The sequence below is a fragment of the Nocardia neocaledoniensis genome (assembly GCF_029868625.1).
GTDB classification, from domain to species: Bacteria; Actinomycetota; Actinomycetes; order Mycobacteriales; family Mycobacteriaceae; genus Nocardia; species Nocardia neocaledoniensis_A.
Genome location: NZ_JARWOJ010000330.1, coordinates 53,691 through 99,287 on the forward strand (window position 1 = coordinate 53,691; position 45,597 = coordinate 99,287).

The following is a 45,597-nucleotide window of genomic DNA, read 5'->3' on the forward strand; positions in this document are numbered from 1 at the left end:
GGGTGCGCAGCTCGTGCGAGGCGTTGGCGGCGAAGCGCTGTTCCTCGGCGACATGGGCTTGCAGCCGGGCCAGCATGTCGTCGAAGGCGTCGGCGAGTTCGCGGAATTCGTCGCCGCGCCCGGGAAGCCGGATCCGGTGCGTGAGCGACCCCGTCGCGGCCAGCCTGGTCGCGGCGGTGATCTGGGCCAGCGGGCGCAGCATCCAGCCGGCGAGGAACCAGCCGCCGACCAGCCCGACCATCAGCAGACCGGCCAGCACGGCGGCCACGAACGGGACGAAGGTCTGGATCAGGCGGGTGCGGTCGATCTCGAGCGAGCCGGTCGTGTAGATGACGCCGATGCGGGGCAGCAGCACGACATAGAAGACGAAGACGGCCGCGATCAGCATGGCCCCGACCACCATGATCACGGCGGCATAGCTGAGCGCGAGCTTGAGCCGGACACTCGGACCGGGGGCCCTACGCATGCTCGCCGTCCGGCGCGGTGATGCGGTAGCCCACGCCGGGCACCGTCGCGATGATCCACGGCTGTCCGAGCCGCTTGCGCAGCGCGGAGACGGTGATGCGGACCGCGTTGGTGAACGGGTCGGCGTTCTCGTCCCAGGCCCGCTCGAGCAGTTCCTCGGCGCTGACCACGCCCCCTTCGGCAGCCACGAGCACCTCGAGCACCGCGAACTGCTTGCGCGTCAGCGCGATGTAGCGACCGTCGCGGTAGACCTCGCGGCGGAACGCGTCGACTTTCAGGCCGGCGATCTCCCGCACCGGCGGCCGGTGGTGGCCGCGCCGCCGGTCCAGGGCGCGCAGCCGCAGGACGAGCTCGCGCAGGTCGAAGGGTTTGGTGAGATAGTCGTCGGCGCCGAGCGCGAAGCCGGACTCCTTGTCGTCGAGCCGGGCGGCGGCGGTGAGCATCAGGATCGCCGTGCCGCCGCCCGCAGCGACGATGCGCTCGGCCACCTCGTCACCGGACGGGCCGGGGATGTCGCGGTCGAGGACCGCGATGTCGTAGCTGTTGACGCCGAGCAGTTCCAGCGCCGTGTCACCGTCGCCGGCGATATCGGCGGCGATCGCCTCCAGGCGCAGGCCATCACGGATGGCCTCGGCCATCAGGGGTTCGTCCTCGACGATCAGTACGCGCATAGCATCTCGATTCTTCCCGTCCGGACATATCGCCGGCGTATCGAAAACCGCATACGCCCCGGCAACGGCACAGTGCCTTGACTGAGCGTATGAATACCAGCCGACCAGCACGAACCGTGCGTACCCGTCGCCGATCGTCCAGTCTGACCGCCGCCGTGCTCGTCAGCGCCGCGGCGGTCGGCGTCCTCGTCCTCCAGTCGCAGGCACCGCTGTCCTTCTCGACCGCCCGCTCGCTCGGTGAGCTCGTCGACCGCACGCCGCCCGGCACGACGGTCTACGACGATGTACCCGCCGTCACCAATCTCGACCCCGACCTCCGCGCCGCACTGCGCCGCGCGGCCCGCGACGCCGCTTCCGAGGGGGTGGAATTCGTCGTCAACAGCGGCTGGCGGTCGGCGAGTCATCAGGAGCGGCTGCTGCGCGAGGCGGTCGAGCAGTACGGCTCCTACGCGGAAGCGGCGCGCTGGGTGGCCACGCCCACCACATCGGCGCATGTATCGGGCGAGGCGGTCGACATCGGGCCGACGGCGGCCGCGGAATGGCTGTCGGCATACGGCGCGGCCTACGGCCTGTGCCAGATCTACGCCAACGAACCCTGGCACTTCGAGCTGCGCCCCGATGCCGCCGAGCAGGGATGCCCGCCGCTCTACGCCGATCCCACGCAGGACCCGAGGATGCGGCAGTGATCGGCACGGTCCGGGCGCCGGCCCCGGTCGTCGCCGCGCCGGACTGGTCGTCGCCGGCCCGGATCGCGTTCCGGTTCTGCGTCGTCTACTGCTCCCTCTACTGCCTGCTCGTCACCTACATCCCGTTCGCGCTGCTCGGACTGCTCGGCCGCTGGGTCCGCCGGTATCCGGGGCCGTGGAACACCCCGTTCACCGACCCCGTCACCGGGTGGGTGGGCCGCACGGTCTTCGGGGTCGACGCGGTGCTGCGCACCGACTCCGGCGCGGGCGATCAACAGGCCATGTGGGTGCTGGCGTTCTGCCTGCTCGTCGTCGCCGGTGTCGCCACGGCTGCCTGGACGGCGGTGGACCGTCGCACCGCCTACCCTCGGCTGTGGGCCTGGTTCACGCTGGTGCTGCGGCTGTGCCTGGGCGCGATGATGCTGAGTTTCGGCTTCGCGAAGCTGTTCCCCACCCAGATGCCGCCGCCGAGCCTGGCCCAGCTGCTCCAGCCCTACGGAGACCTGAGCCCCGCCTCGGTGCTGTGGTTGCAGGTCGGCAGTTCGCCCGTCTACGAAATGGCGCTCGGCGCGGTGGAAGTCGTGGCCGGACTGCTGCTGTTCGTGCCACGGACCGCGGTCCTCGGGGCGGTGCTGAGCTGCGCGAGCATGGCCCAGGTCCTGCTGCTGAACATGACCTTCGACATCCCGGAGAAGCTGCTGGCCGGGCACCTGCTGCTGTTCAGCCTGATCCTGCTCGCCCCGTACCTGCGACGGCTGGTCGAGGTGTTCGTGCTCGAGCGCGCGTGCGCACCGCTGACCGCCCCCGCTCTGTTCACCGCCGAACGGAAGAACCGGATCGCGGCATGGCTCCAGCTCGCCCTCGGGCTGTGGGTCGCCCTCGGTTGCGGCTACGACCGCGGGGTGGTGTGGCAGGAGCAATACAGTGCCCACAGCCCGAAATCGGAGCTGTACGGAATCTGGGACGTCGTGGAGTTCACCAGTGGTGGCCAGCCTCGCCCGCCACTGACCACCGACGAGAACCGCTGGCAGCGAGTGGTCTTCGATCGCCCCGGCACCGCGACCTATCAGCGAATGAACGGGGAACTGGTCCAGGTGGGCGCCGAATTCCGGTCGACCCGTCAGCTCGAACTCACCACGGCCGACGCGCGACCGTTGGCCACCCTGTCTCCTGAACAACCCGCCGCCGACCGGCTCCTGCTGCGTGGAACACTGAACGGCGACCAGGTGGTGATCACCCTGCAGCGCCGGGATCTCGACAGCTTCACCCTGCGTAACCGGGGGTTCCACTGGGTACAGGATTATCCGTACTTCCGCTGAAAGAAGGAGTTTTCTCCGTCGTTATCCCCGGCGGTACCGGAACGAATCTTGTACTGTCACAACCGATCAGATGAACCGCTGCTGGTGGATGCTGTTCCGGGGCGGTGATGCTGTCCCCACCCGTGAAGGAGCGAGCACCATGGCAGACGTGCAAACACCGATGATCCGCACCGACATCCCGCACTCGGCGCGCATCTGGAACTACTGGATGGGCGGGAAGGACCACTACGAGATCGACAAGGTCGCCGGGGACGCCGGCCTGGCCGTCGATCCCGAGATCTCCACCATGGCCGTGCAGTCGCGGCAGTTCCTCATCCGCGCGGTCGGCTACCTCTCGCGCGAGCACGGCATCCGGCAGTTCCTCGACATCGGTACCGGCCTGCCCACCATGCAGAACACCCACGAGGTCGCCCAGAGCGTCAACCCCGACGCGCGGGTGGTGTACGTGGACAACGATCCGCTGGTGCTCACCCACGCCCGCGCCCTGCTCACCAGCACCACCCCCGAGGGCGTCACCACCTACATCGACTCCGATTTCCACGATCCCGAACAGATCGTGGCCGACGCCCGCAACGTGCTGAACTTCAACGAGCCGATCGCGGTGATGTTCATGGGTGTTCTCGGGCACGCCCGCACCTACGACGACCTGCTGCGCATCGTCCGGACCGTGGTCGGCGCGGTGCCCTCGGGCAGCTACCTGATCATGTGGGACGGCACCGACGACAGCCAGGCCTACGTCACGCTGTGCGAGAACTACACCGGCACCGGCGGCACCCCCTACATTCCGCGGCCGCAGGCCCAGATCCGCGCGGTCTTCGACGGGCTGGAGCTGGTGGAGCCCGGCTTCACCTCGATCACCCAGTGGCGCGCGGAGGCGACCGAAGTCGGTTCGGTGCAACCGATCTCGGCCTACGGCGCCGTGGGCCGCAAGCCCTGATCGCACGGTCCGAAAGGCGTGTCACCGCACGGGTATCCGACGTTCGGTGACATCGCCTCGAGCCTCGGGCTCGCTGACCACCGCGACCGGTACCAGCACCACGCCGCATCCGGCCACGACCAGCCACCCGGGCAACGCGGCCGTCACGAAACCGGCGGCGGTGGCGTCGGCGACGAGGCCCGCCGCCAGCGCGACACCGAACGCGGTGCCGAGTTGGCGTGCGGTGGAGGCGGTTCCCGCGGCGACACCCGCGCGTTCCGGTGGCAGGCCGCTCACCGCGGTCTGGGTGATCGGCGCGTTGGCGAAACCCACCCCGATGCCGATCAGCGCCAACGCGGTCAGCAGCAAGGCCAGGTTCATCCCGGCGGTGAGGCAGGCGAGCAGCGCACCGCCGAGCGTCAGGCACCCACCCGCCAGCAACAGCGGGACGCGCGGCCCCGCCCTGCCGACGAGATAGCCGGAGACGGGCGCGCAGACGGTGGCGCCCACGGCCATCGGCAGGGTCGCGGCCCCCGCGGCGACAGCGGACCAACCCGTCACCCGTTGCAGAAACAGCGTGGTCATCAGCAAGGTCATGCTGAAGGCGACGAAGACGGCGACCGCGCCCACAACGGCCCCGGCGACATGGGGGACCAGGAACAGCCGAGGCTCGATCAACGGCTCGTCGCGCCGTGTCTCCACCCGAACGAGCGCCGCCGTCAGCCCGGCCACCGCCACGTAGCCGAGGATCGTGCTCGGCGCGGTCCAGCCCACCCGCGGCCCCTCGATCAGCACCGTCACCGCGATCCACAGCAGCGCCACCAACAGCAGCTGGCCCGGCACGTCGAGCCTGCGCGTCCGCGCGCCCCGCGATTCCGGGACGAAGGCGCGCACGAGCAGAATCGCCACCAGCACCAGCGGCACATTGATCCAGAACACCGCACGCCAGTCGAACAGCGCGATCAGCGCGCCGCCGCTCACCGGTCCCGCCGCCATGCTGAGCCCGAACATCGCGCCCCAGACACCGATGGCCTGGGCGCGTTCCCTCGGGTCCGGCATGGCGCTGACCACGATGGCCAACGCGACGGGCGTCATCATCGACGCGCCGACCCCCTGCCCGATCCGCGCGGCGACGAGAAACGGCAGGGACGGTGCCGCGGCGCAGGCCAGTGACGAGACCGCGAAAACCACGAGCCCCGTACGGAATACCCGCCGTCGGCCGAACCGGTCGGCCACCGCCCCGGCGGTGATCAGCAGGCCCGCGAAGGTCACCGTGTACGCGTCGACCACCCAGGCCAGACGGTCGACGCTCGTGCCGAGACCGTGGCCGATCTCGCTCAGGCCCGCCGTCACGATCGTCGTATCCAATCCCACCAGGAACAGCGCCGAGGCGCAGATCGCCAGCACTGTCCATCGCCTGCGCGGGGACAGCGCGGGCGCCTCGGAGGTGATCGTCTCGGTCACACCACACCAGCCTTTCCGTTCGTCCGGCCGTGCGCCGGATGCGGTCGATGGTGCTCGGCATCGGTTCGGTGACCCCAGCGACTTTGCGGAATCTGCAAACATGGACCGATGGACATCGAGACGGCCGTGACCCTGGCCGCGATCGGCCCCCGGCTCCGCGCGCTACGCCGGGAGCGCGGGCTCTCGCTGACCGTCGTCGCCGCGGGCGCCGGACTGTCGGTGAGCACACTGTCGCGGTTGGAGACCGGTCATCGTCAACCGACGCTCGACCTGCTCCTGCCGCTGGCCCGCGTCTACCGGGTGTCGCTGGACCGGCTGGTCGACGCGCCTGCCACCGGCGACCCGCGCATGCACCTGCGACCACACCGCCGCGCCAACGGTGGCGTCGTCGTCCCGCTGACCGGCTACCCGGGGCGCGTCCAGGTCTTCAAACATGTACTCGGACCGCGCGAACCGCGGCTGGTCTCGCACAGCGGACACGCCTGGCTCTATGTTCTCGCGGGCACGCTGCGGCTGCTCCTCGGCGACGACGAGCACCTGCTCGCGCCCGGCGAGACCGCGGAGTTCGACCCCACCGTCCCGCACTGGTTCGGCCCCGTCGACGACACCCCCGTGGAGATCCTGCACCTGTTCGGCCCACACGGCGACAAGGCCGTGCCGCGAGTGACCCCGGCCGGGGAGTGACGCACGGTGCACCATGAACCCGTGGACGACGTGGCCGCACTTCTCGACCGGATCTGGCGCACCGACGCGATCGGCATGCTCGGTGCGCTGAGCCGCCGGCTCGGCGACTTCGATCTCGCCGAGGAGGCGCTCTCCGACGCGCTGGCCGTGGCGCTCGAGCGCTGGCCCGTCGACGGAGTGCCGGACAGTCCCGCGGGCTGGCTGGTCACCACCGGGTGGCGCAAGGCGCTGGACCGGGAGCGGCGCGCGACGGTCGGCCGGGCGAAGCTGGCCAGGGTCGCCGCGGAACCAGTGCCGGAACCGGGCGCGGACGACCGGCTGGCCATGATCTTCGCGTGCTGTCACCCGGAGCTGCCCGAACAGTCCAGGGTCGCGCTCACGCTCTACGCCGCGGGCGGACTCACCACCGCCGAGATCGCCGCCGCCTTCCTGGTTCCGCTACCGACCATGGCGCAGCGGCTGACCAGGGCCAAGCGGCAATGGCGTGATCGTGGCATCGGATTCGAACCGCCGCCGCCGACGGAATACGCCGAGCGGCTGCCGGCCGTGCTCGCGGTGATCTATCTGGTCTTCAACGAGGGATATCTCTCCAGTGGGCGGTCGGCGCAGCGTCGGGAGCTGACGGGCGAAAGCGTCGAACTGGCGCGACAACTCGCGGCATTGCTGCCCGCCGAACCGGAGGTGGCGGGCCTCACCGCGTTGCTCGAGTTGCACCACGCCCGCGCCGCGACGCGCTTCGATTCGCTCGGCCGCATCGTGCTGCTCGAGCGGCAGGACCGACGGCAGTGGAACACCGGTGAGATCGAGCGCGCGGTGCTGCGGCTGCGCGCGGCCGTGCGGCAGGGGCGGCCGGGGCCGTACCAGACGCAGGCCGGGATCGCCGCCCTCCACGCGCTGGCCCCCAGCTACGCGCAGACCCCGTGGACCGAGGTCCGCGCGCTCTACGACCGGCTGTCCGCGCTGGATCCGTCGCCGGTGGTGCTGCTGAACCGCGCGGTCGCGACCCGTTTCGTCCTGGGCCCCGCCCCCGCGCTGGACGAGGTCGAGGTCCTCGGCGAACGGCTGCGTGACTACCACCTCTGGCATGCGACGCGGGCCGACCTGCTGGCCGCCCTGGACCGTCGGTCCGAGGCGGTGGCGGCCGCCGAGCGCGCACTGGAGCTGGCGACGAATCCCGCCGAGCGCGAACTGATGTCGCGCCGCGTGGGGGAGCTCAGGCGCCGAGGCCGACCTCGGCGCCCCGGCGCCTAGTCGCGCGTCAGCAGCGGACGGACCTCGACCGCGCTCACCCCCGGCGCGAGCGGCCAGGTCGACGCGATCCGCACCGCCTCGTCCAGATCGTCGCAGTCGAGCACGATGACCGACCCGATGACCTCCTTGACCTCCAGGTAGGGCCCGTCGGTGATCACCGGTTCGCCGTTCGCCCCGGCGCGCACCGTCTTCGCGGTGTCCCTCGGCTGCAGCTCGATGCCGCCCTCGGCCACCTTGCCGGTCGGCTGCCACCGCTCGAACCAGCCGTAGACCTCGGTCATCACGCGCTCTTCGGCGGCGGGGGACAAGGCGGCCCACTCGCGGTCGTCGCCACAGATCAACATCGCGTACTTCATGATCACTCCTCGAAGGGGAAGGGTTCTGTCCTACACATGACGAACGGGCGTGGTCGTTTCTCGACAGCTCCCGTCATCCTCGCCGACCCGAACCGGCGCTGTCGGTGGACACGGCTAGGCTCGACGGAAACGCGCGGCCCGCGCGACCAATGCTCAGGGGGAACCCGCCGTGACCGCTCCACACCCGCATGCCGCCGACCAGCCGGAGCCGGCCTTCCGGCGCGCCGAGCCCCCCGCCGTCCCCACCCCGGTCTTCAGTGCCGACCGCCCCAGCGAGATCACACCGACGTTCGCGGACACCGGCACCGCCACCGCGCTACCGACCTTCCTGGCACCGGTCGAGCGCCCCGGTCGCGACGAGTACGCCTAGCAGCCGACGACATTCGCCACATCGCTCGATCGGTCACCGTGCCGGGGCTCGGCAGTGACCGCCTCCCAGGGAACCACGTGCGCATGCTCGATGAGATCGACTGGGGTTCGCTCACCCACGCCTACGGTTGCGCGGCCGACACTCCCGCCCACCTGGCGGCCCTCACCTCGGCGGACCCGGTATCCCGGCAGGCCGCGCTCGACCACCTCGAGGTGGCGGTGCTGCACCAGGGATTTCCGTCGTCGGCCACCGCACCGGCGACGCACGTCATCGCGCGACTGCTCGAACGCGCTGACGTCGCCCCTGATGTCCGTCTCGCGCTCGTCGAGTTTCTCGGCTGGGTCGCCGACGCGACCGTGATCGCCATGCGGGAGGACCATGTCGACGACCTCGTCGTCGCGCTGCAGCGGGCAGTCGTGGAGTCCTACCCCGTGGCGACCGGCTTCCTCGACCACGCCGACGGGCACCTGCGCGAGCAGGCCGTCCACGCGGCGGTGGCGCAGGTCAAGACACCGGCACTGGCCGAGCACCGGCCTGCCCTCGCCGCGCGCCTGCATGCCCGGGCGAAGGCCGACACGGCCGAACGCGCATGGTGGGTGCGGCGTCTCAGCGATCTCGACGCCGCCGAGCAGTACCTCGCCGACCCCGACCTCGCGGTCCGGGCCTGCGCGGCCCTGGCGGCAGGCCTCGCGGACGACGCGAGGGCCACCGAAGTCATCGTCGACGCGCTGAGCCACGCGGCCGAGCACGGTCTCGCCGAGCGTGCGCCCTATCGCCTCGACGAACTGATCGGCGCCGCCGTCGGCCGGGTGGACTTCGACCGCATCGCCGCATCGGCATCGGCGATCATCCGCGACGCGGACTGGACCGGCTTCGGTAGCACGTGGGGACCCTTGCTGCTGGCCGCCTTCGACCCGCCCTACGACAACCGTCACGGCCTGTCGCCAACGCGCCGTGACATCCTCGCCGCAGCGGTCGCCAACCCGCGTATCTGGAACCCACGAAACGGCAGCTGCTCCTTGGTGTTCCGGCGCAGCGGCCTTCCGCTCGACCGGGAATCCTGCGCTCGGATCGTGGCAGCGCCCGGGTATCCCGGACGCTAGAGGGCGGGAACGAGGCTGGTCACCGCGGCGTGGGAGCAGGTGATGTCACGGGGTCGATGTGGTTCCCGCAGCCGCAGGATTCGCCGGGGTGGAGGGTGATGGGGAGGGGAGCGGGGACGACAGAGTCCGGGGTCGTGCTCAGCAGGCGGTCGAGGGCGTGGCGGGTGATCATGTCGATCGGCTGCTGGATCGAGGTCAGGGTGATCTGGCCGAAGTGCTGGGCGGGGCTGGTGTCGAAGCCGACGACCCGGACCCGGCGCGGGATGTCGAGCCCGGCGTCGGTGATCGCGCGAAGAGTAGCGGCCGCTTGGGCATTGGTGCCCACGACCATGCCGTCGGGTGGGCCGGACCGAGCGCGAAGGTATTCGCGCACCGCGCGGTAGGCGCCTTCGCCGGTCAGGTCCGTGCGGATGACGGCGGCATCGGCGCCGGCGACGGCGGCGAACCCGCGGTAGCGCTGGTCGACCGTTTCCCGGTCGCCGTAGCGGACGTCCTCGGCGGTGAAGCCACCGACGAAGACGATGTCGCGGCACGCGTGGGTGTCGAGGAGGTGCCGTGCGGCGAGCGCGCCCGCGGCGACATGATCGGCCCCGACGACCGGCGAATCGACGGGACTTCTGGTGTTGTGCACCCACACCACCGGCATCCGTGCCCGCGCGCAGACCGCGCCCGTCGCCACGGGATCGACGGCGCCGACCACGATCAGCCCGTCGATACCGACATCGGTGAAGGCGGTGGCGAATTCGAGTTCGCGCTCGGGGTCGTAGCCGCTGTTGCCGATCATGGTGAGGTGGTCGCGCGCCCGCGCTTCGATCTCGGTGCGCCCGACCAGTGCCGCGTAGAGCGGAATCGTCAGATCGGGGACGAGCAGCCCGATCTGACGCCAGCGCCGCGGCCGCCGCAGCGCGCGGGCCAGCCGATCCGGGCGATAGCGCAATTCGTCGGCGGCCGCCAACACCTTGGCGCGCAGCGCGTCCGACACCGGACGTGGACCGTCGTTGAGCACATAGCTGACAACGGCGGTGGAGACCCCGGCGCGACCGGCGACGTCGGCGAGGGTGGGGCGTTTAGCGGTCACAATCGGATCCAGTCTGCTGGGCCGCCGGTCCGTGCCGAAGGCTTTCGTTCATCGTGATTCCTACCCTGTGCTGTGCCGTGCTCATCTCTACGCTAATCGATTAGATCCTTAACTCTCACGACCCATACCCGCAACAACCGACAGGTGAAGTAGACGCCATGGCCTACGCACGACTCACGGGAGTCACCCACCACGCGCCCGAGAACGCCCACGACAGCCTCGTGCTGTTCACCGGAGCGGATTCGATCACCCGCCTCATCGCCCTCGACGGGACCGTGGTGCGTGAGTGGCCGCACGCGGGCGTGCCGCCGCGGCTCCTCGATCCGGCGCTCACGGGCGGCAGCCGCGGTCATGTCGGTGTGCAGCTGACCGAAAGCGGCGACGGTCGTGGCGGCATCTATGCCAACGGCACTGTCGGACAGCTCGATTGGGCGGGAGAGGTGGTGTGGGAGTGGGGACGCCAGGCGCCCGGCGGGGCGGCTCGCCAGAACCACGACTGGCAGCTGCTGCCCAACGGCAACCGGCTGCTGCTGGTCACCGTGCCGCGGGTGGTGGCCCAGCTCGGCGTCGACGCGACGGTCGGGGACCAGGGCCTGTACGAGGTCGACCCGGGCGGCGCGATCGTCTGGCAGTGGCTGGCCGGTGACCACCTCGACGAGTTCGGCTTCTCCGAGGAGGGCAGGCAGGCGTTGCGTGCCACGGCCGCGCGCGACCCCGAGGACCCCTGGGGCTACCTGGAGATGAACAGCGCGACGCCGCTGGGCCCGAACCGGTGGCACGACGACGATCCCGAGGGCGTGTTCCACCCCGACAACATCCTGGTCAGCTTCCGCAAGGCGAACGTGATCGCGCTGATCGACAAGCGCTCCGGCGCCGTCGTGTGGCGGCTCGGCCCCTACTTCGAGGAGGCGCCGGGCGCGCAGCACCAGCGCGTCAACGTGCACAAGGTGCCCCGCCCGGTGGACCAGATCTCCGGACAGCACAACCCGCACCTGATCCCGGCCGGACTGCCCGGCGCGGGCAACATCCTGGTCTTCGACAATCAGGGCGGCGCCGGCTATCCGCCCGCGCCGCTGGGTATCTACGCCGGTTCGCGCGTGCTCGAGATCGACCCGACGACCCGCCAGATCGTCTGGCAGTACACCGCGGAGGACTCCGGCCGGCCGTCGTGGACGTTCTTCAGCTCCTTCGTCAGCAACGCCCAGCGGCTGCCCAACGGCAACACCCTGATCACCGAGGGTATGCAGGGCCGGATCTTCCAGGTCACGCCCCAGGGCGAGGTGGTCTGGGAGTACCACAGCCCGTACGAGGGCTACGGCGTGGCGGGGGAGCCGGAGGTGCGCGAGCCGCGGGTGCCCGGTGTGGACCGGCTCACCCGGACACCCCTGGTCTACCGGGCGCAAGCGGTCCCCTTCGACTGGGTGCCCGGCGGACCGGTGAACGGGAAGGACTGACCACCATGACAAGTATCGTGCGTACCACCGACCCGCCCGCCACATCACGCCGCGGCCGCCCCCGCTCACCTGCTCGGCGACGAGCCCCGGCGTGGTTCGCCCGCGCGGGCTCGCTGGGCTGGATCGTCGTCGGGCCGGCGCTGGCCGCGCTCGCGTGGACCCTGCTCGTCGCCTCCGGCCGGTTCCCGGATGCCCTGCTGCCCGGGATACCCGAAATCCTCGGCGCCGCCGGTGATCTCCAGCGCGAAGGCCTCCTCGCCGAGGACATCCTCGCCAGCCTCCGCCGCGCAGCCGGTGGCTTCGTGCTCGGTGCCACCGCGGGTATCGGCGCCGCGATCATCACCGCGACCACGACCCTCGGACGCCGCCTGCTGCGACCGGTGCTGCGGCTGCTCGCGCCCATCCCCACCATCGGGCTCGTCCCGCTGGCCATCCTGTGGTTCGGGCTCGGCGAGGGCAGCAAGGCGCTGGTCATCGCGCTCGGGGTGTTCGTGCCCGTGTGGATCAACAGTCACGTCGGGTTGGCGAGTACGCCCCGCGACTACCTGCAGGCGGCTCGCTGCCTCGGGGCCGGACGAGCGCAGACACTGCGCGAGATCGTCCTGCCGGAAGCTGCTCCCGACATCGTGGCCGGACTCCGGGTCGGCGCCGCCATGGCGTTCGTGCTCATCGTCGTGGCCGAGATGTCGGGCACCACCGCGGGAATCGGCTACCGCATCTATCAGGCCCAGCTCTTCTCGCAGGCCGATCGGCTGATCGCCTGCCTGATCGTGCTCGGCGTCCTCGGCGCGCTCGTCGACGCGATCATCGCCGCCACCACCACACCGATCACGCGCTGGGCCGCGGAGGAGCACTGACATGACGATTCGCGCCGAAGACCTGGTCGTGCACTATCCGGGCAACCCGGCACCGACCCTGCACGGCATCGATCTCACCATCGAGGACGGTTCGTTCACGGTCCTGGTCGGTGCGTCGGGATCCGGGAAGTCGACGCTGCTGCACTGCCTGGCCGGCCTGATCACCCCGACGTCGGGACTGGTGCGCGACAACGGGATTCCGGTGACGGCGCCCGAGCCGCGGCGCGGTGTCGCCTTCCAGCGAGACGTGCTCTTCCCCTGGATGAGCGTGGCCGACAACATCGGCTTCGCGTTGCGTGCTCGCGGCATCGCCGCGGCCGAGCGACCGCGGCGCGTCGCCGAACTGCTCGACGACGTCGAGCTCGCCCGCTCGGTGCGCGACCGGCGACCCAGCGAACTGTCCGGTGGCATGCGGCAACGCGTCAGTATCGCCCGGCTGCTGGCCGGCGAACCCGCGGTGCTGCTGATGGACGAGCCCTTCGCCGCGTTGGACGCCCTGACCCGGCTCAAGATGCAAGACCTGCTCACCGGTCTGTGGGGACGTGACGGGCGCACCGTCGTGTTCGTCACCCACGACATCGACGAGGCGATCCGCCTCGCCGACACCGTCGTGGTGCTCGACGACGGCGGCATCGCCGAACACCTCACCAATCCGCTCGACCGGCCCCGGCCCGCGGACACGCTCGCCGACCGAGCCGGCTACAGCGACATCCGCAAACAGCTGCACCACCGGCTCGGGATCACCCACGCCATCGCCTGATCCGCCCAACCACCCGAGGACCACCCAGTGAAGACATCTCTCCTGCGGAGCATCGTCGCGGCGCTCACCGCGACCACCCTGGCCGTCACCGGCGCCGCCTGTGGTGCCGCCGATGCCGACGACCCCACCACGCTGACCGTCGGCTTCGTCGTCGACCCGTCCTGGGCACAGATCCCCGTCGCCGACAAGGTGGGCTACTTCGACAAGCACGACGTCGAGGTGAAGGTCGTGAACTTCCCGTCCGGAATCGAGGCACTGCAGGCCGTGGCGGCCGGTCAGCTCGACGTCGCCACCGCGGCCGATGTGCCGAGCGCGGCCGTGCTCACCAAATCACCCACGCTGCGGGTGGTCGGCGACGGCGCACGCTGGGAGGGGTCGCGGATCGTCGCGCGCCGCAGCGCGGGCATCGACAGCGTCGCCGATCTCGCCGGCAAGTCGATCGGCACGCCGATCGGGACGAGTGCGGCCTATTTCGTCGCGAACACCCTGGCGCACCAGGGCATCGCCGCCGAGCTCGTGCAGGTGGCGCCGTCCGCGACGGTGACCGCGGCGACCCAGCGCGATGTCGACGCCGTCTCGATCTTCCAGCCGTACCAGGCCCAGGTCGTGCAGGCGCTGGGTGCCGACGCGATCGAGCTGACCGGCGGAACCTACCGCCAGCACAGCCTGTATCTGGCCTCGCAGCACGCCGTCACCACGAAGTCCGCCGCGCTCTCGTCCTTCTTCGCCGCGCTGGACGACGCAGGCCGGGACCTGAAGAACCTGGCCGACCCCGCTCTGGCCGCCGTGGCCGCGGCCACGCAGCTCCAGCCCGAACTGCTGCGAACGGTGTTGCCCCAGTTCGACTTCACCCTGCAACTCGCCCCCGACCTCGCGACCAAGCTCGACGAGCTGGGGAGGTGGGCCAAGACCCAGGGCAAGATCCCCGCCGACACCGAACTGCCGCCCTACGCCACGTTCCTCGACGACAGGTTCCTGCCGTCGAAACGGTAGCGGCACACAGCGACACCGCCGGTCACGGATGCTCGCGGGCCCGTGACCGGCGGTGTCGCTCGTCGCCCTACCCGTCGATCCACTCCAGCCAGCCACCCGCCAGGACGACCTCGGCAAGTCGCTGATAGCCGTGAGCGCCGGGGTGCGCGCCGTCGCCGGCGGTGACCTCCGCGCACCACACCGGATCGGTCGCGAGGGCGTGGGTCGTGGCGATGAACGGAACGTTCTCGCGGAGGCACAGAGCCGCCATCTCGTCGCCGATCTTCGTCACCCGCGCGAGATGTGCCGCGCCGGCATCGATCACCGGTGGCGGGCCGACGACGAGCGCGCGGATCGACCGTCGCCGGCACTGTGCGAGCAGGGTGGCGAGATTCTCCAGGCACTGGGCGTGCTCGACACGGACCCGGCCGTGTTCCTCGACGGCGTCGTTGCTGCCGAAGGACACCACCACGCGATGATCGGCGCCCGCCACCATGCGCTCGTCGAGCTCGCGCTCGGAGCGCCGGAGCACATCCGCGGAGGTGTTGCGTCGGATCCCCAGGTTGAAGGCCGTCACGTCGGGGCCGGTCGCCGCGAGCACGCGTCCCACCCAGCCCCGGTACTCCGGGTCGCCGATGCCCTGGACGAAGGAGTCCCCGAGGAAGCACAGGCGTAGGTCTCCACTCATCCCCGTGATCCTAGGTGACCTGGAACGCACTCCGGGCCACGACTATCGGAAATTAACGATAATGGTTATCATTAGCGCCTGCTCGAGGCTTGGAGGCTTTGTGGGACATCTGCTGATGGTGGAGAGCTGGGTCGGCTCGATGAGCACCCTGCTCCCGGCGGGAATCAAGGACAGTGGACACGAATTCAGCTTTCTGACCAGGAGGCTCGGGCACTACCTGCGCCCCGACAGCCCGTCGCCCCACCCGCTGCTCGGCGCGGCGAACGTGTTCACGGCCGACACCAACGACGAGGCCGCACTGCTGCCTTTCGTGCGAAAACTGCACGGGCTGTTCGGGTTCGACGGTGTGCTCACCTCGTGTGACTACTATCTGCCGACCGTGGCCGCGATCGCCGCCGACCTGGGCCTGCCCGGCCCGGGCCGCGCCGCCGTCGCCGCCGCGTGCAGCAAGCATCGGACCAGGGAGATCTGCGCGGCCGCCGGAGTCGCGGGTCCCGCGTTCGCGGTCGCGACGGAGTGGACCGAGATCGCCGGCGCGGCAACCGCACTCGGCTATCCCTTGGTGGTGAAGCCGGTCGATCTGTGTGGCGGGATGTTCGTATCCCGCGTCGACGACGAGGCGCAGCTGCGGGTCGCGGTGGACCGGATCGCGGCGTTCCCGGTGAACGCGCGTGGTCAGCGCCGCGCGCCGCAGATCCTGCTCGAGGAGTGCGTGGACGGACCGGAGTTCAGTGTGGAGACCGTGACCGCGGGCGGGCGGACGACCGCGCTCGGCATCACCGACAAGCGGATCACCGGCGCCCCCGCGTTCATCGAGGCGGGACACATGTTCCCGGCGGCACTCGGCTCGGCTGACGCGGCCGCAGTCGTCGCGCTCGCGGTCGCGGCCGTCGAGGCGCTGGGCCTCGACGCCACCGTCGCCCACACCGAGATCAGGCTCGGCGCCGACGGGCCGCGCCTCATCGAGGTGAACCCACGACCGGCGGGCAATCGGATCACCGAGCTGGTGCGCCGCGTCACCGGTATCGACCTGGCGGCGGTACACGCCCAGGTCGCGGCGGGCGCGACCCCCGATCTGACGCCACGGCAGACCGGAATCGGCAGCGCCGCCATCGCTTTCGCCGTCCCGGCGGAGTCGGGAGTGCTGGCCGGGGTCGACGGCGCGGACGGCTGGCCGGGCGACAGCAGGATCGTCGAGCAGAAGCTCGCGGCACCGGGCGCCGAGGTGCGCCGGGCCACCGACAACAACACCTACCTCGGGCATGTGATGGTTGTCGACGAAAGGCCCGGCACCGCGGGTGATCTCGCGCAGAATTTGATCGACGACCTGCGCGTCGAGCTCGTGACCGCCGGTGGTCACGCGTGATCGACTCCACGGTGCGACCCACGTCGGTCGATGATCTCCGCGCGTGTGCCGGCGCGGGCCGGCTCGGTGCCGACCCGGCGAGCCTGCGCGCGTCGACCGCGTTCCGCACGACCTACGGCACCCGCCATCAGGGCCGGAACAGGTCCTACCGCAACGAGATCCTCAGCATCCGGGTGGGCGCCGCCGTCGGTTCCTGCGCGCTCGAGCCCGGCACCGCGACCGGCGATCTGATCGACGACTGCGTCGCCGCGTCGATCGCGGAACTGCTCGGCCATCCCGCGCCCGCGGTCCGGATCGCGGCGCTGGACGCCTACCTCATGCATGTCGCACCGCATCCACGCGCGGGTGGGCGACCGGGGGAGCCGGTCGTGATCGACGGTCCCACCTCGCTGGCCAAGTCGCGGCGCCGGGCCGCCACCGTCGTCGACCTGCTGCCCGCCGGGGTCGGCAGGGTCCTCGTGGTCGGCGTGGTCGGATCGTTGCTCGCCGAGCTCCGTGCGCGCGAGATCGGGTACCTGCCCTGCGATCTCGCGGGCGGGGTCACCGAGTGGGGTGAGCCCGTCTTCGAGTCGGTGGCCGCCGCGCCGTCCGATTTCGACGCGATCCTGGCCACCGGCATGACACTGGGCAACGGCGGCTTCGACGAGCTGCGCGCCGTCGCGACGCACCGCGATCTGCCGATGGTGCTGTTCGCCCAGACCGGCAGCGCCGTTCTGCCGTGGTTTCTCGGCGCCGGTGTGCACGCGGTGTCGGCCGAGCCCTACCCCTTCTTCTCGCTCGACGGCGGGCCGAGCACCGTGTTCACCTATCGGGGGCGGGCATGATCGCGGCGCAGCCGGCGCTGCTGCGATTGATCGGCAACACCCCCGTCACCCGCGTCGCTGCGGGAAACAGCTGGTACACGGCCAAACTGGAGTCGGCGAGCGTCGCGGGCATGAAAGCGAGGGCGGCGGTATCGATGCTGCGCGCGGCCGCGGCACGCGGCGACCTCGCGCCGGGCGCGACGGTGATCGAATCCACCAGCGGCACCCTGGGTCTGGGCCTGGCGCTGGCGGGCAAGGCGCTCGGGCATCCGGTCCGGCTGGTGGTCGACGACGAGCTCGAACCCGATCTGCGCGCGCTGTTCTCGGCGTACGGCATCGGGCTCGAGGTGGTCACCGAGCCGCATCCGGTCGGCGGCTGGCAGCAGGCACGGCTGGACCGGCTCGCCGAGCTGATCGCGGCCGAGCCGGGCGCGTTCTGGCCGGACCAGTACGACAATCCCGACAACGCCGCCGGGTACCGCGCGATGGGCGAGGAGATCCTCGACCAGGTCGACGGGGTGGACGTGCTGGTCGCCGCGATCGGCTCGGGCGGCCACTGCGCCGGGCTGAGCCGGGTCCTGCGTGGCCGCTGGCCGCGGCTACGGGTGATCGGGGTGGACGCGGTGGGCTCACGCATCTTCGGCCAGCCCGACCGCCGCAGGCTCATGCGTGGCCTCGGCAGCAGCATCCTGCCCCGCAATGTCGCCTACGCCGATTTCGACGAGGTGCACTGGGTCGGCGCGGCCGAGGCCGTCGCGTCGTGCCGGCGGCTGGCCGCGAGCACCGGCCTCGCGGGCGGCTGGAGCACGGGAGCGGCGGCGCTGGTGGCCGGATGGGTGGCGGAACGCGAACCGGGCGCGCGGGTGCTCACCGTGTTCCCCGACGGTCCGCACCGCTATCTGCGCACGATCTACGACGACGACTGGTGTCGCGCGCACGACCTGTGGACCGGAGCCGCGACATCGCCGGCCGTGCTGACGACTCCCGAGGAAGAGGCACACGGCTGGGCCCGCTGCGCGATCGTGCGCGATCCGGCGGTGCGGCCCGGCTCGGGCTCGAACGCTCTGCGTGACTCCGCCGAGGAGGTGTCGGCGTGAATCTCACCTGGTCCACGGCCCGGCTGGAACTCGCCGTCCCGCTGCGGATCTCGCGTGCCGCGATGACCGGCCGCGACGCGGTGTGGGTGCGCCTGGCCGACGATGGTGACGTCGGGTACGGCGAGGTGGTCACCAGTCCACGGGTCCGCCTCGACACCACGCGGATCGAATCCACGCTGACCGCCATCAGCGCGGCGATCGCCGGGTACGCCGATCCTGCCGCGTTGCGGTCTCGACTGCCCTGGCTGCGTTCCGAATTCGCGGAGACGCTCGCCGTGGTCGCGGCGGTCGACAGCGCGGTCCACGACCTGCTCGCCCGCCGTGCGGGTGTCACGGTCGGCGCGTTGCTCGCTCTACCGCAGTGGGATTCGGCCCCGACCGCGCACACGATCGGCATCATGCCGACGGCCGAGGCGGCAGACACCGCGGCGCGACTGCGTGCCGAGGGTTTCGCCGTCGTGAAGATCAAGGCCGGGGCCGAGGACCCAGCGGCCGACATCGCCCGCGTCCGAGCGATCAGGAACGTCGCGCCCGCCGCCGAACTGCTGCTCGACCCGAACGGCGCGTGGCCCGCCGACGTCGCGATCGACGTGCTCACCGCCCTCGCCGACGTCGGCATCGCCGCGGTCGAACAACCGGTCGCGGCCGGTGATCGAGGGGCGCTGGGCCGGGTGGCGCGCGCCGTGCCGATGCCGATCGTGGCCGACGAGGACGCGGGCACGATCGAGGATCTGCGGCTGCTGCCGCCCGAGATCGCCGGTATCAATATCAAACTCGCCGAATGTGGCGGCCTCGACGCCGCGCGCGCGATGATCACCTGGGCACGGCAGCACGGCAAACACGTGATGCTGGGGTGTCAGGCCAGCAGCTCGCTCGGCATCGCCCCCGCCGTTCAGCTGATCGGCGCGGCCCGCTGGATCGACCTGGACGGGCATCTGCTGCTGGCCGCGGACCCGTGGACCGGGCTCGGCGGCCGCGACGGGACGCTCCGCCGACCGGCCGGCCCTGGGCTCGGCGTCGAATCATCGTCCCCCTCTTCGTCTGCCGAGGTGCGCGGGTGAACACGGTGCGGACGTTTCGCACGCTGCCACTGTCGGTGCGGCTGCTGCTGACCAACCAGCTCGTCGGCAATATCGGGTTCTACCTGCTGGTGCCGTTTCTGGCGGACTATCTGCTCGACGACCTCGCCCTGTCGGCCGCGGTCGTCGGGGTGGTACTGGGCGTGCGCAACCTCAGCCAGCAGGGCCTGTTCCTGATCGGCGGGTCGGCGTCGGATCGGTTGGGCGCGCGCGGCGTGATCGTCGTCGGCATCGCGATCAGAGCGGTGGGATTCGGGCTGTTCGCGATCGGCGGATCGCTGCCGGTGGTGCTGCTCGCCTCGGTGCTCACCGGCTTCGCCGGTGCGCTGTTCAATCCGGCGGTGCGGGCCTACATCGCCCGCGACAGCGGCGAACGGTCCGCCGAGGCCTTCGCGCTGTTCAACGTGTTCGGCAACGCGGGTTCCGCGATCGGACCCGTGGCAGGCACCGTGCTGGTCGCCGCGGGCTTCCGGCTCACGGCGGTGGTCGCCGCGGCGATCTTCGCCGCGCTGGCCGTCGCGCAATGGCTGCTGCTGCCGCCGAAGGAGGTCGCGCCCTCGGAGGGGGGAGTGCGCGCCGACTTCGCGACCGTCTTCACCGACCGGCGGTTCTGGGCGTTCGCGATGGCCCTGATGCCGATGTTCGCGCTGCAGAGCCAGATCTACTTCCTGTTCACCCTCCAGGCGCAGGACAGCGCCGCGCCCGGGCACGGCCCGGCGGCGGTGGCGGCGCTGTTCGTCGTGGAGACGATCGCGGTGGTGGCATTGCAGGTCCGGGTCACCGGGCTGCTGGTGCGCCGCGCCGAACGTGGTCCGGCCATGGCGGGCGGGATGGCGCTGATGGGCGCGGCGTTCCTCGTCCCGCCGGCCGCCGCCCACCTGCTACCGGGCACCGGCACGGGAATGGCGGACACCGCGCTGCGCATCGCGCCGGTCCTGCTCGCCGCGGTCGTGCTCGCGATCGGGGTGACGGCGGTGCAGCCCTTCGTCAACGAGGCCATCGGCCGGTTCGCCGGTGCGCGGCTCACCGGCACCTACTTCGGCGCGTTCTATCTGGCCTCCGGTTTGTTCACCGTCACCGCGACCTCGGTGACCGGCGCCGTGCTCGACCGGACGGGCGGATCGCTGAGCTGGCCACCCGCCCTGCTGTGCGCGGCCGCGGGCATCGGTTCGGCGGCAGCGGTCCTGGTTCTGCACCGGCGCGGAACCCTGCCCGGGCCCGAAAAATCTTCTCCTCCACCAGTTCCGGCGACCACCGCGCGCCCGGCGAAAGGCACCGATGACGATGGCGAGTAACGGCCCCGTCGTGTTCAGCGAGAACCTGCTCACCGACAACCCCGCCCTCTACGAACGCACCTTCCCCGACTCCGGCGAGCGCAACGCCCGCTTCGTCCACGACCTGGTGACCCGCTTCGGGACCGGCCCGGCGACCCGCCTGCTCGATGTCGGCTGCGGCACCGGCCGCGACGCGGCGCGCCTGGCCGAACTCGGCTATCGGGTCGGCGCGGTCGACATCTCGCCGCGGATGGTCGACTACGCGCGGCAGCGCAATCCCGGTCTCATGGTCGCGGTGGGTGACGCGCGCACCGTGCGTACCGAGGAGCCGGTCGATGTCCTCACCTGCCTCGGCAGCACCCTGCTGCACCTGCACGACAGCGCAGATCTCGTCGCCGCGCTGCGCAGCTTCCACGCCTGTCTGCGTCCCGGCGGACTCGCGGTCTTCGAGATGCGCAACGGCGCCTTCCTGTTGACCGACCGGGGACGGCGCGAACTGCTCGACGAGGAACTGGTGCGCGAGGTCGAATGGGAAGGCGTCGCCTACACCTCACGCACCTCGCTGCGCGTCGACCTGCCCGGACAGTTGCTGCGCCGACGGCGCGAATGGTCGTGGCCCGGCTGTCAGGAGCCGGTCGTCCAGCACACGGCCTGGCGCCTGCTGTTCCCCCGCGAGTTGCGATTCCTGCTGAGCCTGGCCGGTTTCGACGTGCTGGCGCTGTTCGACGAGCCGGGACCACTGACCGATCCGGCCTGGCCGGGCGACGGCGGGCTCTCCGAACAGCTCACCGGTGACCGGCTCCACCTCGTCGCCCGCCGGGCGGAGGTGGCGGGGTGACGGGCCCGGCCAGAATCGGTGTGGGCAGCGCCTTCGGCAGTTGCGGCGAGCTCCTGCAGGGCGTGACCGCAGGCGACGATCGGCATTTCCTGGTCACCCTGCCCATTCGAGGCGGCTCGGTCGCGCTGTTCGAACCGGGAGTCCCCGGCATCCGTGTCGACCCGCCCCACAAGACGAAGGCACTGCGCCTGGCGACCGGCATGATCGAACGGTCCGCCGTGCTGCGCGGCGGGCGGCTGACGGTGTTCACCGACCTGCCCGAAGGCAAAGGCCTGGCCAGTTCCACCGCCGATCTCGTCGCCACCGCCCGCGCGATCGCCGACGCCGAGTGCCGGATCGCTACGGCGGCCGAGATCGAGGCCGGACTGCGCGTCATCGAACCCTCCGACGGCGTCATGTATCCGGGCTCGGTCGCCTACTGCCACCGCGAGGTGCGGCTGCTCGCGCGGCTCGGCCAGCTGCCCGCGCTCACCGTCGTCGTCGGTGACGAGGGCGGCGCGGTCGACACCGTCGAATTCAATCGCCGCCCGCGGCCGTTCAGCGCGGCCGTGAAGCGCGAGTACAGCGACCTGCTGACCCGGCTCGGCACCGCGATCGCCCGCCGCGACACCGCGGGCATCGGTGCCGTGGCGACCCGCAGCGCCCTGCTGAGCGCCGCCCTGCGCGACCGCCCGCACCTGGACGACACGATCGCGGCGGCCCGCGAGGTCGGCGCGCTCGGTGTCGTGGTCGCGCACAGCGGCACCACGACGGGCCTCCTGCTCGACGACAGCGACGCGGACTATCGACGCAAAGTCCTTGCCGCGCGGCGGATCTGCGCGGAGTTCGCGGTGTCGGTGAGCGTGCACCACACCTGGCGGCCGTCGCCGCCCGACGGGGCGCCGCCGACCGCCCGTGGCGGCGACCGTGATCACGCGTCGCCACCGATCGGCGACCGTGGCCGCGAAGACGTCCGGGCCGTCGTCGGCGGGCCTGCCGAGGTCCTGCCCGGGTGCGGCGGCCTCGTGCGATCGGTGCGCGCGGCGCACCCCGAATCGGCGCAAGGGCGGGTGCGATGATCACCGTGGACCAGATCCGCTTCGGCTACGACGGCCGGATCACGGTGGACGACATCACCTTTCAGGTCGAGACCGGCTCCATCGTCGGCTTGATCGGGCCCAACGGGTCAGGGAAATCCACCCTGCTGCGCCTGATGTACCGGGCGTTGCGGGCGGAGTCGGGGTCCATCGCCGTCGACGCGACAGCGGTCGAGGCGTTGCGTGGGCGCGAGCTGGCGGCCCGGCTCGCGGTGGTCGCCCAGGAGGCACCCCCCGACACGCCGGTGACCGTCGCCGAGACCGTCCTGCTCGGCCGTTCGCCGTGGGTCGGCGCGTACCAGGGCTATTCGCGCGCCGACCGGATCGCCGCCGCGGCCGCGCTCACCCACGTCGGAGCCAGGGCGCTGGCCGACCGCCGCTACGCGACGCTGTCCGGCGGGGAACGTCAGCGCGTCCTCATCGCCCGCGCACTCGCGCAGCACGCCGACCACCTGCTGCTCGACGAGCCGACCAACCACCTCGACATCCGGTACCAGCACGAATTGCTCGGTCTGGTCAGGGAACTCACCGGCACCACCACCATCGTGGTGCTGCACGACCTGAATCTGGCCGCGCGCTACTGCGATCGGCTGGTGCTGCTCGACCGCGGCCGTGTCGCGGCCGCGGGCTCCGTCGACGACGTGCTGACGCCGGAGCTGCTCGAACCGGTCTACGGGATCGCCGTGCGGCGCACGAGTGCCTTCGGGGCACCGCAACTGCTGTTCGGGCCCACCGAACCACCCGCCGGGCAGCGCCCACCGGAGGACCCCTCGACCGGGGACGGCGAATCGGTCCGCGCGACGGCACCGTCCGCCACGGCGAGAAAGGCCACGTCCCGATGACGACGACACTGCTCGACGAACCGGTCGCCGACGACCTGGACCACGCGCGGCACCGTGGGCGAACCCTGCTGTGGGTCGGCGGTCTCGGTGCCGCGCTCGGCATCGCCGTTCTGCTGGCGGCCGGGCTCGGACCGGTCTCCGTCCCGCCGGGGACGGTCGCCCGGATCATCGGCCACCACACGCTGGGACAGCCGGTCACCGCCGACTGGAGTGCCGCCCAGGATTCCATCGTGTGGCTGGTGCGGGTACCCCGCGTGCTGCTGGGCGCGCTGGTCGGTGCGGCGCTGGCCCTGAGCGGGGCGGTGCTGCAGACGATCGTGCGCAATGTGCTCGCCGATCCGCACATCCTCGGCGTCACCTCGGGGGCCTCGACGGGTGCCGCGGTGTACCTGCTGTTCGGTGTCACCGCCGCGACCACCGCGACGGCCCTGGCGGCGAGCGCGTTCGTCGGCGCCCTGTGCGCCACGGCGCTGCTGTTCGTCATCTCGCGGATCAACGGGCAGCTCACCTCCCTGCGGCTGCTGCTCGGCGGGGTGACGATCGGCTACATCTTCTCGGCGGCGACCAGTTTCCTGATCTTCGCCTCCGACCGGCCCGAGGGCGCGCGGACGGTGCTGTTCTGGCTGCTCGGTTCACTCGGCTCGGCCGCGTGGTCCTCGGTCGGCACCACCGTGCTCGTCGTGACGGCCGCGCTGGCCGCGCTGCTGCTGATGGCGCCCCGGCTGGACGCCCTCGCGGCCGGTGACGACACCGCCCGCACCCTGGGCGTCGCCCCGAACGGGGTGCGGTTGGCGGCGCTGGTCGTCGTCGCGCTCGCCGTGGGCGCGGTGGTCGCCGTCGCCGGCGCGATCGGCTTCGTCGGGCTGATCGTGCCGCACGTCGCGCGGTTGTGCGTCGGCGGGACGCACCGGCAGGTGCTGGTGGTGAGCGCCCTGATCGGCGCGCTGTTCCTGGTGGTCGCCGACGTGGTCGCGCGCACCGTGTTCGCGCCACGGGAGCTGCCCATCGGCATCGTCACCGCCGCGGTCGGCGCGCCCCTGCTCCTCGTTCTGATCCGCCGGTTCCGGCCGGCCACCCCCGCGTGATATTCGCACTCCCCGAAAGGAATACCGTGTCCAACGGTCTGCTCTCCCGTCTCGCGGCGCCCGCACTCGTCGTGCTCGCCGCCGCCACCCTCACCGGCTGCGGCGGCCCCGCCGCGTCGACAACGCCCGCGGCGGACGGCTTCCCGCTGACGATCTCGAGCTGCGGCCGCGACGTCACCTTCGCCGCGCCGCCGCAACGGGTCGTCACGGTCGGGTCCATCGGCGCGCCGATGATCGCCGCGGCGGGCGCGGCCGACCGGCTCGTCGCCCGCACCTTCGAGACCGCGCCGTTCCCCGGTGAGTACGCCGCGGACCTGGGCGGTGTCGAGATCACCGCGCCCACCGGCGAACTCGCCCGCGAGGAGATCATCAACCGGGCCCCCGACCTGGTCGTGAGCTTCGAAGGCGCCGCCGTGACCCCCGACGACCTCGCCCAGGTCGGCATCCCCCTGCTGATCACCCGCGGCTATTGCCGCGACGCCGCAGGCTCCTTCGACGACGTGTTCGCCGACATCGCGCTCTACGGCCGGCTCTTCGGCACCTCGGCCGCGGCCGACGCCGAGGTGACGGCGCTGAAGAACCGGGTCGCCGCCGTGACCGACCGCCACCGTGCCCAGGCCGCGAAGACCCCGGCGGCGGCGCTGATCATCTCCCGCGACGGCGCCAAGCTCAACGCCTACGGCGGCAACAGCACCGTCGACGCGCAGATGCGAATCCTCGGGCTGGACAACGTCTACGGCGACATCGCCAAACGCAGCTTCGAGGCCAACACCGAAACGCTGATCGCCCGCGATCCCGAGGTGATCATCCTGCTCACCCAGGGCGACCAGACACCCGATTCGGCGCGCACCACCCTGCGCCAGCGCCCCGAGCTCGCGGGACTGCGGGCGATCGCGTCGAACCGGATCATCGTGGCGCCCTTCGGCTACACGGGTCCCGGCCCGGTGGCCGTCGAGGGTTTGGAAGTGCTGGATCGCGAGCTGGGCGCCCTGCGATGAGCGCCCCCGCCGTCACCGGCTATGTCGTACGGCAGGCGCGACCGGAGGATCTGCCCGGTGCGCGCAGCGTCATGCTCGATACCTTCTACCAGGTGTTCGGCATCGGTTACCTGCCCGAGTACCACCAGGACGTGATCGATCCGGACACCGCGTATCTGCGCCATCCCCGCAATCGGCTCTGGGTGGCCGAGCACGAGGGTGTCATCGTCGCGACCACGGCGATCCGGGCGCAGGGGCCTGCCCACCCGCCACATCCCGCCGCCCTGGCCGCGCGCTACCCCGACGCCACCACCGCCCAGCTGTTCCGGGTCTACGTCCGCCCCGAACACCACCGCCGCGGCCTGGCGACCCGATTGGTGACGGCGGCGGTCGCGCACGTCCGCGCGACACCCGAGTTCGACCGTCTCTACCTGCACACCGACGCGCGAACCCCGGGCGCCCTGGACTTCTGGCTCACCTTCGGCCACATCGTGCACGACGCCCGCGGCCCCCACGACGGATTCCAGACCGTCCACCTGGAGATCCCACTCCAACCGAACGTCCTGGCGGTCGACTCCATGGACTGACTCGGCCCCGGTCAGCCGGGAGCGCCCCAGGAATCGATGATGTCGGTGAGGGCATTCCACTCCGCGGTGGCCGCGGCGTGGGAGCGGGGCTCGAGATCGTCGAAGGCGTCGGCCGCCCGGGCAACGGTGAGCTTCGCCATCAGGAGCCCGAGCATCCGGTGGCGATCCATCTCGCGCAGCAGCGGGACGAACTGCCCGACCAGGCGGAGCAGGAGTGGATGGGCCGCACCGAGTTCGGCTGTCGCCAGCACTCTCCCGTACTCGAAGTCCTCGTACGCACGGTGCGCCGCACCCTCGGCGCGGGTGCCCAGCGTGCCGACGGACAGCCGCGCGATCCTCGTCTGCAACACCCCTGCCCTGGTCGCCGCCGCGACTCTGCGCTCGGCGCTCTGGTCGGGAGAATGCGCCGCGAGCCGAAGCAGACCGATCTCCGCGCGGAGACCCTCGACCTCGGTCGAGGTCCTGAGGGCGTTGGTGTTTTCGACCATCTCCTCGAAGGTGAAGGTCCGGGCGGAATCCATACCCCATCATGCCCGCGGCGCCGGGCCACAGCTCAGACGGGACTCGGCTGGGTGTCGTTCGCGTAGAGCTCCTCGATCTCGGCGGCGTACTTCTCGGCGATGACCTTGCGCTTGAGTTTGAGGGTGAGGGTCACCTCGTCGCCGCCCGCTTCCCAGAACGTCGGCAGCACCAGGAACCGTTTGATCTGCTCGACGCGCGACAGCGCGGTATTGCCCTGTGCCACACCGGCTTCGATGGCGGCGAGGACGGTCGGGTCGACGGCGAGAGCGGCGGGAGAGGCGTCGGGGAGTCCGTGCGTGCGGGCGTACGGCTCGACGGATTCGGCGTCGAGGACGATCAGCGCCGTGTTGTACGGCCTGCCGTCGCCGATCACCGCCATCGCGCCGATGAGCGGCGTCGCCGCCTTGATCGCGTTCTCGATGTTGGTGGGCGACATGTTCTTGCCCGACGCGTTGATGATCATCTCCTTCTTGCGATCGACGACGGTGAGATAGCCGTCGTCGTCGATCTCGACGATGTCGCCGGTGCGCAACCAGCCGTCGGCATCGATCGCCTCGGCGGTCTGCTCGGGCAGACCGCGGTAGCCCTTCATCACCAGCGGCCCACGCACGTGCAGTTCGCCGTCCGCACCGCGTCGGGCCCGCATCCCGGGCAGGAGCTTGCCCACCGCGCCGAGCTTGGCATCGCGCGGATGGCTGACGCTACAGATGCAGGCCAGTTCCGACATGCCCCAGATCTCGGCGATCGGGATACCGAGACCCGCGAAGAACCCCAACGTCTGCGGGGGAATCGGGGCGGCGCCCGAGAGCGCCCAGCGCACCCGGTCCAGGCCGAGTGCGGCGCGCAGCTTGCTCAGGACCAGGTCGTCGGCACGGTCCCATTCGGCGGCGAGTTCGGCGGGTACCGGTTCACCGGCGAGCTGGTGGCGGCTGCGCGCCGCGGCCACCGACAGCGCCCATTCCATGGCCTGGCGCCGCGTGGCGTCCGGCTCGCCGGCGACCTTGAATTCGATGGCGGCCTTGAGCTTCTCCCACACCCGCGGCACCGCGCCCCACACCGTGGGCCGCAGGTCGACCAGCGCCGCGGCGATCTGCTTGGCGTCGCCGACGCTGGTCACCTGCGTGCCGAGCACCTCCTGCACGTACAGGGCGGTGAGCCGGTCGGCGATGTGCGCGGTGGGCATGAACGAGGTGATCGTGTCGCCGAATTCGATGCCGAGTACGTCGGCGATCCCGGCGACCTGGAACAGCAGCGCGGCGTGGGTGGTCTCCACGCCCTTGGGCGCTCCGGTGGTTCCCGAGGTGTAGATGAGGGTGGCGACATCGTCGCCACGCACGGCCCGCCAGGTGGTCTCGAAATCGAAATCGGCCGCGGCGGCGGCACGGAGCTGCTCGACCGACAGCGTGCCCACCGGCGCCTCGTCCACGCAGATGATGTGGTCGAGGGCGATTCCGGCCGCGGTCAGCGTCGCGACGTACTGCGGCTCGCAGATCACCACCCGCGCACCGGCGTTGCCGAGGACGTAGGCGAGTTGCTCGGGCGGCAGCGTGTTGTACACCGAGAACGCGGTCGCCCCGACGTGCTGGGCGCCGACCTCGAGCGGATAGAACTCGACCCGATTACTCATCATCAGCGCGACGGTGTCGCCGCGGCGCACCCCTAGCCCGGCCAGGCCGGCGGCGACCGCGCGCACCTGGGCGGCGTACTCGCGCCACGTGAGCGTCACGGTGTCGCCGGGTGTGCGCAGCGCGACGGCGTCGGGAGCGATCGCGGCGGTGCGCTGGAACGCGGCGGGCAGGGTGTCGACGGGAATGCTCATGAGGCGAGGGCTTTCTGGTTCGCGAGGGGAAGATGGGCGGCGACGAATCGTGCCGCCGCCCGGTAGGACGCCCTGGTCTCGGGGACGACCGAGGGCAGGGTCTGGAACGCGTGCATCTGGTCCGGCCACAGCCGCAGCTCGCACGGCGCGCCGGTCGCGGCCCAGCGGCGAGCGAGGTCTTCGGCGTCAGCGCGGAAGTACTCGGTGTCGCTGGTGTGGATGAGGGTGGGCGGCAGGCGCGTTCCGAGCGCGGGCCGCAACGGGAACGGCGTGTCGGTGAAGTGCGCGACGGCCTGTCTGGCCACTCGCTCGGAGAGCAGGCCGTCCCGATCCGCGCCCGCGTGCCCGGCGGCGAGCGTGAGCGTCAGATCGGTCATGGGGGAGAACAGCACGAGCGCGCCGGGTTGCGGCGATCCGGCATCCGCGAGCCGAAGGGCCGTGTGGGCGGCGAGGAATCCGCCCGCCGAGTCTCCGGCGACGACGATCCGCTCGGCCGGATGACCCAGCGCGACCAGTCGGTCGAAGGCCGCGGCGACGTCGTCCGGCGCGGCGGGGAAGGGATGTTCCGGTGCGAGCCGATAGTCGAGCGTGCAGACCGGAAGCCGTGTCGCCGTGGACAATCGGGACGCGACGCCGCGATAGCCGAGCGCCGACCCGGCGACGAAGCCGCCACCGTGCACGTACAGCACGACCGCGTCGGTGCGGTCCGCCCTCGGCCCGCGCACCCATTCGCCGCCGACGCCGTCGAGCTCGGCAGGCTCGGTGACAGTGCCGCGCAGCGGCGGCGCGGCGGCCCGCAACACCTGGTCGACGAGCAACCGCGCGGCGGGCAGGGTGGCGGCGTTGACCGGCGCCAGCGCCGCCAGCCGACCCGCGGTGAGCGCCGAGAGTTGTCGCACGGTACGCGCCCGCAGTGACCCGCGGACCCCGCTCACCCGCGGCGCTCGATCGCGCGCAGGAGTTCGTGCACCGCCGTATCGGTGGCGAGTTTGCGATCCAGGACCACGTTCACCGCGCCACGCAGCAGCGCGTACGGCTCCCATCCGCTGGGGGCGATGGTGCGCGGCGCCCGCCGGGCGATGCCGTCGGCGATGGTGCGCGCCGCGTGGGCGGCGCTGATCCGCACATTCAGCGGCCACGGCAGCAGGCCGTCGAGCTCGCGGCCGAGGTCGTCGGTATCGAGCATGTCGTGGGTCATCGCGGTCTCGACGATGCCGAAATAGGCCACGCCCGCGCTGGCGCCGCTCGCGGCGAGCTCGACGCGCAGCGCCCGGCCGAACTGCTCGACCGCGGCCTTGCTCATCATGTACGGCGACCCGCCCATCCCGGGTGCGAACGCCGCGCACGAGGAGACCACCACGACGTGTCCGCGCGCCCGCACGATGTGATCGAGCGCGGGATGCACGGTGTTGAAGGCGCCGGTGAGGTTGATGCCGAGCACGCGGTCGAAATCCGCCGGGTCCATCGTGCGCACGGTGGCGGGCACCGGGGTCACCCCGGCATTGGCCACGACCACGTCGAGGCGCCCGAACAGGCGGGTCACCTCCTCGACCACGCCGCGCATGCGGGCGCGATCGGCCACATCGGCGGCGAACGCGTGCGCGGCGGGCCCCAGACTCGCCGCCGTGGCCTCGGCCGCCCGCTCGTCGATGTCGACGACGGCGACCAGGGCCCCACGATCGTGCACGACGGCCGCCAGTTCGCGGCCGATTCCCTGACCCGCCCCGGTGACGAGGACAACCTTGCCCGCCAGGTCGTAGGTCGGGCCGAACCACCGGGTGGGGTCGAGCGCGGACAGGGCCCTCATGCCGACACCTCGTAGGACTCGATGTCGAAACGCCTCGTCCGGCGGCGGTATTCGAAACTCCAGCTCGGGTACAAACCGGCGTTGCCGCCCTCGGGCGTGGTGTAGTAGCTCTCGCAACCGCCGGTGAGCCAGACGGTGTCGGCGCTACGGCGGCGCATCTCGTCGACGAAGGCGTCCTGCACGTTCTCCCGCACCTCCACCCGGCGCTGTCCGGCCGCGCGCAGGGTCTTCAGCGCGTCGACGATGTAGGCGATCTGGGATTCGATCATGTAGACGGCCGATTGGTTCCCGGCCGCGCCGAACGGCCCGAGGGTGCAGAAGAAGTTGGGGAATCCGGCGATGGCGGCCCCGAGATAGGTCTGGGGGCGCCGGGTGTACAGGTCCGCGATCGAGCGGCCGTCGCGGCCGACGATGCGGTCGAACGCGGTGGGGATCGTGGTGAATCCGGTGCCGAAGATGATGGTGTCGACGGGGATCTCGGCACCGGCGCGAGTGGTGATCGAATGCGGTCCGACCTCGGCGATGCCGTCGGTCACCACCTCGACGTTGTCCTTGTCCAGGGCGGGCAGGTAGGCGTCGGAGAAGATCGCGCGCTTGCAGCCGATCATGTAGTCCGGCGTCAGGGTGGCGCGCAGCCGGGGATCGCGGACCTGGCGGCGCAGCTGGATCCTGCCCAGCAGTTCGTAGGGGTGGCGGAACCGGTTGTCGACGAATCCGACGAGTCCGAACCCCTCGATCAGCGAATACCAGGTGCCACGAACGGCTTTCTGCGCCAGCGGCAGATGGCGCAGCAGCCGCCGTTCCAGCCCGAGCGTCGGACGGTCCAGGCGGGGCACGATCCACGGCGCCGAGCGCTGGAACACGGTCAGCGCCTCGACCTTCGGCTGGATCTCGGGGATGAACTGGACCGCCGAGGCGCCGGTGCCGATCACCGCGACGCGTTCACCGGTCAGATCGTGCTCGTGATCCCAGTGCAGGGAATGGAACGTCCTGCCGCGGAAGCTGTCCAGGCCGGGCAGCGTGGGGTATTTGGCCTCCGCGAAGATGCCGGCGGCGGAGATGAAGTAGTCCGCGGTGAGCGGGCCGCGCGAGGTCTCGATCCGCCACAGGGCGGCGTCCTCGTCCCAGCGGGCGTCGAGGAGTTCGGTGCGCAGGCGGAGATGGCGCGGCACGTCGTGGCGTTCGGCGACGCTGCGCAGGTACTCGAGGATCTCGGGTTGCTTGCCGTAGGTGCGCGACCAGGCCGGATTCGGGGCGAAGGAGTAGCTGTAGAGCTGGGAGGGGACATCGCAGGCGCAGCCGGGGTAGGTGTTGGCCTGCCAGGTGCCGCCGAGGTCGTCGGCCCGGTCCAGAACGACGATGTCGTCGAACCCGGCTTCGCGCAGCTTGATCGTGAGACCGATCCCGCCGAACCCCGCGCCGAGGACGGCGATGTGGGTGTGTTCGGTGGTGGATCGGTCGGAACGGGGAGAGGTCATGGGGGACCGGGCCTTTCGCGGTCAGAGGTCCAGGGTGAGTGCGCCGCCGGTGGAGCGGGACACGCAGGTCAGCAGATGATCGGCGCGCTCGTCCGGCGGCAGCAGGACGTCGCGGTGCTCGACGTCGCCGGCCAGGACCCGGGTCTTGCAGGTACCGCAGAAGCCCTGCCTGCACGAGAAGACGACCTCGGGTCGCGCGCGGCGGATCGCGTCCAGCGCGGTCTCGGTGCTGCCGACGCGGATGGTGCGCCCGCTGCGGGCGAGGGTGATGTCGAACGCGCGGCCGTCCACCACGGGCCGGGCCGAGAACAGTTCGGTATGCAGGGAGGCCGTCGGATTCAGCGTGAACAGGGTGCGCTGGGCCAGGTCGAGCACCGGCGGGGGACCGCACACGTAGACCGCCGCACCGGGGGCGGCGGTGGCGAGCAGCGCGGGGAGGTCGGGCGTGCCGGTCTCGTCGTCGGCGCGGATGTCGGTGTCGTGCGGTACCTCGGCCAGGAACGGCATGGTCTCGCGCGACCTGCCCAGATACACCAGCCGCCCGCGCGCGCCTGCCGCCCACGCCATCGGCAGCAGCGGGGTGATCCCGATCCCCGCGGCGACGAACAGGTAGGACGGTGCGGACTCGACGAAGGGAAAGGCGTTGCGCGGACCACGGATACGGAGCGGGTCGCCCGCGCGCAGCGTGTGCATCTCCCGGGAACCGCCGTCGCCGTCCGCGATCCGGCGGACCGCGAGGCGATAGCGGTGGCGGTCGCGCGGATCGCCACACAGGGAGTACTGGCGCTGACGACCCGACGCGAGGAACACATCGAGGTGCGAACCCGGTCGCCACGCGGGCAGGGGCTCACCATCGGGGCGGCGCAGCGTCACACCGACCACGTCCGCGGCCTCCGCGCGCACCGACTCCACCACGACATCGAGATCGAAACCGCTGTGCCGCACCGGATGCGGTGGCGACAGCGCCGGCTGGGTGAACACCTTCTTGTAGACGTCGACGGCCACCCCGAGCGCGCGCAGGCCCGGCGTCGCGACCCCGGTCACGCGCGCGCCGCCGGTGAGTGCGCCAGGTAGCGCAGCGCGTTGTCCATCGAACCCAGCTGGGAGGGATGGAAGCCCGGTCGCAGGTAGCGCGGCATCTCGGTGAGGAAGGTGGTGAAGCTCGGGATCACGCCGCGCACCGTCGCGCTCACGAACTGCCGCGCCCAGGACCGCCCCTTGTCCGGGCTCGGATCCTGGCGGTACAGGTACGCCGTCGAGATCACGAACAGGGGCAACAGCGTGCCGCTGGCCAGCAGTCCGGTGCGGGCCCGGCGCAGGTACCCGCCGTCGACGTGCATGTAGGCGTCGAACACCACGCTGCGATGCTCGACCTCCTCGGCGCCGTGCCAGCGGACCAGGTCCAGCATCGTCGGGTCCATCCCGAGGTCGGCGAGCACCTTCGATTCGAGCAACCACTCGCCGATCACGGCCGTGAAGTGCTCCATTCCGGCGAAGAGCCCGAGTCGTTCCTTGAGCCACTGCTCCTTGGCGCGACCGGACAGCCCCTGGTCGCCCAGCAGCCGGTCGACCAGCCAGGCCACCCCGGCCACGTACGACTCGACATCGAGGCCGATCGACTGCAGGTGCTCGCGCGCGCCCTCATGGCTGCTGGCGTGCATGGATTCCTGCCCGATGAAACCGGTGACCTCCTCCCGCAGCCGCTCGTCGTCGATGTGGGGGAGCGCCTCGGCCAGGCAGGCGGCCATCGCGCGTTCGCCTTCGGGCAGGACCAGGTGCATCACATTGGTGACGTGCGTGGCCAGCACCTCCCCGGGGATGTAGTGCATGGGCACCGACGAGAAGTCGAAATGCACATCCCGGGCGTGGATCGCGTGCGCCTCTTCCTGATAGGAGCGCGCCGTTGCACTGTTATCAGCCATGCAGTGACCGTACAGTGCAACAAAAAGTATCGCAATGTTGCATCGGGTCGGCCTGCTACCGTCGACACGTGCTTTCCACCGCCGCGACCTCGGGAGATTCACCCACCGCCGATTCCGTCGAAGAACGGATTCTCGACGCGGCGCTCGTGCAGTTCGAGCGCGTCGGCGTGCGGAAGACCACGATCGAGGACATCGCCAGAGCCGCCGACGTGGACCGCGCGACCGTCTACCGGCGCATCGGCTCCCGCGACGACGTCGTGCGCGCGGCGTTCGAGCGTGAGGTGCGCAGGCTGCTCGACGACCTGCGCGACATCCCCGCGCGCCACGAGGTGTTCGACGACATCGTCGTCGACGTGTTCACCACGGTGATCACCCGGTGGCGCACCCATCCGCTGGTGGAGCGACTGCTCACGCTCGAGGCTGACCGCATCCTGCCCCAGCTCACCGTCGAGGGTGGTTCCTTCTTCCTGCTGTCGGTCGCGGCGTCCACCGAGATCCTCGGGAAGGTGCTGGAGGACAACCGGTTTCCGGCCATTCCCGATCTCCCGGCCCGGGTCGAGGTGGTCTGCCGGGTGGTGCACTCGCTGATCCTGCAACCTGTCGGTGGCATCGACACGAGCTCGCCCGCGGCGCTGGCCGATTTCGCCCGCGCGTACGTCGTCCCGATTCTCACCCGCTAGCCGTTCCTGCGTCAGGGTGTCGGACCGCACTGTCCGGAAGTATTGACAAGCCGCCAATAGGGCTGCAATGGTGATAATTGCTTGGGTGTCCAACTATCGGATCCCCTCCGACTTTGCGTGGCGAGGTCGCCGAGGTGCTGAACCGGTCCGACCATCGAGGAAACATGACCGAGGCTTCCCTCCACGAGGCGATCCGGCCGTCGGCCCGGGGTGTGCGCGGCGACGGCCGGCGCGCGCATCGTCGGCGGGCCGTCGTGGCCGCCGCTCGTGACATCTTCGTGGTCAACGGGTTCCACGGTGCGCGGATGGCGGAGATCAGCGCCAACGCGGGGATCAGCAAGCCCGTGCTCTACGACCACTTCGCCACCAAGCTGGACCTGTATCTGGCTGTGCTGCAACAGTATCTGGACCGCATGGTCGAGGACGTGCGCGCGGCGGTCGTCGCGGGCAGCACCCCGAGAGCCAAGGTGCGTGGCGCGGTGTCGGTCTACTTCGACTTCGTCGACGACGATCCGGGCGGGCACGTCCTGGTCTTCGAATCCTCGGTGCCCAGCGAACCGAGCATCGAATGGCGCGTGCGCTGCGCCCTGAGTGCCTGCGCCGAACTGGTCGCCGCCGAACTCCGCGACGCGGGCGTCACCCCCGCGTCCGCGCGGATGTACGCGTGGAGCATGGTCGGCGCCAGCCGCCTGGCGGCTCGCCACTGGCTCGACGCGGGCAGGCCGATTCCCAAACAGGACGCCGTCGACGTCGCCGCGGCCCTGTGCTGGAGCGGGCTGTCCGGCGTCGAGCGCAATACTCCCTCCTGATCTTCGACCGAACGGACCTGCCCATGCCTTTCGCCCTGCGTGAATCCGACGACGCCTTCCTCGCCACCGCCGCGAACCGCTGTGTCCACGTCGTGGACCTCGCGGCGCCACCGAGCGCGGTGTGGGCCGCGCTCACCGCCGACGACGCGCTCGTGTCGTGGTCGGCGGCCGTCACCGGGATGCGCTGGACCTCCCGGCCGCCGTACGGGGTCGGCTCCACGCGCGTGGTCACCCTCGGCGGGGTCGCGGCGCTGACCGAACGGTTCTATCGCTGGGACGACGAGCGCCGGATGACCTTCACCGTCGACGCCGCCACGGTTCCGGGCCTGCGCCGCTTCGCCGAAGATCTCCAGCTCACCCCGACGGGCACCGGAACGACGCTGACGTGGACGTTCGCCGTCGAGGGTGGTCGCGCCCTGCGTCCGCTGCTGCGGCTGTCCGGCCCGGTCACCGACCGCCTCACCGGATCGATCGCCCGTGGCATCGCGCGGGTGGTCGAGACCGCACCCTAGGCAACCCGCGCGGACGACCGGGCGGCAGTGGTGACTACAGCAGGCGCTGCCTGCCGTGGGTGGCGAATTCCGCGGCCAGTGCCTGCTTGTCGGCCTCGGTCATCCGGTGATAGACGGGGCGGCCGCGTCCCGCCCAGCGGTGGACCGGCTCGTCGGTGCGCCACGCCTGTTCCCGCAGAGCGTGTTTGCGGACCTTGTTCGATCCGGTGACGGGCAGATCGGCCGAGACACGGAGCAAACGGGGCAGGCCCTTGCTGCCGAGATCGGCTTGCGCACAGAGGAACTCGGTGAATTCCGGGAGATCGAAGGTGGTGGGGTCGGCGACCTCGATCGCGGCCATCACCTGGTCGCCCGAGCGCGGATCGGGGACGGCGAAGACGGCGGCGGCGATGACCGCGGGGTGGCGGCGCAGCACGTGTTCGATCATCAGCGCCGAGGTGTTCTCCCCGTCGACGCGGATCCAATCACCTTTGCGCCCGGCGAAATACAGGAAGCCGTCGGTGTCGAGATAGCCCAGATCGCCGGTCCAGTACCAGCCGTGGCGGACCCGGTCGGCGTCGGCGGCCTCGTTCTTGTAGTAGCCCTCGAAGGCGAGAGCGCCGTTCCTGTCGATCATCTCGCCGATGGCCGCGTCGGGATTACGGACCCGGCCGTGCTCGTCGAGCTCGGCTCGCGCGCATTCCCGGAGGGTGTCCGGATCGACCACCGCCACGCCGGGATGCGCGGGACGACCGAGCGCGGTGGGCGGCGCGGCTGGGTCGGGGGCGGCCAGGTTCGGGCCTTCGCTCGAGCCGTAGCCCTCGAACAGTTCGGCGCCGAAGCGGCGGCGGAACTCGTCCTGATCGGCCACCGACGCCTCGGTGCCGAAGCCGCGCCGGAGCTGGTTGTCCGCATCCGCCGCGGTTTCCGGGACGGCGAGGAGATAGCCCAGCGCCTTGCCGACATAGGTGAAGAACGTCGCGCCGAAGTACCGCACATCCGGCAGGAAGCGAGAGGCGGAGAACTTCGGGGTCAGGCAGACCGTGGCGCCCACCGCGAGCGCGGGCGCCCACAGCGCCATGATCGCGTTGCCGTGGAACAGCGGCATACAGCAGTAGTCCACGTCCTCGCGGACATGCCCGAATTTGGCCACCGCCTTGTGCGCGACGACCGCGAGACGGCGCTGGGTGCACCGCACCGCCTTCGACGTGCCGGTGGTGCCCGAGGTGAACAGCAGCAGCAACAGATCCCCTGGTCCGCCCACCGCGGCGGGCGGTGTGCGGTGGGCCTCGATCCCGGCCGCGTAGCCGGGATCGTCGACCAGCAGGAACCGATCCTCGGTGAGTCCGAGATCGAGACCGCGCAGGCGTGCCATCCCGGCGGCGTCGGTGATGATCAGCTGACAGTCGACGTACCGGATATCGGCGGCGAGTTGCGCATCGCCCCTGGTCGGGTTGAGACCGGCCACGGTAGCGCCCGCGAGTGCCGCCGCGCCGAGCCAGAACACGAAGTCGGGGACGTTGTCCAGCAGCACGCCGAGGTGGAAGGGACCCTCGCGGCGCAGGGCGCGGGCGAGCTCCGCCCGCGCCGCCGACTCGGCGACCACCTCGTCCCAGGTCCACTCGGCCTGTCTGGTGCGCAGGCCCAGTCGCTGGTCACCGACCCGATCGAGCAGCATCGTCGCGATGTCCGCCCGGGGCGCGACGTCGATCCGTTCCGTCATCTCCGCTGTGTACCTCCCGCGCTGACCTTGCCACGCCCGCGACCGGGGCCACGGGCGAGACCCCTTCTCCCGCCGCCGGACTCAGGCCGTGGCCGCCGCCACGCCGGCTCTGCGCCCGAAGAACGTGCCGTCACCGAGCGAGGTGCCGCTGATGTAGCCCCACGAGTGCAGCCCGGACGTGGCCCGGCCCGCCGCGAACAGACCGGGGATCGGGGCGCCGTCGAGGTCGAGCACGTGACCGTCGACGGTGGTGTGCAGGCCGCCGATGGTGAACACCTCGGCGCCGCCACGGCCCGCCGCGCCGTACTCGGGCGGGGCGATGCCACGCTGGACATCGATCGCCGCGAACGGTGACCGCAGCGGCCGCAGCCAGCGGGGCGCCTTGTGGAAGTACGGGTCGTCGCCCTCGGCGGCGTGCCGGTTGTATTCGGTGATCGTCGTCTGCAGAGCGCCCGGCGGCATGCCGATCTGCTGTTCGAGGTCGTCGAGCGTCTCGGCCACGAAATGTGGCTGCACACCCCAGCGTTCGTTCTCCGGCACTTCCTCGTAGGCCTGCTCGTCCAGGATCACCCACACCTTCAGGCCGTGCTTGAACAGGGCGGCCTGGCCGACGAGCCCGGGGTAGACGTCCTCGTTGATGAAGCGGCGGCCCTTCTCGTCGACGATCATGCCGCGCACCATCATGCCGGGGATCAGCGAGATGCCGACCTGCGCGGCGGACATGTGCCGGACCGCGGCGCCCGCGGCCTGCGCCATCACGACGCCGCGGCCGTCGTCGCCACCGTCGCTGTTGACCCCGAGCCCGACCAGCTGCGGGGCGTGCTGGGCCACCATCTCGGCGTTGTCGGCGAAACCACCCGTGGTCAGTACGACCCCGCGACGCGCGCGGTAGGTGTGCAGCCGGCCGTACTGCTTGGCGACGACACCGACGACGCGACCCGCCTCGGTGATCAGCCTGACCGCGTTCGAATCGGTGTGCACCGCGACCGAGGTGTCCGCGACCGCTTCGGCCAGCTTCTGCATGAGCACCTTGCCGCCGAAGCCGTCGGAGGTGACGCGGTGCCCGCGCGGCGCGGGCGTCGCCAGCTCGGCGAAGGGCCAGGCGTTCTCGCCCATCCACATCAGACCGTCGTCGGTCGGCGGCACCCAGGTGGGCGAGTCCCACAGCGACGGCTTGAACGGCACGCCGTGCTCGACGAGCCACTGATAGTGGCGGGTGCTCTCTCGGCTGTAGAGCTCGACCTTCGCCCGATCGGCGTCGGGGCCGAGGGCGGCGAGCAGGAACGCCGCCATGTCCTCGGCGGTGTCCTCGAAACCGCAGGCGCGCTGGATGTCGGTGCCGCCGCCCAGGTACATCTCGCCGCCGGACAGCGCCGAGGATCCGCCGCCGCCGCTGAACTTCTCCAGGATGATGACGTCGGCGCCGGTGGCGGCCGCCTCGAGCGCGGCGGACGCGCCCGCGCAGCCGTAGCCGACGACGAGAACGTCGGTCTCGTGGTCGAATCCGTCGAGCTCGCCCGCGTCGACGGGTGTCACCGAATTGTCTGTCCTCATGCCCACTCCCATCCGCTGTGCTGCGGCGCACGCTATGACCTCGCGCACGCGCCCGACGGGGGAGTGTCCACCCAGCGGGAGGCCGTCAGTCCGACGGCGCGGCCACCGCGGGCTCGTCGGCCTCGTCCACCGCGGGCGGCGGTCCGGTGGCCGCGTCGATCTGCTCGCCGATGTAGCGGATGACCACCGCGATCATCGCGACCACGGGGACGGCGAGGAACGCGCCGGTGATGCCGTACAGCGAGCCGCCCGCGGTCACCGCGAGCAGCACGATCACCGCGTGCAGTTCCATGCTGCGGCTCTGCAGGACCGGTTGCAGCACATTGCCTTCCAGCTGCTGCACGGCGATGACGATGCCGAGCACGATCAGCGCGGTGGTGAAGCCGTTGCCGACCAGCGCGACGAGGACCGCGAGCGCGCCGGCGACGAACGCGCCGACCATCGGAACGAAGCCGCCGATGAAGGTGATCACCGACAACACCAGCGCCAGCGGCACATCGAGAATGAACAACCCGGCGCCGATGAGCACGGCGTCGACCATGCTGACGATCGCCTGCGTGCGGATGAATCCACCCAGCGTCGCCCACACCCGCTCGAGCACGGCCTCGACATGGCGGCCGCTGCGGCTGCCGAAGACCACGTGCATCCACGGCAGGAAACGGCGGCCGTCCTTCAGGAAGAAGAACACCAGCACCAGCACCAGGAACACGGTGATCAGGAGCGAGGTCGCCGTGGACACACCGGTGAACACGCCGCTGGCGATCTGCGCGCCACTGGACTGGAGCCTGCCGACGATGGCGTCGACCGCGGAATCGAGTTGCTCGTCGCGGAGGCGCAGAGGCGGACCCTGGATCCAGTCGCGCACCTGGTTGACGCCCTCGGTGGACTTGTCGGCGAGTTCGGGCGCCTGATCGGCCACCGAGGGCACGATCAGCGCGATGATCCCGGCCAGCACCCCGACGAAACCGAGGAGAGTCACCGTGGCTGCCAGCGCGGGGGGAAAACGGTGCGCGGTGAGCCAGCGGGCCGGTGGCCACAGGATGGTCGTCACCACGATCGCCAGGGCGACGGGCAGGATCACCACCCACAGGCGGGCGGCGATGGTGCCGAGCACCCACGCACCCGCCGCGATCGCGACGATGCACAGTGACCATTTGGCCAGCCACAGCAAGCCGCTGCCGATCACGTCCCCGCGGTCACGGCGCGGCGTGCCGGTCGATCGCGTTCCACTCGGTTCTTTCCCCTGCCCGCTCACGTCGCCAGTCTGACACGTCACCGGCGATTCATGGCGGCGGCCGGTGGGCGGCTCAGGCGCGTCGCGGCGCCGACGCGGGCAGATGGACGTCCATCCAGCGCAGCAGGCGATCGACGGATTCGGCGCAGTCCCCGCCCGCGCCGGACTCCGCCCACTCGAGGAGCGCGGCGAAGGTGGCCGATTGGTAGGCGGTCGCGAGGGCACGGCAGATCGCGGCGGGGGAGTCGGGCAGGCGGCGGGCGAGATAGCCCGCGAGCGTGTCGATCCAGGGCTGGTAGACGCGGGGCGCGGTGGCGGCGAGTTCGGGCTCGGAGGAGATCAGCCGCAGCCAGTCGGGCGCGAGTTCGTGGATGCGCGGATCGCGCGACACGGATTCGACGATCGCCGAGCGGACCACCAGTGCGGGCGGCTCGTCGTCGGCGGCGGTGGTGAGCACCTCGCGCAGGCGCTCGGTGGCGGGCCCGACCCCGAGCCAGGCGATCTCGGCGCGGGAGGAGAAGTGCCGCAACAGCGTTCGGGTGCTGATCCCGGTGGCTTCGGCGAGGTCGTTCCAGTTGGTGGTGGCGAAGCCGCGGTCGGTCCACAGGCGCAGCGCCCCCGCGGACACGGCCCTGGTGTCCAGCACGGAGGGACGGCCGGGGCGGCGGGGACCGGGCTGGGTCACCGCGGACACGGCCCTGGTGTCCAGCACGGAGGGACGGCCGGGGCGGCGGGGAGCGGGCTGGGTCACCGCGAAAGCGAACCAGTTTTGGCGAAGTGTGTCAATATTGGGTCGACCCCACCGAAACAGGAGAAAAAGTATGGATTTCGTCAACTCGTCCGCGATCGTCACCGGCGGGGCGTCGGGTCTCGGCTTGGCCACCGTGCGGGAACTGCACGCGCAGGGCGCGAAGGTCGTCATCGTCGATCTCCCGTCGTCCGACGGTGCGACCATCGCGAAGGAGCTGGGCGAGGGCGCGGCCTTCGCGGCGGCGGACGTGACCGACGAGTCGGCGGTGTCGGCGGCACTCGATGTCGCCGAGTCGCTGGCCCCGCTGCGGATCGCCGTGAACTGTGCGGGCATCGGCAACGCGATCAAGACGGTCGGCAAGAAGGGCGCGTTCCCGCTCGCCGACTTCACCAAGGTCATCAACGTCAACCTGGTCGGCACGTTCAACGTGATCCGCCTGGCCGCCGAGCGCATGTCGGTGGTCGAGCCGGTCGGCGAGGAGCGCGGTGTCATCATCAACACCGCCTCGGTCGCCGCCTACGACGGCCAGATCGGCCAGGCCGCCTACTCCGCCTCCAAGGGCGGCATCGTGGGCCTGACCCTGCCGGTCGCCCGCGACCTGGCCGGGTTCAAGATCCGCGTCGTCACGATCGCGCCGGGCCTGTTCCGCACCCCGCTGTTCGAGACCCTGCCCGAGGAAGCGCTGCAGTCCCTCGGCGCGCAGGTGCCGCACCCCTCGCGCCTCGGTCAGCCCACCGAGTTCGCCGCCCTGGCCCGCCACATCGTGGAGAACCCGATGCTCAACGGCGAGACCATCCGCCTCGACGGCGCCATCCGGATGGCCCCGCGCTGATCCGGTCCGGTGTCCGGCCCGGTATCTCGCCCGGCCGGGCACCGGCAGTGGACCGCCGGGCCCGCGCCATGACCGGGTCGGGCGCGAACACGCGGCCCGATGCTGTCGGCGGATCAGTGGACGGACAGGTCGCTGAGGCCGGCGCGGAGCGCGGCCGCGGCGAGGGTGGCGACGTCGCCGCAGGCGAAGGCACGGACACCGGCGTCGCGCCAGTAGGCGTGGCGTTGCGCCGAGCGGACGAGCGCGCAGAACGGCACGCCGTGCGCGATACAGCTCTCGTGCAGCCGGAGCAGCGCCGAGCGCACCGTGTCGTGGCGCAATCGCCATGGCACACCCAGGGATTGGGAGAGATCGGCGACGCCGGGCAACACCATGTCGACGCCGCCTCCGCGCAGGATGTCGTCGATGGCGTCCACGGCGTCGGCGTCCTCGACCAGGGCGATGAGCATCGTTTCGGCCTCGGCGCGACGGCAGTGCTCGATCGGGTCGGTCAGGCCGTAGGCGGCGGCGCGGCCGGAACCGAGTGAGCGCATCCCGGTGGGCGCGTAGTGGACCGCTCGCACAGCGGCCTCGATGTCGGCGCGGGTGCGCACGTGCGGAACGACGATGCCGAGGACGCCGGCGTCGAGACCGCGCAGCATGGTGGCGGTGTCGTGCGGTGCCACCCGCAGGAAGGGCGTCAGACCGGCGGCCTGGGCCGAACGGATCATGTTCTCGAGATTCTGCGGGTCGAGCAGGGTGTGTTCGGCGTCGATGACGACGAAGTCGTAGCCGGCCCAGCCGATCATCTCGACGAGCGCGGGCGCGGGCACGGAACAGAACAGCCCGTACACGCGCTCGCCGTCGGCGAGTTTGCGGCGCACCCGATTGACCGTGATCATCGGCTCACCCGCGCGCCGTCGGCGAAGTGGAAAGTCGGCGGCGGGTGCATGAGGAAGTCGTGATGGGAGATGTTCCACGCGTACGCCCCGGCGAGCCCGAACACGATCCGGTCGCCCGCGCGGAGCCGATCACCGGAGACATCGTGCGCGAGCTGGTCTTTCGGGGTGCACAGCTGGCCGCAAACACTGACGGGCATGGTCGCGGTACTCGGTCTCGTCCAGGGATGGTCCCAGGTGTCGACGGGAACCACCGCGCAGGGCTGGCTGTGTCCCTTCGTCGCGGGGGTGCGCAGGTGGTGGGTGCCGCCGCGCACGACGGCGAATTCGCCGCCGTGGCTGGACTTCACATCGAGGACGTCCGTGGCGTACCAGCCGCAGTAGGCGGTCAACGACCGGCCCGGCTCGATTCGCAGACGTAGATCCGGTGTGGCACGCAGGATCTCGTCGAGCGCGGCGCCGTAGGCCGTCCAGTCGAACAGGCGATGCGGCGCGGTGTAGTCGACGTTCATCCCGCCACCGATGTTCACCTCGGTGAGCGCGATGTCGTGACGGTCGGCGGTGTGCGTGGCCCACCGCACCACGGCCGCCGCGACCGCGGCCAGCTCGGACGCCTCCAGCCCACTGGTCAGGTGGGCGTGCACGCCACGCAACCGAAGACCTGGATACCGGCCGCGGGCGAGGTCGCCGAGCACAGTGTCGGCATCGTCGGGATCGACGCCGAACGGGGTGGGGCGACCGCCCATCGCCAGGGCGCTGCCCGCCAGTGTGTGCTGATCCAGGGGCAGGTTGACGCGCACGAGCACATCGACCGGCTGCTCGGCGTGCTCGGTGAGCGCGCCGAGGGCGCGGAGCTCGCCGACGCTCTCCACGTGGATGCGGTGCACCCCGTGCGCGAGGGCCGACCGGTGTTCGGCCGGGGTCTTTCCCGGGCCGCCGAACGCGAGCCGGTGGCCGGGCACGGTGGCGGCGACATGGGCCAGTTCACCGCCGGACGACACTTCGAAGCCGTCGACGGATCCGGCGAGCGCCGCGAGGACGCGCGGCTCGGGGTTGGCCTTGGCGGCGTAGTAGAGCTCCACCCGTTCGGGCAGCGCGGCACGCACCGCGGCCGCGTGCTCGCGCAGGGCGGTCAGGTCGTAGAGATAGGCGGGCAGGTCGTCGTCGGCCAGGGCGGTCGCCCAGGCGGCCGCGGTCTCGGAGAGCGCGATCACCGGCTCAGCTCCGCGAGGGCGGCGGGTCCGTGTTCGGCGGGCGAGGTGCTCGACAGCGGGGAGGCGAGCCGAACGTAGCCGGCGTCGCGATCGGGTTTGCGCTCCCAGCGGGTGAGCAGATTCGCCTTGGCGGGCAGCGGGACTCCCGCCAACAGCGCGGCGAGCCGCGGCGGATGTCCGGCCTGTGCCGAATAACGGGTCAGCACGCCGCGCACCCGGTCCCAGGCGACCGCCTCGAGCGCCGGATACAGATCGGCCAGCGCGGCCAGCATGTCGGCGATGTTGTTGACCAGCAGGCAGTAGACGACGCGGTCCCAGCCGCGGTGCGCGTCGTAGGTCATCCGCCGCGCGACCTCCGGCAGCATGCCCGCCAGCGCCGCGCCGTGCTGATCGGCGAGGAGTTTGGTGCCCTCGAGATCGCGGAACAGGACCTGGACGGGCAGGCCGGTACCGTCCACGCCGATCAGCACGTTCTGCAGGTGGGGTTCGAGGACGACACCGTACTCGAAGTACGCGGCGAGGACCGGGGCCACGAGCAACCCCAGGTAGGCGTCCCACCAGCGCAGCGCCGCGTCCTGGTCCCCCTCGGGCAGGAGCCGGGACAGGTGCGCCGGACCGGTGGGGTACTCGTCGGCGACCGCGGCGGCGAGGAGCGCGGTGACACCGGGTCCCAGCCGGCCCGACAGCCCCTCACGGACGATGACGCCGAACCCTTCCAGTAGTTCGCGATCGGGGCCGCCGTGCTCGCCGGGCAGGGCGAGGCTGCGGTAGGCGGGCTCACGCAGCATTCCGCTGCCGGGGAAGCGGGCCGACAGCTCGTCGAAGATCGGCGCGAGGAGCCGATCGAGGGTGACCGCACCGGTCAGTTCGTACCAGGCGTTCTTACGCAGGCAGTTGGTGATGCGGACGTCGAGGCTGAACTTGAGGAACATCGCGCCGTCGTAGACGGTCCGGACCGACGCGGTGGCGGCGAATCGTCGCGTGCCCTCGCCGAGGTCGATGATGTCGCCGCGGTCGAACGCCGCGTGGACGGCGGGCCGGGTACGCATCATCTCGTACTGCCAGGGATGAGCCGGGAGCAACCGATAGCCGGCGGGCACGCCCGGTCCCACCGCGTCGAGCGCGGCCGAGGCCGCCGGATCGTTGCTCTCCTCCGCGACGAGGTGGGTGCGCACGGCCAGCAGGCGCAGCCCGAACTCGGCACCGGCCTCGGGGGAGTACCTGGCCCACTGCGCCGGCTCTCCGGTGCGAGCCTTCGGCGTGGGGTGGAAGCGATGCCCGAACACCAGCGAGCGTTCCGAGGCCAGATAGTCGAGCTCGGCGTACCCGGGCGGCGACGCGAGGGTGGCGGCGAGGGTGGCATGACTGGAGGCGATCTGGGCGAGGAACTCGTCGTTGGCCACCCCGTTGTGCAGGGTGAGTTCGTCGTGGGCGTAGCGCGCCAGGGTCCGCCAGTCCAGCGGCAGCCACTGCCCGCGGCAGCGGTGCTCCACCCGACCGCGGAACCGGTGCGCGCCGATGCGCGAGGCCCGTCGGATCTCTATGCGCAGCAGCACGTCCCGGCGCGGCAGGCGCACGATCAGATGGGTGCCGGAGACCACGGCCTGGCGCTCGGGACCCGACACTTCGCGCAGCAGGCAGTTGAGCAGGGTGTGGGCCACCGCGTGGGGGGGGGGGGGGGGGGGGGGGGGGGGGGGGGGGGGGGGGGGGGGGGGGGGGGGGGGGGGGGGGGGGGGGGGGGGGGGGGGGGGGGGGGGGGGGGGGG

46 protein-coding genes (1 of these 46 cut by a window edge) are annotated in these 45,597 nt (G+C 71.2%); 26 read left to right on the plus strand and 20 right to left on the minus strand.

What is annotated here, in order from left to right; all coding sequences use genetic code 11:
• Together QH270_RS25095 and QH270_RS25100 are read right to left on the minus strand one after the other, a co-directional pair.
• Positions 1-466, minus strand: partial view of a sensor histidine kinase gene (locus tag QH270_RS25095; RefSeq protein ID WP_280346550.1) — the start only. Its footprint begins 611 nt before the window's first position; 466 of the gene's 1,077 nt are visible here — the first part of the coding sequence; it begins with the start codon at positions 464-466; its stop codon lies beyond the left edge, outside the window.
• Positions 459-1,136, minus strand: coding sequence for a response regulator transcription factor (locus QH270_RS25100; protein ID WP_280346551.1), 678 nt, complete (start codon positions 1,134-1,136; stop codon positions 459-461). The genes QH270_RS25095 and QH270_RS25100 overlap by 8 nt, the downstream gene beginning before the upstream one ends.
• A gap of 89 nt (positions 1,137-1,225) precedes the next feature.
• Here QH270_RS25100 and QH270_RS25105 point away from each other — a divergent pair, with 89 nt between their 5' ends.
• The 3 genes from QH270_RS25105 to QH270_RS25115 all read left to right on the plus strand — a co-directional run bounded on the left by QH270_RS25105 (position 1,226) and on the right by QH270_RS25115 (position 4,078).
• Complete coding sequence (locus tag QH270_RS25105) at positions 1,226-1,822, plus strand: M15 family metallopeptidase (RefSeq protein ID WP_280346552.1); 597 nt, start codon at positions 1,226-1,228, stop codon at positions 1,820-1,822.
• Entirely contained in the window at positions 1,819-3,141 is a 1,323-nt protein-coding gene (locus tag QH270_RS25110) for a DoxX family protein (protein ID WP_432420426.1), read from the plus strand. Before QH270_RS25105 ends, QH270_RS25110 begins: the two co-directional genes overlap by 4 nt.
• 139 nt (positions 3,142-3,280) lie before the next feature.
• Positions 3,281-4,078, plus strand: coding sequence for an SAM-dependent methyltransferase (locus QH270_RS25115; protein ID WP_280346553.1), 798 nt, complete (start codon positions 3,281-3,283; stop codon positions 4,076-4,078).
• A 21-nt stretch (positions 4,079-4,099) separates the two neighbouring features.
• On the opposite strand, the gene QH270_RS25120 is transcribed toward QH270_RS25115, so the two are convergent.
• Positions 4,100-5,521 (minus strand): MFS transporter, encoded by a 1,422-nt coding sequence (locus tag QH270_RS25120; protein ID WP_280346554.1) that lies wholly within the window; start codon positions 5,519-5,521, stop codon positions 4,100-4,102.
• A gap of 108 nt (positions 5,522-5,629) precedes the next feature.
• On the opposite strand from QH270_RS25120, the gene QH270_RS25125 reads away from it, so the two are divergent.
• The gene (locus QH270_RS25125; RefSeq protein ID WP_280346555.1) at positions 5,630-6,205 is read left to right on the plus strand and encodes a helix-turn-helix domain-containing protein; all 576 of its coding nucleotides are present in this window, start codon (positions 5,630-5,632) and stop codon (positions 6,203-6,205) included.
• A gap of 21 nt (positions 6,206-6,226) precedes the next feature.
• Entirely contained in the window at positions 6,227-7,456 is a 1,230-nt protein-coding gene (locus QH270_RS25130; protein WP_280346556.1) for an RNA polymerase sigma factor, read from the plus strand.
• Here the strand turns inward: QH270_RS25130 and QH270_RS25135 are convergent.
• Complete coding sequence (locus QH270_RS25135) at positions 7,453-7,812, minus strand: YciI family protein (protein ID WP_280346557.1); 360 nt, start codon at positions 7,810-7,812, stop codon at positions 7,453-7,455. The two genes, QH270_RS25130 and QH270_RS25135, sit on opposite strands and share 4 nt — an antisense overlap.
• A gap of 169 nt (positions 7,813-7,981) precedes the next feature.
• Between QH270_RS25135 and QH270_RS25140 the strand changes: the two genes are divergently transcribed.
• A complete protein-coding gene (locus tag QH270_RS25140; protein WP_280346558.1) occupies positions 7,982-8,182 on the plus strand; it encodes a hypothetical protein in 201 nt (66 codons plus the stop codon).
• Positions 8,183-8,265: 83 nt separating this feature from the next.
• The gene (locus tag QH270_RS25145; protein WP_280346559.1) at positions 8,266-9,285 is read left to right on the plus strand and encodes a hypothetical protein; all 1,020 of its coding nucleotides are present in this window, start codon (positions 8,266-8,268) and stop codon (positions 9,283-9,285) included.
• A 19-nt stretch (positions 9,286-9,304) separates the two neighbouring features.
• Here QH270_RS25145 and QH270_RS25150 read toward each other — a convergent pair whose 3' ends face one another.
• A complete protein-coding gene (locus QH270_RS25150; protein WP_280346560.1) occupies positions 9,305-10,363 on the minus strand; it encodes a LacI family DNA-binding transcriptional regulator in 1,059 nt (352 codons plus the stop codon).
• Between the two features lie 158 nt (positions 10,364-10,521).
• On the opposite strand from QH270_RS25150, the gene QH270_RS25155 reads away from it, so the two are divergent.
• From QH270_RS25155 to QH270_RS25170, 4 genes are read left to right on the plus strand one after another with little or no spacing between them, the layout of a single operon-like run.
• Entirely contained in the window at positions 10,522-11,817 is a 1,296-nt protein-coding gene (locus QH270_RS25155) for an aryl-sulfate sulfotransferase (RefSeq protein ID WP_280346561.1), read from the plus strand.
• 5 nt (positions 11,818-11,822) lie between these two features.
• Positions 11,823-12,674, plus strand: a complete 852-nt coding sequence (locus QH270_RS25160; protein WP_280346562.1) for an ABC transporter permease — start codon at positions 11,823-11,825, stop codon at positions 12,672-12,674.
• 1 nt (position 12,675) lies between these two features.
• The gene (locus QH270_RS25165; RefSeq protein ID WP_280346563.1) at positions 12,676-13,434 is read left to right on the plus strand and encodes an ABC transporter ATP-binding protein; all 759 of its coding nucleotides are present in this window, start codon (positions 12,676-12,678) and stop codon (positions 13,432-13,434) included.
• Between the two features lie 27 nt (positions 13,435-13,461).
• On the plus strand, positions 13,462-14,427 hold the full coding sequence (locus tag QH270_RS25170) for an ABC transporter substrate-binding protein (RefSeq protein ID WP_280346564.1): 966 nt from the start codon (positions 13,462-13,464) through the stop codon (positions 14,425-14,427).
• A 67-nt stretch (positions 14,428-14,494) separates the two neighbouring features.
• Here QH270_RS25170 and QH270_RS25175 read toward each other — a convergent pair whose 3' ends face one another.
• A complete protein-coding gene (locus QH270_RS25175; protein ID WP_280346565.1) occupies positions 14,495-15,094 on the minus strand; it encodes a GDSL-type esterase/lipase family protein in 600 nt (199 codons plus the stop codon).
• A gap of 100 nt (positions 15,095-15,194) precedes the next feature.
• Here QH270_RS25175 and QH270_RS25180 point away from each other — a divergent pair, with 100 nt between their 5' ends.
• From QH270_RS25180 to QH270_RS25230, 11 genes are read left to right on the plus strand one after another with little or no spacing between them, the layout of a single operon-like run.
• Positions 15,195-16,460 (plus strand): ATP-grasp domain-containing protein, encoded by a 1,266-nt coding sequence (locus tag QH270_RS25180; RefSeq protein WP_280346566.1) that lies wholly within the window; start codon positions 15,195-15,197, stop codon positions 16,458-16,460.
• The gene (locus tag QH270_RS25185; protein ID WP_280346567.1) at positions 16,457-17,284 is read left to right on the plus strand and encodes a hypothetical protein; all 828 of its coding nucleotides are present in this window, start codon (positions 16,457-16,459) and stop codon (positions 17,282-17,284) included. The genes QH270_RS25180 and QH270_RS25185 overlap by 4 nt, the downstream gene beginning before the upstream one ends.
• Complete coding sequence (locus tag QH270_RS25190) at positions 17,281-18,360, plus strand: PLP-dependent cysteine synthase family protein (protein WP_280346568.1); 1,080 nt, start codon at positions 17,281-17,283, stop codon at positions 18,358-18,360. The genes QH270_RS25185 and QH270_RS25190 overlap by 4 nt, the downstream gene beginning before the upstream one ends.
• Positions 18,357-19,421, plus strand: a complete 1,065-nt coding sequence (locus QH270_RS25195; RefSeq protein WP_280346569.1) for a mandelate racemase/muconate lactonizing enzyme family protein — start codon at positions 18,357-18,359, stop codon at positions 19,419-19,421. The genes QH270_RS25190 and QH270_RS25195 overlap by 4 nt, the downstream gene beginning before the upstream one ends.
• Positions 19,418-20,734 carry an MFS transporter gene (locus QH270_RS25200; protein WP_280346570.1) on the plus strand — a complete coding sequence of 439 codons (1,317 nt, stop codon included), beginning with the start codon at positions 19,418-19,420 and terminating at the stop codon, positions 20,732-20,734. The genes QH270_RS25195 and QH270_RS25200 overlap by 4 nt, the downstream gene beginning before the upstream one ends.
• Entirely contained in the window at positions 20,718-21,551 is an 834-nt protein-coding gene (locus QH270_RS25205; RefSeq protein WP_280346571.1) for a class I SAM-dependent methyltransferase, read from the plus strand. Before QH270_RS25200 ends, QH270_RS25205 begins: the two co-directional genes overlap by 17 nt.
• The gene (locus QH270_RS25210; RefSeq protein WP_280346572.1) at positions 21,548-22,609 is read left to right on the plus strand and encodes a hypothetical protein; all 1,062 of its coding nucleotides are present in this window, start codon (positions 21,548-21,550) and stop codon (positions 22,607-22,609) included. The genes QH270_RS25205 and QH270_RS25210 overlap by 4 nt, the downstream gene beginning before the upstream one ends.
• Positions 22,606-23,469, plus strand: coding sequence for an ABC transporter ATP-binding protein (locus tag QH270_RS25215; protein ID WP_280346573.1), 864 nt, complete (start codon positions 22,606-22,608; stop codon positions 23,467-23,469). The genes QH270_RS25210 and QH270_RS25215 overlap by 4 nt, the downstream gene beginning before the upstream one ends.
• Positions 23,466-24,554, plus strand: coding sequence for a FecCD family ABC transporter permease (locus tag QH270_RS25220; RefSeq protein WP_280346574.1), 1,089 nt, complete (start codon positions 23,466-23,468; stop codon positions 24,552-24,554). The genes QH270_RS25215 and QH270_RS25220 overlap by 4 nt, the downstream gene beginning before the upstream one ends.
• A gap of 26 nt (positions 24,555-24,580) precedes the next feature.
• Positions 24,581-25,552, plus strand: coding sequence for an ABC transporter substrate-binding protein (locus QH270_RS25225; RefSeq protein WP_280346575.1), 972 nt, complete (start codon positions 24,581-24,583; stop codon positions 25,550-25,552).
• Positions 25,549-26,118 (plus strand): GNAT family N-acetyltransferase, encoded by a 570-nt coding sequence (locus QH270_RS25230; RefSeq protein WP_280346576.1) that lies wholly within the window; start codon positions 25,549-25,551, stop codon positions 26,116-26,118. The genes QH270_RS25225 and QH270_RS25230 overlap by 4 nt, the downstream gene beginning before the upstream one ends.
• 11 nt (positions 26,119-26,129) lie before the next feature.
• Here the strand turns inward: QH270_RS25230 and QH270_RS25235 are convergent, their stop codons facing one another.
• The 7 genes from QH270_RS25235 to QH270_RS25265 are packed head-to-tail and all read right to left on the minus strand — an operon-like array spanning position 26,130 to position 33,666.
• Positions 26,130-26,639, minus strand: a complete 510-nt coding sequence (locus QH270_RS25235; protein ID WP_280346577.1) for a hypothetical protein — start codon at positions 26,637-26,639, stop codon at positions 26,130-26,132.
• A gap of 32 nt (positions 26,640-26,671) precedes the next feature.
• Complete coding sequence (fadD11, locus tag QH270_RS25240; protein ID WP_280346578.1) at positions 26,672-28,459, minus strand: fatty acid--CoA ligase FadD11; 1,788 nt, start codon at positions 28,457-28,459, stop codon at positions 26,672-26,674.
• The gene (locus QH270_RS25245; RefSeq protein WP_280346579.1) at positions 28,456-29,358 is read right to left on the minus strand and encodes an alpha/beta hydrolase; all 903 of its coding nucleotides are present in this window, start codon (positions 29,356-29,358) and stop codon (positions 28,456-28,458) included. Before QH270_RS25245 ends, fadD11 begins: the two co-directional genes overlap by 4 nt.
• Positions 29,359-29,390: 32 nt before the next feature.
• Positions 29,391-30,266: a short-chain dehydrogenase/reductase gene (locus QH270_RS25250; RefSeq protein WP_280346580.1), complete on the minus strand. Its 876-nt coding sequence runs from the start codon at positions 30,264-30,266 to the stop codon at positions 29,391-29,393.
• Positions 30,263-31,744: a flavin-containing monooxygenase gene (locus QH270_RS25255; protein ID WP_280346581.1), complete on the minus strand. Its 1,482-nt coding sequence runs from the start codon at positions 31,742-31,744 to the stop codon at positions 30,263-30,265. Before QH270_RS25255 ends, QH270_RS25250 begins: the two co-directional genes overlap by 4 nt.
• A 21-nt stretch (positions 31,745-31,765) precedes the next feature.
• Positions 31,766-32,788: a PDR/VanB family oxidoreductase gene (locus tag QH270_RS25260; RefSeq protein WP_432420427.1), complete on the minus strand. Its 1,023-nt coding sequence runs from the start codon at positions 32,786-32,788 to the stop codon at positions 31,766-31,768.
• Positions 32,785-33,666 (minus strand): metal-dependent hydrolase, encoded by an 882-nt coding sequence (locus QH270_RS25265; protein WP_280346582.1) that lies wholly within the window; start codon positions 33,664-33,666, stop codon positions 32,785-32,787. The genes QH270_RS25260 and QH270_RS25265 overlap by 4 nt, the downstream gene beginning before the upstream one ends.
• Before the next feature lie 68 nt (positions 33,667-33,734).
• Between QH270_RS25265 and QH270_RS25270 the strand changes: the two genes are divergently transcribed.
• The 3 genes from QH270_RS25270 (at position 33,735) to QH270_RS25280 (ending at position 35,667) form a co-directional block, all read left to right on the plus strand.
• The gene (locus tag QH270_RS25270; protein WP_280346583.1) at positions 33,735-34,346 is read left to right on the plus strand and encodes a TetR/AcrR family transcriptional regulator; all 612 of its coding nucleotides are present in this window, start codon (positions 33,735-33,737) and stop codon (positions 34,344-34,346) included.
• A 164-nt stretch (positions 34,347-34,510) separates the two neighbouring features.
• Complete coding sequence (locus QH270_RS25275) at positions 34,511-35,155, plus strand: TetR/AcrR family transcriptional regulator (RefSeq protein WP_280346584.1); 645 nt, start codon at positions 34,511-34,513, stop codon at positions 35,153-35,155.
• A gap of 23 nt (positions 35,156-35,178) precedes the next feature.
• Positions 35,179-35,667, plus strand: coding sequence for an SRPBCC family protein (locus QH270_RS25280; RefSeq protein WP_280346585.1), 489 nt, complete (start codon positions 35,179-35,181; stop codon positions 35,665-35,667).
• Between the two features lie 34 nt (positions 35,668-35,701).
• Here the strand turns inward: QH270_RS25280 and QH270_RS25285 are convergent, their stop codons facing one another.
• From QH270_RS25285 to QH270_RS25300, 4 genes are all read right to left on the minus strand, one after another.
• Positions 35,702-37,369 carry an AMP-binding protein gene (locus QH270_RS25285; RefSeq protein ID WP_280346586.1) on the minus strand — a complete coding sequence of 556 codons (1,668 nt, stop codon included), beginning with the start codon at positions 37,367-37,369 and terminating at the stop codon, positions 35,702-35,704.
• 81 nt (positions 37,370-37,450) lie between these two features.
• On the minus strand, positions 37,451-38,923 hold the full coding sequence (locus QH270_RS25290) for an FAD-dependent oxidoreductase (protein ID WP_280346587.1): 1,473 nt from the start codon (positions 38,921-38,923) through the stop codon (positions 37,451-37,453).
• A gap of 85 nt (positions 38,924-39,008) precedes the next feature.
• Complete coding sequence (locus QH270_RS25295; RefSeq protein ID WP_280346588.1) at positions 39,009-40,178, minus strand: AI-2E family transporter; 1,170 nt, start codon at positions 40,176-40,178, stop codon at positions 39,009-39,011.
• A gap of 52 nt (positions 40,179-40,230) precedes the next feature.
• The gene (locus tag QH270_RS25300) at positions 40,231-40,908 is read right to left on the minus strand and encodes a TetR/AcrR family transcriptional regulator (protein WP_280346589.1); all 678 of its coding nucleotides are present in this window, start codon (positions 40,906-40,908) and stop codon (positions 40,231-40,233) included.
• A 70-nt stretch (positions 40,909-40,978) separates the two neighbouring features.
• Here QH270_RS25300 and QH270_RS25305 point away from each other — a divergent pair, with 70 nt between their 5' ends.
• Positions 40,979-41,740, plus strand: a complete 762-nt coding sequence (locus QH270_RS25305) for a 3-hydroxyacyl-CoA dehydrogenase (RefSeq protein WP_280346590.1) — start codon at positions 40,979-40,981, stop codon at positions 41,738-41,740.
• A gap of 113 nt (positions 41,741-41,853) precedes the next feature.
• Here QH270_RS25305 and QH270_RS25310 read toward each other — a convergent pair whose 3' ends face one another.
• Genes QH270_RS25310 through QH270_RS25320 form a run of 3 tightly spaced genes read right to left on the minus strand, consistent with a single transcriptional unit; the run spans position 41,854 to position 45,433 of the window.
• Complete coding sequence (locus tag QH270_RS25310) at positions 41,854-42,621, minus strand: HpcH/HpaI aldolase family protein (RefSeq protein WP_280346591.1); 768 nt, start codon at positions 42,619-42,621, stop codon at positions 41,854-41,856.
• The gene (locus QH270_RS25315) at positions 42,618-43,832 is read right to left on the minus strand and encodes a type III PLP-dependent enzyme (protein WP_280346592.1); all 1,215 of its coding nucleotides are present in this window, start codon (positions 43,830-43,832) and stop codon (positions 42,618-42,620) included. The genes QH270_RS25310 and QH270_RS25315 overlap by 4 nt, the downstream gene beginning before the upstream one ends.
• Positions 43,829-45,433 (minus strand): IucA/IucC family protein, encoded by a 1,605-nt coding sequence (locus QH270_RS25320; RefSeq protein ID WP_280346593.1) that lies wholly within the window; start codon positions 45,431-45,433, stop codon positions 43,829-43,831. The genes QH270_RS25315 and QH270_RS25320 overlap by 4 nt, the downstream gene beginning before the upstream one ends.
• Between the last annotated feature and the right edge of the window lie 164 nt (positions 45,434-45,597).

What these genes read in the sequence shown, in the direction of transcription:
- QH270_RS25100 (WP_280346551.1), bottom strand. Translation starts at nt 1,136, where the DNA reads ATGCGCGTACTGATCGTCGAGGACGAACCCCTGATGGCCGAGGCCATC.
- QH270_RS25105 (WP_280346552.1), top strand. Translation starts at nt 1,226, where the DNA reads ATGAATACCAGCCGACCAGCACGAACCGTGCGTACCCGTCGCCGATCG.
- QH270_RS25115 (WP_280346553.1), top strand. Translation starts at nt 3,281, where the DNA reads ATGGCAGACGTGCAAACACCGATGATCCGCACCGACATCCCGCACTCG.
- QH270_RS25125 (WP_280346555.1), top strand. Translation starts at nt 5,630, where the DNA reads ATGGACATCGAGACGGCCGTGACCCTGGCCGCGATCGGCCCCCGGCTC.
- QH270_RS25135 (WP_280346557.1), bottom strand. Translation starts at nt 7,812, where the DNA reads ATGAAGTACGCGATGTTGATCTGTGGCGACGACCGCGAGTGGGCCGCC.
- QH270_RS25145 (WP_280346559.1), top strand. Translation starts at nt 8,266, where the DNA reads ATGCTCGATGAGATCGACTGGGGTTCGCTCACCCACGCCTACGGTTGC.
- QH270_RS25155 (WP_280346561.1), top strand. Translation starts at nt 10,522, where the DNA reads ATGGCCTACGCACGACTCACGGGAGTCACCCACCACGCGCCCGAGAAC.
- QH270_RS25160 (WP_280346562.1), top strand. Translation starts at nt 11,823, where the DNA reads ATGACAAGTATCGTGCGTACCACCGACCCGCCCGCCACATCACGCCGC.
- QH270_RS25165 (WP_280346563.1), top strand. Translation starts at nt 12,676, where the DNA reads ATGACGATTCGCGCCGAAGACCTGGTCGTGCACTATCCGGGCAACCCG.
- QH270_RS25175 (WP_280346565.1), bottom strand. Translation starts at nt 15,094, where the DNA reads ATGAGTGGAGACCTACGCCTGTGCTTCCTCGGGGACTCCTTCGTCCAG.
- QH270_RS25190 (WP_280346568.1), top strand. Translation starts at nt 17,281, where the DNA reads ATGATCGCGGCGCAGCCGGCGCTGCTGCGATTGATCGGCAACACCCCC.
- QH270_RS25205 (WP_280346571.1), top strand. Translation starts at nt 20,718, where the DNA reads ATGACGATGGCGAGTAACGGCCCCGTCGTGTTCAGCGAGAACCTGCTC.
- QH270_RS25215 (WP_280346573.1), top strand. Translation starts at nt 22,606, where the DNA reads ATGATCACCGTGGACCAGATCCGCTTCGGCTACGACGGCCGGATCACG.
- QH270_RS25220 (WP_280346574.1), top strand. Translation starts at nt 23,466, where the DNA reads ATGACGACGACACTGCTCGACGAACCGGTCGCCGACGACCTGGACCAC.
- QH270_RS25230 (WP_280346576.1), top strand. Translation starts at nt 25,549, where the DNA reads ATGAGCGCCCCCGCCGTCACCGGCTATGTCGTACGGCAGGCGCGACCG.
- QH270_RS25235 (WP_280346577.1), bottom strand. Translation starts at nt 26,639, where the DNA reads ATGGATTCCGCCCGGACCTTCACCTTCGAGGAGATGGTCGAAAACACC.
- fadD11 (WP_280346578.1), bottom strand. Translation starts at nt 28,459, where the DNA reads ATGAGCATTCCCGTCGACACCCTGCCCGCCGCGTTCCAGCGCACCGCC.
- QH270_RS25250 (WP_280346580.1), bottom strand. Translation starts at nt 30,266, where the DNA reads ATGAGGGCCCTGTCCGCGCTCGACCCCACCCGGTGGTTCGGCCCGACC.
- QH270_RS25255 (WP_280346581.1), bottom strand. Translation starts at nt 31,744, where the DNA reads ATGACCTCTCCCCGTTCCGACCGATCCACCACCGAACACACCCACATC.
- QH270_RS25265 (WP_280346582.1), bottom strand. Translation starts at nt 33,666, where the DNA reads ATGGCTGATAACAGTGCAACGGCGCGCTCCTATCAGGAAGAGGCGCAC.
- QH270_RS25275 (WP_280346584.1), top strand. Translation starts at nt 34,511, where the DNA reads ATGACCGAGGCTTCCCTCCACGAGGCGATCCGGCCGTCGGCCCGGGGT.
- QH270_RS25280 (WP_280346585.1), top strand. Translation starts at nt 35,179, where the DNA reads ATGCCTTTCGCCCTGCGTGAATCCGACGACGCCTTCCTCGCCACCGCC.
- QH270_RS25285 (WP_280346586.1), bottom strand. Translation starts at nt 37,369, where the DNA reads ATGACGGAACGGATCGACGTCGCGCCCCGGGCGGACATCGCGACGATG.
- QH270_RS25290 (WP_280346587.1), bottom strand. Translation starts at nt 38,923, where the DNA reads ATGAGGACAGACAATTCGGTGACACCCGTCGACGCGGGCGAGCTCGAC.
- QH270_RS25305 (WP_280346590.1), top strand. Translation starts at nt 40,979, where the DNA reads ATGGATTTCGTCAACTCGTCCGCGATCGTCACCGGCGGGGCGTCGGGT.
- QH270_RS25310 (WP_280346591.1), bottom strand. Translation starts at nt 42,621, where the DNA reads ATGATCACGGTCAATCGGGTGCGCCGCAAACTCGCCGACGGCGAGCGC.